At 59.6% G+C, this 55573-nt stretch carries 58 protein-coding genes and 2 pseudogenes (1 of these 60 running past the window's edge); 24 read left to right on the top strand and 36 right to left on the bottom strand.

The genetic code is table 11. From position 1 onward, the window contains the following. The 6 genes from AC07SU_RS00790 to AC07SU_RS00765 form a co-directional block, all read right to left on the bottom strand. Window positions 1-345, bottom strand: partial view of a DUF2493 domain-containing protein gene (locus AC07SU_RS00790; RefSeq protein WP_494995862.1) — the 5' portion only. It extends 3 nt beyond the left edge of the window; 345 of the gene's 348 nt are visible here — the first part of the coding sequence; the start codon lies at window positions 343-345; its stop codon lies off the left edge, out of view. Between the two features lie 136 nt (window positions 346-481). Next, complete coding sequence (gene mgtA, locus AC07SU_RS00785; protein ID WP_494995861.1) at window positions 482-3196, bottom strand: magnesium-translocating P-type ATPase; 2715 nt, start codon at window positions 3194-3196, stop codon at window positions 482-484. 234 nt (window positions 3197-3430) lie between these two features. After that, on the bottom strand, window positions 3431-3724 hold the full coding sequence (locus tag AC07SU_RS00780) for a hypothetical protein (protein WP_494995860.1): 294 nt from the start codon (window positions 3722-3724) through the stop codon (window positions 3431-3433). 318 nt (window positions 3725-4042) lie between these two features. After that, on the bottom strand, window positions 4043-4654 hold the full coding sequence (locus AC07SU_RS00775; RefSeq protein ID WP_176996004.1) for a LysE family transporter: 612 nt from the start codon (window positions 4652-4654) through the stop codon (window positions 4043-4045). A 74-nt stretch (window positions 4655-4728) separates the two neighbouring features. After that, window positions 4729-5520 (bottom strand): AraC family transcriptional regulator, encoded by a 792-nt coding sequence (locus tag AC07SU_RS00770; protein WP_494995859.1) that lies wholly within the window; start codon window positions 5518-5520, stop codon window positions 4729-4731. A gap of 36 nt (window positions 5521-5556) precedes the next feature. Continuing rightward, window positions 5557-6840, bottom strand: coding sequence for an arsenic transporter (locus AC07SU_RS00765; RefSeq protein WP_494995858.1), 1284 nt, complete (start codon window positions 6838-6840; stop codon window positions 5557-5559). A gap of 140 nt (window positions 6841-6980) precedes the next feature. On the opposite strand from AC07SU_RS00765, the gene AC07SU_RS00760 reads away from it, so the two are divergent. The 4 genes from AC07SU_RS00760 (at window position 6981) to AC07SU_RS00745 (ending at window position 8808) form a co-directional block, all read left to right on the top strand. Then, on the top strand, window positions 6981-7196 hold the full coding sequence (locus AC07SU_RS00760) for a hypothetical protein (RefSeq protein ID WP_003191339.1): 216 nt from the start codon (window positions 6981-6983) through the stop codon (window positions 7194-7196). Between the two features lie 70 nt (window positions 7197-7266). Continuing rightward, window positions 7267-7962, top strand: a complete 696-nt coding sequence (locus AC07SU_RS00755; protein WP_176996007.1) for an AzlC family ABC transporter permease — start codon at window positions 7267-7269, stop codon at window positions 7960-7962. Further along, a complete protein-coding gene (locus AC07SU_RS00750) occupies window positions 7959-8270 on the top strand; it encodes an AzlD domain-containing protein (protein WP_494995857.1) in 312 nt (103 codons plus the stop codon). Before AC07SU_RS00755 ends, AC07SU_RS00750 begins: the two co-directional genes overlap by 4 nt. A gap of 184 nt (window positions 8271-8454) precedes the next feature. Then, complete coding sequence (locus AC07SU_RS00745) at window positions 8455-8808, top strand: hypothetical protein (protein WP_176996009.1); 354 nt, start codon at window positions 8455-8457, stop codon at window positions 8806-8808. A 139-nt stretch (window positions 8809-8947) separates the two neighbouring features. Here the strand turns inward: AC07SU_RS00745 and AC07SU_RS00740 are convergent, their stop codons facing one another. The 7 genes from AC07SU_RS00740 to AC07SU_RS00710 all read right to left on the bottom strand — a co-directional run bounded on the left by AC07SU_RS00740 (window position 8948) and on the right by AC07SU_RS00710 (window position 16536). After that, a complete protein-coding gene (locus AC07SU_RS00740; RefSeq protein ID WP_494995856.1) occupies window positions 8948-10585 on the bottom strand; it encodes an ABC-F family ATP-binding cassette domain-containing protein in 1638 nt (545 codons plus the stop codon). 124 nt (window positions 10586-10709) lie between these two features. Then, the gene (locus AC07SU_RS00735) at window positions 10710-11759 is read right to left on the bottom strand and encodes a DNA topoisomerase IB (RefSeq protein ID WP_494995855.1); all 1050 of its coding nucleotides are present in this window, start codon (window positions 11757-11759) and stop codon (window positions 10710-10712) included. A gap of 78 nt (window positions 11760-11837) precedes the next feature. Next, the gene (modC, locus tag AC07SU_RS00730; protein ID WP_494995854.1) at window positions 11838-12917 is read right to left on the bottom strand and encodes a molybdenum ABC transporter ATP-binding protein; all 1080 of its coding nucleotides are present in this window, start codon (window positions 12915-12917) and stop codon (window positions 11838-11840) included. Between the two features lie 5 nt (window positions 12918-12922). Beyond that, entirely contained in the window at window positions 12923-13603 is a 681-nt protein-coding gene (modB, locus tag AC07SU_RS00725; protein WP_120448673.1) for a molybdate ABC transporter permease subunit, read from the bottom strand. Continuing rightward, a complete protein-coding gene (gene modA, locus AC07SU_RS00720) occupies window positions 13604-14371 on the bottom strand; it encodes a molybdate ABC transporter substrate-binding protein (RefSeq protein ID WP_494995853.1) in 768 nt (255 codons plus the stop codon). A gap of 118 nt (window positions 14372-14489) precedes the next feature. After that, window positions 14490-15548 carry an NAD(P)H-dependent flavin oxidoreductase gene (locus tag AC07SU_RS00715; RefSeq protein WP_494995852.1) on the bottom strand — a complete coding sequence of 353 codons (1059 nt, stop codon included), beginning with the start codon at window positions 15546-15548 and terminating at the stop codon, window positions 14490-14492. Between the two features lie 109 nt (window positions 15549-15657). Continuing rightward, entirely contained in the window at window positions 15658-16536 is an 879-nt protein-coding gene (locus AC07SU_RS00710; protein ID WP_494995851.1) for an alpha/beta fold hydrolase, read from the bottom strand. Between the two features lie 174 nt (window positions 16537-16710). Here AC07SU_RS00710 and AC07SU_RS00705 point away from each other — a divergent pair, with 174 nt between their 5' ends. Together AC07SU_RS00705 and AC07SU_RS00700 are read left to right on the top strand one after the other, a co-directional pair. Then, window positions 16711-17304, top strand: a complete 594-nt coding sequence (locus AC07SU_RS00705) for a CGNR zinc finger domain-containing protein (RefSeq protein WP_494995850.1) — start codon at window positions 16711-16713, stop codon at window positions 17302-17304. A gap of 12 nt (window positions 17305-17316) precedes the next feature. Next, complete coding sequence (locus tag AC07SU_RS00700) at window positions 17317-17778, top strand: GyrI-like domain-containing protein (protein WP_494995849.1); 462 nt, start codon at window positions 17317-17319, stop codon at window positions 17776-17778. On the opposite strand, the gene ada is transcribed toward AC07SU_RS00700, so the two are convergent. The 4 genes from ada to AC07SU_RS00680 all read right to left on the bottom strand — a co-directional run bounded on the left by ada (window position 17775) and on the right by AC07SU_RS00680 (window position 20067). Further along, window positions 17775-18827: a bifunctional DNA-binding transcriptional regulator/O6-methylguanine-DNA methyltransferase Ada gene (ada, locus tag AC07SU_RS00695; protein WP_494995848.1), complete on the bottom strand. Its 1053-nt coding sequence runs from the start codon at window positions 18825-18827 to the stop codon at window positions 17775-17777. The two genes, AC07SU_RS00700 and ada, sit on opposite strands and share 4 nt — an antisense overlap. A gap of 75 nt (window positions 18828-18902) precedes the next feature. After that, complete coding sequence (alkB, locus tag AC07SU_RS00690; protein ID WP_494995847.1) at window positions 18903-19568, bottom strand: DNA oxidative demethylase AlkB; 666 nt, start codon at window positions 19566-19568, stop codon at window positions 18903-18905. A 3-nt stretch (window positions 19569-19571) separates the two neighbouring features. Beyond that, window positions 19572-19739, bottom strand: coding sequence for a hypothetical protein (locus AC07SU_RS00685; protein WP_176996020.1), 168 nt, complete (start codon window positions 19737-19739; stop codon window positions 19572-19574). A gap of 25 nt (window positions 19740-19764) precedes the next feature. Continuing rightward, window positions 19765-20067, bottom strand: coding sequence for a DUF1883 domain-containing protein (locus AC07SU_RS00680; protein WP_003191319.1), 303 nt, complete (start codon window positions 20065-20067; stop codon window positions 19765-19767). 213 nt (window positions 20068-20280) lie between these two features. Here AC07SU_RS00680 and AC07SU_RS00675 point away from each other — a divergent pair, with 213 nt between their 5' ends. The 4 genes and pseudogenes from AC07SU_RS00675 (at window position 20281) to AC07SU_RS00660 (ending at window position 22542) form a co-directional block, all read left to right on the top strand. Further along, window positions 20281-20631 carry a hypothetical protein gene (locus AC07SU_RS00675; protein ID WP_176996021.1) on the top strand — a complete coding sequence of 117 codons (351 nt, stop codon included), beginning with the start codon at window positions 20281-20283 and terminating at the stop codon, window positions 20629-20631. A gap of 175 nt (window positions 20632-20806) precedes the next feature. Next, on the top strand, window positions 20807-21310 hold the full coding sequence (locus AC07SU_RS00670; RefSeq protein WP_494995846.1) for a c-type cytochrome: 504 nt from the start codon (window positions 20807-20809) through the stop codon (window positions 21308-21310). Then, window positions 21307-22233 (top strand): annotated as a pseudogene (locus tag AC07SU_RS00665) (c-type cytochrome). Before AC07SU_RS00670 ends, AC07SU_RS00665 begins: the two are co-directional and overlap by 4 nt. A 78-nt stretch (window positions 22234-22311) precedes the next feature. After that, window positions 22312-22542: a hypothetical protein gene (locus tag AC07SU_RS00660; RefSeq protein ID WP_178920748.1), complete on the top strand. Its 231-nt coding sequence runs from the start codon at window positions 22312-22314 to the stop codon at window positions 22540-22542. Window positions 22543-22550: 8 nt separating this feature from the next. On the opposite strand, the gene AC07SU_RS00655 is transcribed toward AC07SU_RS00660, so the two are convergent. The 11 genes from AC07SU_RS00655 to AC07SU_RS00605 form a co-directional block, all read right to left on the bottom strand. Beyond that, window positions 22551-22835, bottom strand: a complete 285-nt coding sequence (locus tag AC07SU_RS00655; RefSeq protein WP_178920750.1) for a hypothetical protein — start codon at window positions 22833-22835, stop codon at window positions 22551-22553. Between the two features lie 136 nt (window positions 22836-22971). Beyond that, a complete protein-coding gene (locus AC07SU_RS00650; RefSeq protein ID WP_494995845.1) occupies window positions 22972-23928 on the bottom strand; it encodes a fimbrial protein in 957 nt (318 codons plus the stop codon). A gap of 71 nt (window positions 23929-23999) precedes the next feature. Beyond that, window positions 24000-24548 carry a fimbrial protein gene (locus AC07SU_RS00645; RefSeq protein ID WP_178920754.1) on the bottom strand — a complete coding sequence of 183 codons (549 nt, stop codon included), beginning with the start codon at window positions 24546-24548 and terminating at the stop codon, window positions 24000-24002. Window positions 24549-24559: 11 nt separating this feature from the next. Further along, a complete protein-coding gene (locus AC07SU_RS00640; protein ID WP_494995844.1) occupies window positions 24560-25039 on the bottom strand; it encodes a fimbrial protein in 480 nt (159 codons plus the stop codon). Between the two features lie 13 nt (window positions 25040-25052). After that, complete coding sequence (locus AC07SU_RS00635; RefSeq protein ID WP_494996016.1) at window positions 25053-25547, bottom strand: fimbrial protein; 495 nt, start codon at window positions 25545-25547, stop codon at window positions 25053-25055. 10 nt (window positions 25548-25557) lie between these two features. Further along, entirely contained in the window at window positions 25558-26136 is a 579-nt protein-coding gene (locus AC07SU_RS00630; RefSeq protein WP_494995843.1) for a fimbrial protein, read from the bottom strand. Between the two features lie 21 nt (window positions 26137-26157). Next, on the bottom strand, window positions 26158-26919 hold the full coding sequence (locus tag AC07SU_RS00625; protein ID WP_494995842.1) for a fimbria/pilus periplasmic chaperone: 762 nt from the start codon (window positions 26917-26919) through the stop codon (window positions 26158-26160). Next, window positions 26916-29525 (bottom strand): outer membrane usher protein, encoded by a 2610-nt coding sequence (locus AC07SU_RS00620; protein ID WP_494995841.1) that lies wholly within the window; start codon window positions 29523-29525, stop codon window positions 26916-26918. Before AC07SU_RS00620 ends, AC07SU_RS00625 begins: the two co-directional genes overlap by 4 nt. A gap of 19 nt (window positions 29526-29544) precedes the next feature. Further along, complete coding sequence (locus tag AC07SU_RS00615; RefSeq protein ID WP_494995840.1) at window positions 29545-30096, bottom strand: fimbrial protein; 552 nt, start codon at window positions 30094-30096, stop codon at window positions 29545-29547. 49 nt (window positions 30097-30145) lie between these two features. Continuing rightward, window positions 30146-30655 (bottom strand): fimbrial protein, encoded by a 510-nt coding sequence (locus AC07SU_RS00610; RefSeq protein WP_494996015.1) that lies wholly within the window; start codon window positions 30653-30655, stop codon window positions 30146-30148. A gap of 537 nt (window positions 30656-31192) precedes the next feature. After that, window positions 31193-31378 carry a hypothetical protein gene (locus tag AC07SU_RS00605; RefSeq protein ID WP_029294643.1) on the bottom strand — a complete coding sequence of 62 codons (186 nt, stop codon included), beginning with the start codon at window positions 31376-31378 and terminating at the stop codon, window positions 31193-31195. Window positions 31379-31685: 307 nt separating this feature from the next. Between AC07SU_RS00605 and galU the strand changes: the two genes are divergently transcribed. Continuing rightward, the gene (gene galU, locus AC07SU_RS00600) at window positions 31686-32525 is read left to right on the top strand and encodes a UTP--glucose-1-phosphate uridylyltransferase GalU (RefSeq protein ID WP_071484119.1); all 840 of its coding nucleotides are present in this window, start codon (window positions 31686-31688) and stop codon (window positions 32523-32525) included. 101 nt (window positions 32526-32626) lie between these two features. Next, entirely contained in the window at window positions 32627-33985 is a 1359-nt protein-coding gene (gene gorA, locus AC07SU_RS00595; protein WP_494995839.1) for a glutathione-disulfide reductase, read from the top strand. Here gorA and AC07SU_RS00590 read toward each other — a convergent pair whose 3' ends face one another. After that, on the bottom strand, window positions 33986-34993 hold the full coding sequence (locus tag AC07SU_RS00590) for a DNA-binding protein (protein WP_494995838.1): 1008 nt from the start codon (window positions 34991-34993) through the stop codon (window positions 33986-33988). It lies immediately after the preceding gene. 170 nt (window positions 34994-35163) lie between these two features. Here AC07SU_RS00590 and AC07SU_RS00585 point away from each other — a divergent pair, with 170 nt between their 5' ends. The 3 genes from AC07SU_RS00585 to ahpF all read left to right on the top strand — a co-directional run bounded on the left by AC07SU_RS00585 (window position 35164) and on the right by ahpF (window position 38486). Next, the gene (locus AC07SU_RS00585) at window positions 35164-36096 is read left to right on the top strand and encodes a site-specific integrase (RefSeq protein WP_494995837.1); all 933 of its coding nucleotides are present in this window, start codon (window positions 35164-35166) and stop codon (window positions 36094-36096) included. A 133-nt stretch (window positions 36097-36229) separates the two neighbouring features. Beyond that, the gene (gene ahpC / locus AC07SU_RS00580; protein ID WP_010210361.1) at window positions 36230-36793 is read left to right on the top strand and encodes an alkyl hydroperoxide reductase subunit C; all 564 of its coding nucleotides are present in this window, start codon (window positions 36230-36232) and stop codon (window positions 36791-36793) included. Window positions 36794-36920: 127 nt separating this feature from the next. Then, entirely contained in the window at window positions 36921-38486 is a 1566-nt protein-coding gene (gene ahpF, locus AC07SU_RS00575) for an alkyl hydroperoxide reductase subunit F (protein ID WP_176996037.1), read from the top strand. A 117-nt stretch (window positions 38487-38603) separates the two neighbouring features. On the opposite strand, the gene gloA is transcribed toward ahpF, so the two are convergent. After that, the gene (gloA, locus tag AC07SU_RS00570; protein WP_012724171.1) at window positions 38604-39125 is read right to left on the bottom strand and encodes a lactoylglutathione lyase; all 522 of its coding nucleotides are present in this window, start codon (window positions 39123-39125) and stop codon (window positions 38604-38606) included. A gap of 198 nt (window positions 39126-39323) precedes the next feature. Between gloA and AC07SU_RS00565 the strand changes: the two genes are divergently transcribed. Continuing rightward, window positions 39324-39860 carry a DUF4946 domain-containing protein gene (locus tag AC07SU_RS00565; RefSeq protein WP_494996014.1) on the top strand — a complete coding sequence of 179 codons (537 nt, stop codon included), beginning with the start codon at window positions 39324-39326 and terminating at the stop codon, window positions 39858-39860. A 124-nt stretch (window positions 39861-39984) separates the two neighbouring features. Here the strand turns inward: AC07SU_RS00565 and AC07SU_RS00560 are convergent, their stop codons facing one another. The 3 genes from AC07SU_RS00560 to AC07SU_RS00550 all read right to left on the bottom strand — a co-directional run bounded on the left by AC07SU_RS00560 (window position 39985) and on the right by AC07SU_RS00550 (window position 43037). Next, entirely contained in the window at window positions 39985-40347 is a 363-nt protein-coding gene (locus AC07SU_RS00560) for a histone-like nucleoid-structuring protein, MvaT/MvaU family (RefSeq protein ID WP_176996038.1), read from the bottom strand. Between the two features lie 199 nt (window positions 40348-40546). Beyond that, window positions 40547-42088, bottom strand: a complete 1542-nt coding sequence (locus AC07SU_RS00555; protein ID WP_494995836.1) for an EAL domain-containing protein — start codon at window positions 42086-42088, stop codon at window positions 40547-40549. Window positions 42089-42155: 67 nt separating this feature from the next. Next, window positions 42156-43037 carry a LysR family transcriptional regulator gene (locus AC07SU_RS00550; protein ID WP_494995835.1) on the bottom strand — a complete coding sequence of 294 codons (882 nt, stop codon included), beginning with the start codon at window positions 43035-43037 and terminating at the stop codon, window positions 42156-42158. A 77-nt stretch (window positions 43038-43114) separates the two neighbouring features. On the opposite strand from AC07SU_RS00550, the pseudogene AC07SU_RS00545 reads away from it, so the two are divergent. The 7 genes and pseudogenes from AC07SU_RS00545 (at window position 43115) to AC07SU_RS00515 (ending at window position 51551) form a co-directional block, all read left to right on the top strand. After that, window positions 43115-44037: pseudogene (locus tag AC07SU_RS00545) on the top strand (DMT family transporter). Window positions 44038-44280: 243 nt separating this feature from the next. Then, window positions 44281-45357 carry a 4-hydroxyphenylpyruvate dioxygenase gene (hppD, locus tag AC07SU_RS00540; RefSeq protein ID WP_178920785.1) on the top strand — a complete coding sequence of 359 codons (1077 nt, stop codon included), beginning with the start codon at window positions 44281-44283 and terminating at the stop codon, window positions 45355-45357. A 209-nt stretch (window positions 45358-45566) separates the two neighbouring features. Then, window positions 45567-46130 carry a fimbrial protein gene (locus tag AC07SU_RS00535; protein ID WP_494995834.1) on the top strand — a complete coding sequence of 188 codons (564 nt, stop codon included), beginning with the start codon at window positions 45567-45569 and terminating at the stop codon, window positions 46128-46130. A gap of 92 nt (window positions 46131-46222) precedes the next feature. Then, on the top strand, window positions 46223-47014 hold the full coding sequence (locus AC07SU_RS00530; RefSeq protein ID WP_494995833.1) for a fimbrial biogenesis chaperone: 792 nt from the start codon (window positions 46223-46225) through the stop codon (window positions 47012-47014). 33 nt (window positions 47015-47047) lie between these two features. Continuing rightward, complete coding sequence (locus tag AC07SU_RS00525) at window positions 47048-49702, top strand: fimbria/pilus outer membrane usher protein (protein WP_494995832.1); 2655 nt, start codon at window positions 47048-47050, stop codon at window positions 49700-49702. A 17-nt stretch (window positions 49703-49719) separates the two neighbouring features. Continuing rightward, window positions 49720-50805, top strand: a complete 1086-nt coding sequence (locus AC07SU_RS00520) for a fimbrial protein (protein ID WP_494995831.1) — start codon at window positions 49720-49722, stop codon at window positions 50803-50805. Next, complete coding sequence (locus tag AC07SU_RS00515) at window positions 50802-51551, top strand: fimbrial biogenesis chaperone (protein WP_494995830.1); 750 nt, start codon at window positions 50802-50804, stop codon at window positions 51549-51551. The genes AC07SU_RS00520 and AC07SU_RS00515 overlap by 4 nt, the downstream gene beginning before the upstream one ends. A gap of 7 nt (window positions 51552-51558) precedes the next feature. On the opposite strand, the gene rarD is transcribed toward AC07SU_RS00515, so the two are convergent. The 3 genes from rarD to AC07SU_RS00500 form a co-directional block, all read right to left on the bottom strand. Beyond that, a complete protein-coding gene (gene rarD / locus AC07SU_RS00510; RefSeq protein ID WP_176996043.1) occupies window positions 51559-52440 on the bottom strand; it encodes an EamA family transporter RarD in 882 nt (293 codons plus the stop codon). Between the two features lie 253 nt (window positions 52441-52693). Then, window positions 52694-53701: an aldo/keto reductase gene (locus AC07SU_RS00505; RefSeq protein ID WP_176996044.1), complete on the bottom strand. Its 1008-nt coding sequence runs from the start codon at window positions 53699-53701 to the stop codon at window positions 52694-52696. A gap of 81 nt (window positions 53702-53782) precedes the next feature. Further along, complete coding sequence (locus tag AC07SU_RS00500) at window positions 53783-54685, bottom strand: LysR family transcriptional regulator (protein WP_494995829.1); 903 nt, start codon at window positions 54683-54685, stop codon at window positions 53783-53785. A 99-nt stretch (window positions 54686-54784) separates the two neighbouring features. Between AC07SU_RS00500 and AC07SU_RS00495 the strand changes: the two genes are divergently transcribed. Next, window positions 54785-55489 carry an SDR family oxidoreductase gene (locus tag AC07SU_RS00495; RefSeq protein ID WP_176996046.1) on the top strand — a complete coding sequence of 235 codons (705 nt, stop codon included), beginning with the start codon at window positions 54785-54787 and terminating at the stop codon, window positions 55487-55489. Window positions 55490-55573: the final 84 nt, after the last annotated feature.

Below are 55573 nucleotides of genomic sequence, written 5' to 3'. Positions count from 1 at the left end.
GCTTTCTACGGTCAGCACCGAAATGCCGCTGGCTTTGGCCAGGCAGACCAGTTCCGACGTGTCGTCACCACCGGGGAGGGCGATGATCACGTCGGGTCGGCTGTCGGTCAGCATGAAATGGTTGCGTTGGCGTTCTGCCTGTTTGCCATGGCGTTGCCAATTGGGCGGGTAACGCACCACGTCGATGCCGATTTCCCGCGCCCATTCCTCAATGTCGCTGCCCAGGAATTGGTTGCCGCCGTGGATCAATACCTGCACGGGGCGCAGGCGGTGGTAGGCGTCCAGCACTTGGCGGGACTTTTTGGTGTCGGCGTAATGACGACCTGCACAGATCAAGACGCGCATAAAAAATTTCCTTACATGGCATACGCTGCCTTTGTGTAGGAGCCGGCTTGCCGGCGATGGGGCCCTTGATGTCGCCGTTGTTCAAGAGGACGCCATCGCCGGCAAGCCGGCTCCTACAAGGGATCGCAGCGCGAACTCAGTACCACTGCTTGAAGCGGCGGATGTAGATCGTCTTCATCAGTTGGGCCACGCAGCAGTAGCTGAGCAGGGTGCCCACTAACCATGGGAAGTACGCCAGCGGCAGCGGCTGCAGGCCTACCAGGGTGCCCAGCGGCGAGAACGGCACGTAGATCCCCAGTGCGATCACGATGCACGTCATCATCAACACCGGCCAGGCGGCCGTGCTCTGGAAGAACGGGATCTTGCGGGTACGCAGCATGTGCACTACCAGGGTTTGCGAGAGCAGCCCTTCGATGAACCAGCCGGACTGGAACAGGGTCTGCATTTCCACGCTGTTGGCGGAGAACACGTACCACATCAGCGCAAAGGTGGTGATGTCGAAGATCGACGAGGTCGGCCCGATCCAGATCATGAAACGCCCGATGTTCTTGGCGTCCCACTTGCGTGGCTTGGCCAGGTATTCCTTGTCCATCTTGTCCCACGGCAGGGCCAGCTGGGAGATGTCATACATCAGGTTTTGCAGCAGCAGGTGGATCGACAGCATCGGCAAAAACGGAATGAACGCACTGGCCACCAGCACCGAAAACACGTTGCCGAAGTTGGAGCTGGCGGTCATGTTCAGGTACTTCATGATGTTGCCGAAGGTTTCGCGGCCCTTGAGCACGCCTTCTTCCAGCACCATCAGGCTCTTTTCCAGCAGGATGATGTCGGCCGACTCCTTGGCGATGTCCGTGCCGCTGTCCACCGAAATGCCCACGTCAGCATCCCGTAGCGCCGGCGCATCGTTGATCCCGTCACCGAGGAAGCCGACGGTGTGACCGTTGGCTTGCAGCGCCTTGAGCACGCGAGATTTTTGCAGCGGTGTCAGCTTGGCGAACACCGTGCGTTCTTCCACGCGACGCAACAGGGTGGCGTCGTCCATCGCTTCAATTTCCACGCCCAGCAGCGGCTGGCCTGGCTCGAGGCCGACCTGGCGGCAGATCTTGCTGGTGACCACGGCGTTGTCGCCGGTCAACACTTTTACGGCGACGCCGATTTGTTGCAGCGCGGCAATCGCCGGACCTGCGGTTTCCTTTGGCGGGTCCAGGAAGGTCAGGAACCCCTGGATGACAAGGTTGCGCTCGTCGGCCGTGGTGTACTGCTGACGGGCCAGGGATTTGGGGATATTACGGGTGGCCACCACCAGCACGCGGAAACCGTCTTCGTTGTAGTCGTTTGCCAGGGCCAGCAGCTCGTCACGACGGCGATCATCCAGCGGCACAGCCTCACCGGCTTCCATCACATGCGTGGAAATGCTCAGCATCTCCTCCACGGCACCCTTGCACACCAGCAATTGGTCGCCGGCGGCATCCTTCACCACAATCGACAGGCGACGGCGCACGAAGTCGAATGGCAATTCATCGACCTTGCTGTAGGCGAACGGCACCTGAAACTTGGGGTTCTGTTCCGAGAACTGCACCACCGCCTGGTCCATCAGGTTTTTCATGCCGCTCTGGTGATAGCTGTTGAGCCACGCCAGGGACAGCACGCTGTCATCCCGCTGGCCATGGGCATTGACGTGGTGTTCCAGGATGATTTTGTCCTGGGTCAGGGTGCCGGTCTTGTCGGTGCACAGTACATCCATGGAACCGAAGTTCTGGATCGCGTTGAGGCGCTTGACCACCACTTTGCGCTTGGCCATGGCCGTAGCGCCCTTGGCCAGGTTGGCGCTGACGATCATTGGCAGCATTTCCGGCGTGAGGCCGACGGCAACCGCCAGGGCAAACAGGAACGCATCGCCCCAGTCGCCTTTGGAGAAACCGTTGAGCAGGAACACGATCGGCACCATCACCAGCATGAAGCGGATCAGCAGCCAGCTAACGCTGTTCACCCCGCGATCAAAGGCGGTTTGCACCCGTGAGCCCACAATCGCCTTGGCCAGGGAGCCGAAGTAAGTGCGCGGGCCGGTGGCCACGACCACGGCCTTGGCGCGGCCGCTGACCACGTTGGTGCCCATGAAGCAGATGTTTGGCAGGTCGAGCAGGTTGCCCTGGTCGGCCGCCATCGTTGAGGCAGATTTTTGCGTCACATCACCGAGGGTGTCGTACTTCTCCACCGGCAAGGCTTCACCGGTGAGCACCGCCTGGCTGATAAACAGGTCGCGGGATTCGATCAGGCGGATGTCGGCGGGGATCATGTCGCCGGCCGACAGCTGCACGATGTCACCGGCCACCAGGTCGCGCATCGGCACTTCCCGCAGGGTCGGTGCGGAGCCAACTTGTTCACGGCGCAGGACGGTGGCGGTGGTGCGCACCATGGCTTTGAGGGCTTCGGCGGATTTGGCCGAACGGTGTTCCTGCCAGAAGCGTAGCAGGCTGCTGAGCAGGACCATGGTCATGATGATCACGACTTTGGTAGGGTCAGCCTCTTCGCCGGCCTGCATCGGCAGCCAGCAATCGGTGACAAAGCTGATACCGCCCAGGGTCAGCAACACATAGATGAACGGGTTGTTCAGCGCCTGCAGGAACTGGACGATGGCGTGTGGCGGCTTGTCATGGGCCACCTCGTTGTAGCCTTCGCGTTGCAGGCGCGCAGCGGCGTCCAGTTCGGTCAGGCCATCCTGGGTGGCCCGCACGTTGGCGAGGGTGGCCGACAGGCCGTTCTGGGCTTCGCGGGCAGCACGCATCGACAGTTTGGTGCTGTCGTCGGTGCCATTTTTCTTGTGCAGAGGCGTGTTTTTTACGGCGCTCATTGTCTGTACTCCTGTCGCCAATTCTCGACAAAACATACCCGGTACTTACCTGAATACAGGCGAGCGAAAGCATGCCGAGCCGCGGACTTCGCGATCGGTTTAAATAAGAGTTTCGATAACTTCTACAGGGCCCGCTTAGTGCGCGTTAGTTATTGTCCGCGCAGCGGGCTACTACTGGATGTGTTCATAAAGAACTCCAGGTTATAGATAAGAAAGTTGCTGTTTCCAGCCGGTTTAAGCCGCGCGAGTGCTCAGGTACAGATCGAACATCAGGCGGGCGTAGGCCAGTCTGGAAACGGTCGGTCTCTGCGGGTCTTGAGGGTCGGCGTGATCCCAGTGCTGCAGCAGTTGGCCGCTCGCAGGGCAGACACGCCAGTGCGCCAGCGGGGGAGCCGGGCGCACTTGGGGGGAGGGTGCAGCAAAGGTCGAGCGGGTAGGGGAAAAGCCTACGGGCTCGCGGCACAGCTTGGCGCGCAGGGCAGCGGCCAGCGTACGAATATCAGGCAAAACAAGTAATTGAAAGGTCATAACACACCTCGGGACCGGACGAGCGACCGGCGAGGCAGTTACGGTGGAGCATCGAGCTCTAGCGCAGCTTACCGGACCTGGAAGGCGAGTCCTGTCATATTCTGGGTTTGGCGCCCGAAGCCCGCAGAGGCGGTGCTCGGACAGCGACTAGATACTGTGTCCATTGGCTTCTTTTGTGAGGTTTAAAAAAGGCCCCAGTTGCGGGCACGGGCAATCTACTCAGACGGTTACTAAATGTCAACGCATGATTAACTAAATTAACCCGTGTTCAGAGTTCATTCAGACAAAGGGCACGGATAAGTTGCATGCCCGATAGCGTTATATACCCAGCGCGGCCAATATCGCCAAGTACAGTAATACCAACCCGCAGGCGCCATAACTAATGCGTTGCCACAGCGGCGACGCCGTGTTGCGCAATACATTCACCAATCCGGCAATCAAAAAACATGACAGCACCGACGCCAGCATGAAGCCGGCAAAAAACATCAGCGTCTGCCCATGGCTGGGCGTGGCGCCGACAATGCCGGTCAACGCACTGCCAAGGGCGCCCCAGTACACAATGTTCTTCGGGTTGGCGAGGGAGATGGCGGCACCCACCGCCAACGCATTCTGCCCTGAGCGGGCGGGCGCGCTGTCGGCGGCGGGTAAGTGCCAGGCGTCGATCAGGCTGCGCAGCCCCAGCCAGGCCAGGTACAGCGCGCACACCACGGTCAGTGGCACGCGCACCGCATCATGCTGGATCAGCAGGGCGATGCCGGTCAGGCCGATCACCGCCCACACCGCGTCGCCCACCAACGAGCCAATCTGTACCAGCAGCGCCGGGGTAAAACCGTGAAGCAAGCCACGGCGCAGCGTCTCTGCCAGCACCGCGCCGGGTGAGAGGCAAAACACAAAACCAAAGACCAACGCGTAGAAAAAGATCGTCAACATGCCTGCTTTCCTTCAAGAGATGGCGGGCAGTGTGAAGAGGGCGCGGGCGGCTGTATTGGACCAGATTGCACGGATCAGCGCTTGAGCACGGTTTGATAGCGCCCAGGCGTCATGCCGTAGGCGGCGCGAAAATGCCGGTTGAGGTGGCTCTGGTCGGCAAAGCCCAAATCATGGGCCACGTCGCTCGCGGCGGCGCCGTTGCGCAGCAGGCCTTTGGCGCGCCGGGTGCGCAGTTGCATGGCCCATTGCCGTGGGCTCAAGCCGGTTTCTTTCTGGAAGGCGCGCAGCAGATGGAATTTGGATAGCCCGAGTTCATCGCCCAAGTGGTCCAGGGGCAGCGATTGATGCAACTGCTCGGCGAGCAACTCCTGGGCGCGGCTGATCAGGTTCCTACCGGTCGCCGTGCTGCCAGGTACACGCACACCGCTGACCGCAACCACTTCACCCAACAGCAGCACCAAGGCTTCTTCATTCAGTTCACGAACCAGTGGGTCGTGGCTCAATGCGCCTTGCACCGCTGCCGCCAGGCGTTGCGCCAGTTGCGGTTGGAAGCACAGCGAGCGATCGAATTCCAGGTGGACCAGGCCAAGGTCTGTCGCCAGCTGATCCGCCATGGCGTACAGGCTGACAAATTGCCAAGGTGCGCCCTCAGCCGCGCCACCGCCTTGAATCTGCCCCGGGTTATACAAGGTGATGGTGCCCGGGCCGGCCTCAAACTCACGACGGTCGAGCCAGACTTTTTCCTCGCCGACCAGATTCACGCCGATCACGCACTCATCGTGGCTGTGCCGCGCAAAGGACAGGCCAGTGCAGGTGGTGCTGGTGACTTCGTAGTTGCCCAGCCAGGCGTGTTGCATGGCGCTCATCGTGTCGGCTCGAGGCAGAATGAGCGCCGAGCATAACTAAATACTCAGGCGCAACGCGAGCGCAGCGAGGGTGATCAGCAACACGGGCAACGTCAGCACAATCCCGACTTTAAAGTAGTAGCCCCAGGTAATGTTGATGCCTTTGCGCGCCAGGATATGCAGCCACAGCAGGGTGGCCAGGCTGCCGATCGGCGTGATCTTTGGGCCCAGGTCGCTGCCGATGACGTTGGCGTAGATCATGGCGTCCTTCACCACGCCTACCGCATGGCTGGCTTCGATGGACAGCGCGCCGATCAATACCGTCGGCAGGTTGTTCATCACCGAGGACAGCAACGCCGTCAGCACCCCGGTACCCAACGCGGCACCCCACACGCCATAACCGGCGAAGCTGTCGAGCCAGGTGGCCAGGTAAGTCGTCAGGCCGGCATTACGCAGGCCATAGACCACCAGGTACATGCCCAGGGAAAAGATCACGATCTGCCAAGGCGCTTCCTTGAGGACCTTGCGCGTGGAAATCTTATGGCCCTTGGCGGCGATCACCAACAGCAGCACCGCACAGGCGGCCGAAATGGCGCTGATGGGAATGCCCAAGGGTTCCAACGCAAAACAGCCGACCAGCAGGATGCCCAGCACCCACCAGCCGGCGCGAAAGGTGGCGCGGTCATGGATCGCATTGGCGGGATCGTCCAGGTCCGCCGGGTCGTAGGTGGCGGGGATATCACGGCGGAAGAACCACAGCAGCACTGCCAGGGTGGCGGCGACACTGACGACGTTCACCGGCACCATCACGGCGGCGTATTCGTTGAAACCGATCTTGAAGTAGTCGGCCGAGACGATATTCACCAGGTTCGACACCACCAAAGGCAGGCTGGCGGTGTCGGCGATAAACCCTGCGCCCATGACGAACGCCAGGGTGGCCGCTGGCGAAAAGCGCAAGGCCAACAGCATCGACATCACGATGGGCGTGAGGATCAGCGCCGCTCCGTCATTGGCAAACAGCGCCGACACCAGCGCACCCAGCAGCACCATGTAGGCAAACAGCTGCCGACCGCGCCCACGCCCCCAGCGCGCCACGTGCAGGGCGGCCCAGGCAAAAAAGCCGGCTTCGTCGAGCAAAAGGCTGATGACGATCAGCGCGACAAACGTACCGGTGGCATTCCAGATGATGTGCCACACCACCGGGATGTCTGCCAGGCTGATCACCCCACAGGCCAAGGCCAGGATGGCGCCCATCGTCGCGCTCCAGCCGACGCCCAACCCCTTGGGCTGCCAAATGACCAACACGATGGTGAGTAGAAAGATGCCAACGGCTACGAGCATTGAGTGTCCCCGGGAAGGATGAAATCGCGTAAGGATTGACCTATGGCATGGCTTTTTAATTCAGCGGCAAGTGCCTGAAATTAAAATGAAACACTACTGTCCTAAAGTGCCCGACCATTGGTGATAAAGGAAGTAACCGCGTGACCCGTGCCACTCGCAACCTGCGCAAGACCCTCGATTCCGTCGCGGAAAATAACGAAACCGCGGCGTTTGACCTGATGCGCGCCGTCGAGAAACTCGGCGATGAAGTGCTGCGCCAGCGCCTTCTCAATACCATTCACCGTCTTAACCAGGACGCCTACGAACTGCGCGAAGCCCGCGATTCGGTGGAACAGGTGTCGGTCAAGCTCGCCTGAGCACGATCGTTCAAGACAAGCCTTTTTTCCACTGGCATGCTTGTCGACTGTTTGTCGATGAGCCGTTTCCATGCCTACTGCCGTCCCTTTCAACGCCTTCGCTCGCGGCGCCATCGCCGTCATTCCGTTATCCCTGGCCTGCGCACCGTGGGGGCTGCTGGCCGGCTCCATGGCGATCGATGCGCAATTCAGCCCGCTGGAAGCACAGGGGCTCTCCGCCATCGTGTTTGCCGGCGCCGCACAATTGGTGGCCATCGGCATGGTCAAGGGTGGCGCCAGCCTGATTTCCATCGTGCTGACCACATTGCTGCTGACCTCCCAGCATTTGCTCTACGGCATGCACATGCGCCCCACATTATCGGCACTCAACACCCGCTGGCGCATGAGCCTGGGCTTCTTGCTGACCGATGAATTCTTTGCACTGGTCAACCACTATGACCGCGAAACCTTTAACCGCTGGTATGCGCTGGGCGTGGGCCTGACCTTCTATATCGCCTGGAACCTCTTCACCCTGGCCGGCATTGTGCTCGGCAAAAGCATCCCAGGGCTTGATCAACTGGGGCTGGAGTTCTCGATTGCTGCGACGTTCATTGCCTTGATCACGCCGGTGGTGCGTGACGTGCCGACGGTGGTGTGCGTGGCCGTGTCCTTGCTGTTCTCGGTGTGGCTGAGTTACCTGCACTGGGAATCGGCGGTGGTGGTGTCCGGGGTATTGGGGATGAGCGCAGGGTATGCCTGCAAGCGGCTGGGAGTCGGGCAGCAATGATCTACGTCATGATCGTGGCCATGGGCCTGGTGGTATTTTTCAACCGTTACCTGTTTATCGAACCGCGCCTGCCGGTGCGCCTCAACCGTGGCGCGCGGGAGTTTCTCGGGTTCGCCGTGCCTGGCATGCTGACGGCGATTTGCGGGCCAATCATTTTCCTGGCTGACCACAAGCTCAATCTGAGCCCGGCCAATCCTTACCTGCTGGCGGGCATCAGTGCCGTCGCGCTGATGTTCTGGACGCGTAGCGTATTGATCACCGTGTTGCTGAGCATGGCGTTGTTCTATCTGTTTCGCTGGTGGCTCTGAACCGCCGGCGAAAAAAAGCCCGCGGGAGAGCGGGCAGAAGGGAGACTTCTTAAAAATGAGCCTGCCGACTATAGGCGGGCCCTTGTCCTTTCACAGTGAAACTAAATTCATCCAGCTGTCAGCGAAGCAGCCCCCACGGGAGCTTAATGGTAGAGTCGCGTTTTTTTTCCAAGGAAGCGATGGCATGCACAAGCTGGTGATTGGCGCGTTGGTGGTGGCAGCACTGTCCGGTTGCGCGGGCTCGAAGATGAAAGACGCGCGCGCTGGCACGCCCTACAAGACCCTGGCGTCGGACAAGGCTCCTCTGGTGGTTGCCCAATGTGTGCAGTTCGGTTGGCAGGATGAAACCGTATTCGGCGTCGACGCCGGCGGGTTCAAGGAGCCGATCGAGGCGGGTGGTTTTACCGTCTACACCACCGGTGGCGATTACTTCGTCGACGTGCGCAGCGCCGGTGCCGGCTCCACGGTCAATTACTTTGCAGCCGAGACCAGCATGGTCGCCCAACGGCGCTTGGCGGCCCTCGCGACCTGCCTGTAATCCTTTGCCTTAGTCATATTCGGAAAAACCCGGCGGGACAGCCGCCGGACATTGGCCTATCATTCTTCCGCTCGCTCGACGTGATGGCTCTTTACCAGTACACGGACGTCGAGGCCGAAACGTCGGGCGGGCCTCTTCCTCATTCCCTCTGTTCCAAGCACCAGCCTTCGGCGTGCCACCCCAACACGTGGGTCGGCTTGATCGCCTGCATGAACGCTTCATCGTGGGAAACCACCAGCATTGCCCCGCAAAATCCCTGCAACGCCTGTTCAAAAGCCCGCACCGATTCCAGGTCCAGGTGGTTGGTCGGCTCATCAAGCAACAACAACTGCGCAGGCACCTCGCGCCATAGGGCAATGGCCATTGCGGCCTTCAGGCGCTCGCCGCCGCTCAATTGGCCACACGGTTGGGTCACACGTGTGGCATCCAGTTGCAGCAAGGCCAGGCGCGTGCGCAATTGAGCTTCAGCCAACGGCGTGTCGAGCAGGTTGAGCTGCTCAAGGACACTGCGTTGATCGTCCAGTAGCGCCAGGTGCTGATCGATATACGCATTCGATACGTGCACCGCAAACTCGCCGCTGATGGCTTGCCAATGGCCTGCGAGCAGCTTGAGCAAGGTGGATTTGCCGCAGCCGTTCGGCCCCTGGATAGCCACGCGCACAGGCCCTGACAGGTTGAGCGTGACGTAGCTCGCGGGTGCCCGCGGATCGAGCCAGGGTAATTGGGCATTTTCCACGGTCAGCACGCTACGGCCGTTGGGCAGTGCCGAGCCGGGCAGGGCCAACAGCGTAGGCGTTTCATCGATCACCCGTTCATAGGCCTGGCGCACCTGGGCATCGAGCTGGTTTTTTTGGGCGTGATGGGCACTGCGCACGGTGCTGACAATTTCCGTGGCGGCACCTTTCCAGCGAGCCTTGGTAAACCGGTCGACGTTGGCGGTTTCTGCGTGTTTGCGCGAACGCGCGGCATTGCGTTGCAGGCTGTCGTGGTCTTTTTGCAGGCGCCGCCGTTCGCGACTGCGCTCCAGGCGGGCATGCTCGAGGGCCGCGACAGCCGCGTGTTGTTCGGTATCGCGCTGCAGGCGATACGCATCGTAGTTGCCGCCAAACACTCGGGCGCCGAGGGGTGACAGTTCGATGATGCGCTGCATCGTGTTCAGCAGCTGTCGGTCATGGCTGACCACCACCAGCCCACCACGCCAGTCCTCTAGCACCTGGAGCAACCAGGCGCGGCCGGCGCTGTCGAGGTGGTTGGTAGGTTCATCGAGAATCAACAGTTCGGTTGCGGCCATTAGCGCACCGATCACCGCGACCCTGGCGAGTTGGCCGCCGCTGAGCTGCTCAGCCGGCGTATCCGCGCATAACTGAGACAAACCTGCCGCATCCAGCGTCGCGCGCAGGCGCTCGGCGAGATCCCAGCGCTCGTCGATCAGTTCCAGGTCGACAGCCTGCGCTTGACCCTGTGCCATGCGCTCAAGGGCCGCCAGTGTCGTGGCGGTCCCAGTGATGTCCGCGATGCTTTCGCCGGGTTGAACGACCAGCGTCTGGGCCACGTAAGCCACCGTCGTCGCCCCCTCTACCGTGCCAGAAGAAGGGGCCAGCTGGCGGGCGAGCAACTGGGCCAGGATACTTTTACCCAGGCCATTACGGCCAACAATGCCGGTGGGTGTGCGATCAATGGACAGGTCAAGGTCTTCCAGCAAGGTCTCGCCATTGGCGAACTGGAAGCACACGTGGTGCAGGGAAACGAGAGCGGGCAGCCGTTTGACGTAAGTCATCAGCACCTCCAAAAAAATGTCTAACAGGCCAACAAGCGCGCCGTGCGGCTTGTCGCAGATACATTTTGGAAGGCTTAGTTGTTCACGTTTGCGGTCGTCCCGTAAGTCAGAAGGGAGGCAAAGGCTAGCGCACCCGGGCCGTCTTCGGCAAGTCAGCGGCCAGTTGCTCGAGAAACATCGCCAAGGCGACTTCCTCGGCTTTCAGGCCCTTGCGCACCCGAGGCTTGGGCAGTTTGGACAGCTCGCCCAGACTGAAATGCTCCAGCACGGCCGGGTGGATATAGCACTTGCGGCACACCGCCGGCGTATTCCCCAGTTGCTTGGCAACCGCCTTGACCATGGCCACCACGTGCCGCTTGGCATCCGATTCTGGTTGCCACTCCAGCTCACGCAACACGGCCAGGGCGAGTGCCGTACCGGCCCAGGTGCGGTAGTCCTTGGCGGTAAAGTCTGCGCCGGTGAGCGTATGAAGGTAGGCGTTGACGTCGTGGGAACTGACGGTATGGCGCTCGCCCTGTTCATCCAGGTATTGAAAGAGATTTTGCCCTGGCAACTCCAGACAGCGTTTGACCACGGTGGCCAAACGGCGGTCTTTAACGCTGACCTGATGCTCAACGCCGCTCTTGCCGCGAAACTGGAACAGGATCTCGCTGCCCTTGATGTCCACATGGCGGTTGCGCAGGGTGGTCAGCCCGTAGGATTTGTTGTCGCGGGCGTATTGGGTATTGCCGACGCGGATCAGCGTGGCGTCGAGCAGCATCACCACGGTGGCCAGGACTTTCTCACGGGTGAAACCAGGCTCGGCGATCTGTGCTTCCAATTGCTTGCGCAGCTTGGGCAGGGCTTCTCCGAACGCCTGCAAGCGCGAGTACTTATCGGTGTCGCGTACTTCGCGCCAGCGCGCATGGTAGCGGTACTGTTTGCGGCCACGGGCATCACGGCCGGTGGCTTGCAAGTGGCCGCGCGGGTCGGCGCAGATCCACACATCGGTATAGGCCGGCGGCACCGCCAGCGCATTGAGGCGCTGGATTTCGTCCGCGTCAGTAATACGCGTGCCTTTGGCATCGAAGTACTGGAACTTGCCGCGCAACGTTTTGCGATGGATACCCGGCTGGGTATCGTCAACGTAATGCAGGTCGCGGGGCAGGTCGGCAAGCAATGCAGAGTCGGGCATGGTGCAACTTCCTTGGCAACGAATCAGACCGGTATGTCTGATGGACCGCACGCGCGTGCGGTCGTGCCAAAAGCTTTGCTAGGCCAGTACCGCCACCGCCTTGATCTGTGCCCATAGCACCTGACCGGGGTGCAGCTGCAACTGGTCGCGGGAGAAGCGCGTGATGCGCGCCAGCAACGGCGTGCCACCAGCCTCCAGGCGCACCAGCACGTGGGCGTTGTTGTCGGCCGTGATGTCTTGAGTGACTGTCACTGGCAAGCGATTGAGGATGCTGCTGTGCTCTTCGGCCTGCAGGCTGAGGCTCACATCCCGCGCCTGGACCTTGACCCGCAGTTGCTTGCCCAACGCCAACGGCGCATGGGCCACGCGCATCTGCAAGGCGCTGTCGGGCAGTTGCAGGGTGAGCAGTTGATAGTCCGCGTCGTAGGCGCTGACGGTGCCGTTGACCACCACACCGGCGTCGTCGCCCAGGGCCATGGGCAGGTCGAGCCGCGCCAGGGTTTCGCCGATCGGCCCGCTGGCCAGGGCCTTGCCGTCGCTCAGCAACACGATGTGGTCGGCCAGCCGCGCCACTTCGTCCTGGGCATGGCTGACGTACAGCACCGGGATGTCCAGCTCATCGTGCAGGCGTTCAAGGTACGGCAGGATCTCGCCCTTGCGCTTGCTGTCCAGCGCCGCCAGTGGTTCATCCATCAACAGCAGTTTCGGACTGGTGAGCAAGGCGCGGGCAATGCCGATGCGCTGTCGCTCACCACCGGACAAGTGCTGCGGGTGACGATCCAGCAGGTGACCGATCCCCAGCAATTCGGTGGCCTGGGCCATGTCCACCCGGCGTTGCTCGGGTTTGATGCGCTTGAGGCCGAATTCCAGGTTGGCGCGCACCGATAAATGAGGAAACAGGCTTGCCTCCTGGAACACATAACCCAGGGCGCGCTTGTGCGGTGGCACGAACAGGCCGCTGCGGCTGTCTTGCCAGATTTCGTCATTGATCTGGATAAAGCCGTCTTCGGCGCGCTCCAGCCCGGCGATACAGCGCAGGCAAGTGGTCTTGCCGGAGCCTGAGTGCCCGTATAACGCGGTCACACCCCGGCCGGGCAGGTGCAGGTCCACGCTCAGGGCGAAGCCCGCGTAGTTTAAGTTGAGGCGTACATCGATCATCGCAGTCAGCTCCAGCCCATCTTGGATTTACGGCTGGAGTACAACGCCAGCAACACAAGGAACGCGAACACCACCATGGAGCCGGCGAGCCAGTGGGCCTGGGCATATTCCATGGCCTCGACATGGTCGTAGATCTGCACCGAGACCACGCGGGTCTTGTCGGGAATATTGCCGCCGATCATCAGCACCACGCCAAACTCACCGACGGTGTGGGCGAAGCCGAGAATCGACGCGGTGATGAACCCGGGGCGGGCCAGGGGCAGGATCACCGTGAAAAACGTGTCCCACGGGTTGGCACGCAACGTGGCGGCCACTTCCAGGGGGCGCGTGCCGATGGCGGAGAAGGCGTTTTGCAACGGCTGCACCACAAACGGCATGGAATAGATCACCGAGCCAATCACCAGCCCGGCGAAGCTGAAGGTCAGGGTGCCCAGGCCCAGCCATTGGGTGAACTGGCCGAAGTAGCCATTGGGGCCCATGGTCAACAGCAGGTAGAAGCCGATCACCGTGGGTGGCAGCACCAGCGGCAAGGCCACGACGGCCCCGATGGGGCCGCGCCACCAGGAGCGGGTGCGCGACAGCCACAGGGCAATCGGAGTGCCGATGACCAGCAGGATCACGGTGGTCAGTGACGCCAGTTTGATGGTCAACCAGATAGCGGAAAAATCGGCACTCGACAGGGGCATTTACAGCTCGTAACCGTAGGATTTGATAACCGCGGCAGCTTTTGGCCCCTTGAGGTATTCAACCAGTGCCTTGGCAGCGGCGCTGTCTTTGCCTTTGTTGAGGATTACCGCGTCTTGTTTGATCGGGTCGTGCATCGAAGCCGGCACGATCCAGGCCGAGCCGCTGGTGACTTTGCCGTCTTTGTAGATCTGCGACAAGGCCACGAAGCCCAACTCGGCATTGCCGGTGGAGACGAACTGATAGGCCTGGGTAATGTTCTGGCCCTCGACGATCTTGTCCTTGACCTTGTCGGTCAGGCCTTCTTTGGCCAGCACTTGGGTGGCGGCCAGGCCGTAAGGCGCGGCTTTCGGGTTGGCGATGGAGAGGTGCTTGAATTCGTTCTTCTTCAGCACGTCGCCTTTGGCATCCACGTAGCCTTCTTTGGCCGACCACAGCGCCAAGGTGCCCACGGCGTAGGTGAAGCGCGAGCCTTTGACGGTGTCGCCTTCGGTTTCGAGTTTTTGCGGGGTGGTGTCGTCGGCGCTCAGGAACACTTCGAACGGTGCGCCGTTCTTGATCTGGGTGTAGAACTGACCGGTGGCGCCGTAGGCGGCGACCAGCTTGTGGCCGGTGTCTTTCTCGAAGTCGGCGGCGATGGCCTGGATCGGTGCGGTGAAGTTGGCGGCCACGGCCACCTGTACTTCATCGGCCTGGGCCGAACCGAATGCGAAGGCGGCAATCAGGGTGGCCAGGGCCGTGGGGGCCAGGCGTGAGGCGCGGATCATCATGAAGCAGCTCCTTGGGGTTGTACGGCTTGTTATAGGTAGAAGGCTTAACCGCTATGTATGGGAATATATAGCGGTTGGCCATTGCCGGTACAGTGCAAAGTTGCCCCAAGTGTCAGATCTATTTGAGCTTGGCCAACGCCTGCTCGGCCAATTGACGTGTGAGGTCATACGTGGAGATATCCTTACCCAGGCGCAGCGCCTGGCCCGACCACAGGTTGCTGAAACCCGCTTCATCTTTGGCTTTGAGTGGAATCAGCGCACCACCGGACGTGGGGAAGGCCGGCGCTGCCGGGTTGATCGCGCCCAGCTCACGCATCACCCGGTTGACGATGCCCCGTGCCGGGCGGCCGGTGAACAGGTTGGTCAGCGCGGTTTCGCTGGCCTGGGCATGGCGCAGCGCGTAGTGATGAGACGCGGTGACATTGGCCTCCGGGGTAAACAGGTACGCGGTGCCGATCTGCACCGCCGAGGCGCCCAGGGCGAAGGCCGCGACGATACCGCGGGCGTCACCGATACCGCCTGCGGCAATCACCGGTACGGCGACGGCGTCGACAATTTGCGGTAACAGGGCGAACAGACCGATCTGGGTATTGAGGTCGTCACTCAGGAACAGGCCGCGATGGCCGCCAGCTTCAATGCCCATGGCGATGATTGCGTCGCAGCCATGTTGCTCCAGCCAGATCGCTTCTTCCACCGTGGTCGCTGACGACAGCACCTTGGCGCCGGTGGCTTTTACCCGGTCCAGCAAGGCTTTTTCCGGCAGGCCGAAGTGAAAGCTGACGACCTCGGGGCGGAATTCTTCTACTACCTGGCAAGCAGCCTCGTTGAATGGCGCGCGGTTGGACACCGGGGTTGGCGCTTCAAAATCGGCGCCCAATTCGCGGTAGTAGGGTTCCAGCAATGCCTTCCAGCGACGGTCACGGGCCTCGTCGGGCGCCGGTGGCTGGTGACAGAAGAAATTCACGTTGATGGGCCGCGTGCTGGCCTGGCGGATGGTAGTTAACCCCTCGCGCAGCTGCTCGATGCTCAAGGCTGCGGCGGGCAGTGAACCCAGTGCGCCGGCGTTGTTCGCAGCGATCACCATGGCGGTGGTCGTGCCCACGGCCATGGGGGCCTGGATGATGGGCAGGTCGATGCCCAGCAGGTCAAGAATGCGCGTGTCTGGCCAGGTGGTCATGGGGTGCGTCTCCAGCGTGAGTAAGACTTTTCGCTGTTTTAACAGGGCCCCTGGCACCCGGCCAGTCTGTTTTATTCACTGGACGAAGGCGGTGTTTCGTGCCGTGCCATCAGTCGATGGCCTGCCCCAGTACGGCGTGAATGCGCTGGGCAATGTGGGCCGCATGGGTTTCCAGGGCGAAGTGGCCAGTGTCCAGTAACTCGACCACGGCGTTGGCGTTGTCACCCGCGTAGGCGTGGGCGCCCGGTGGAATGAAGAAGGGGTCGTTCTGGCCCCAGATCACCAGCGTTGGCACCTGGGTGGCCTTGAAGAACGCCTGGAACGCTGGGTACAGCGTGAGGTTGTTGCGATAGTCGAGGAACAGGTCGAGCTGGATCTCATCGTTGCCTGGGCGCTGCATCAACAGCACGTCCAGCATGTACGATTCCGGCGCGACCAGCTCGGGCTGGCTGACACCGTGCAGGTACTGATAGCGCGTGCCTTCCAGGCTGATCACTGCATGGCGGATCACTTCGCGATTGGCCAGGGTCGGCTCGGCCCAGTATTGGCGGATCGGCGCCCAGGCATCCCCCAGGCCTTCGAGGTAGGCGTTGCCGTTTTGCGAGACCAGCGCACTGACCCGCTGCGGATGCGCCACCGCCAATCGCAGGCCGACCGGCGCGCCGTAGTCAAAGACGTACAAGGCGTAGCGGCTCAATTCAAGCGCGTCGACAAAGTGCCCCACGGTTACGGCCAGGTTGTCGAAGCTGTAGTGGTAGTCACGGTCGGCAGGCACCTCGGTGAAGCCAAAACCTGGCAAATCCGGCGCGATCACCCGGTAGCGGTTGGCGAGCAAGGGAATCAGGTCGCGGTACATGTGGGACGAGCTGGGAAAACCGTGCAGCAGCAACATGACCGGGGCCGCGGGGTCGCCGGCTTCACGGTAGAACATGCGCACGCCATCGACATCGACGTGCTGGTAGCGAATGACAGGAGCTTGGATAGACATGATGAGGGCGCCTTTTGTAACTTGATAAAGTGTGTTTACGGGTTAGCTTTTTTTAAAGCTGCGCTCAAATATGTAACCTGTCAACGTAATTATTCAGGTTAGCTTTTCGCCACTTGTAACTACCCATCCTGATGGTTAGCGGTTACTATCGCGTGATGTTCAAGAGGATCCTCCATGGCAATCACCGTCCCCCCAGCCGTCCCTGACGAGCCCTATGTCCTGGCCGATGATCCGGTGCTGGACATGCTCAACACCCTGGCCAACATCGACGGGGTGCCGTGGGATTTCTGGCAAACCGATGCCGACGTGGAGCGTTGGCTGGTGCGCTTGCAGTGGGTCGAGGAGGGCAGAGCTCCCTCGTTTGAAGCTGGCACCTTGCTGAACGCAGCGCGGCAACTGCGTGAAGTGATTCGGGAGTTGGTAAAGCTGCGTAAGGACGACCAGCCCGGCAATCCGGCCGCCCTCAACAGTTTCCTGCGCAAGGCGGTCAGCCATCCGCAACTGGTGTGGCCTGTGTCGGGGGCGCCGCAGTTGGAGCGCCAGCGCAAACAGCAGACGGCCGAACAATTTCTGTCGCCGATTGCCGAGGCAGCGGCTAATTTATTGGTGGCGGGCGATTTCACCTTGATTCGCCGCTGTGAACATCCGGAATGCATCCTGTGGTTTTATGACCGGACCAAGGCCCACAAACGCCGCTGGTGCAGCATGGCGTTGTGCGGCAACCGGCATAAGGTCGCCGAATTCCGCAAACGAAAACTCAAGCTTTAAAAGGAGAAGGCTTTGCACGTCACCAAGGAACAACTGAAGGCAGCATTCACCGTGTCGGGTCTGAAGGTTCGGACACGTAACGCCGATGAATCGCAGCCAGCGAGCGCAAGAATCGGCCCGATGTGGCAGCGGTTTTACAGTGAAGGGTTGTATGAGGCGATCCCCGGTAAACAACCGGGCTCACCGGTCTACGGGGTTTATAGCGGCTATGAATCCGATGCCAGTGGCTTGTTTGATGTGACCGCAGGTGTGGCGACGGACACGCCCGCATCGGGTTTTGAAAGCCTGGTCATCCAGCCGGGGGATTACCTGGTATTTGAAGCACGCGGGCCGATGCCTCAGGCGATTATCACCGCCTGGCAGCAGATCTGGACGTACTTCGAGCAACCTGACGTGCCGGCTCGTGCGTTTGTCACGGACTTTGAGGCTTATCAGGGCCCGGACCTGGCGTTCATCCATATCGGCATTCGCTAGGCTTCGGACGGGCTTTCCCGTTCCAGCAGCTGCCGCTTGCGCTCCACGCCCCAGCGGTAGCCAGACAGGTCACCATTACTGCGCACCACGCGGTGGCACGGAATGGCGACCGCCAGGCTGTTCGCGCCACAGGCCTGGGCCACGGCTCGAAAGGACTTGGGCGCGCCGATTTGCTGGGCGATTTGCGCGTAACTGGCGGTGCTGCCCACCGGAATGGTGCGCAGCGCTTGCCATACCCGTTCTTGAAAGGCTGTACCGCGCAGGTCCAGGGGCAAGTCCAGCCCCAGCGCGGGCGCTTCGATAAAGCCAACGACCTGGGCGATCACTTGTTCAAAGTGTGGGTCAGCCCCCACCAGCTCGGCCTTGGGGAATTGGTCCTGCAGGTCGCGCACCAGTTTGTCGGGGTCGTCCCCCAGCAGGATCGCGCACACGCCGCGCATGCTCTGAGCTACCAGAATCGCGCCCAGTGAGCATTGGCCTACGGCAAACAGGATTTGATTGTTGGTGCCGCCAGCCCGGTAATCGCTGGGTTTCATGCCGAGCAGTTGGTCGGCAGACTCATAAAAACGGCTATTGGAATTGAAACCTGCGTCATACAAGGCGTCGGTGACCGAATGCGGGCCCTTGAGGCTGTTGCGCACTTTGCGCGAGCGATGAGCGCTGGCGTAGCCCTTGGGCGTCAGGCCGGTCACGGCCTTGAATACGCGGTGGAAGTGAAAGGGGCTCAGGCCGGCCTGTTTGGACAGGGTTTCCAAGTCAGGGGGCGTTTCGGCTTGCTCGATCAGCCGGCAAGCGTCAGCGACCAGCCGGGCATGGTGCAGGGCAACTTGAGTCTGGTCGCCGGCGGCCCGTTTACTCGGGCGATAACCTGCTGCTTCGGCTTGTTCGCCGGTGTCGAAGAACTCAATGTTTTCCGGGCGTGGCAGGCGGGAAGAGCTGCTGGGGCGGCAATACACACCGGTGGTTTTTACGCCGTAGACAAACTGCGTATCGGCCTTGGGGTCGCGGGCCACGATGGCGGCCCAGCGGGGATCTTGTTCGTTGCTCATGGCCAGCACTCTTGACGGTTCATGGGCAGGTTAGCGGGGCTGACCGTTCCTGGCACTCTGAACCTTGCGGTCAAATCAGCCCGCGGTGCGAAATGTCAGGTTGATGCGCTGGGGGCCCATGACGGGATGCGTGCCGTCCTTGATCGGCATCACGCCGTGGAAACGCAGGCGGTCGACGCCACCCCAAACCACCACATCGCCATGGAACAGCGAGATTTTCTGCGTCTTATCGCTGCGTTCATGACCACCGAACAGGAAGATCGCCGGCAAGCCAAGGGACACGGACACCACCGGGGCATCGTAGCGGCGCTCGTTCTTGTCTTGATGCAACGACATCTTGGCGCCCGGCACATACCGGTTGATCAGGCAGGCATCAGGGGAGAAATCGTTGAACCCGGCCTCGGCGGCCGCCTGCACGGCCAGTTGGCGCAACGCTTCCGGCAAGGCGGGCCAGGGTTGCTGGTTGCGTGGGTCAAGCGGGCTGTAACGGTAGCCGCTGGCGTCCGTCGTCCAGCCCAGTTCGCCGCAACTGCTCAGCGCCGCCGACATGGTAAAGCCACCGGGCGTGGTCATTTTACGAAAGGGTGACTGGGCCAGGATGCGGCGTAGTTCAGGCAGAAGCCGGTCGATCCAGGGCAGTGCTTGGCCCCTGAGCACGTAGGACTCTGCGCCAATCTGTTCGCGCCCTGCGGGTTGTTGCAGGGCTTCTTCAGCAAACAGATCGGCTGTAGGGCCGGGCATGGCTTACAGCGCCTTGCTCACGTTGATGTCGGTAATTTCATCGGTGGTGTCGTGAATTTTAGCCAGGGCTTGCTTGGCTTCTTCTACGCTGTTGCTCTGCAGTTGCGCGAATTCGAAGCGACGTTCGCCGTTGAGTTTGTATTTGATGACGTATTTGGTCGTGGTGTTCACAGCGGTTTCCTGTCGAATATGCGGATCAGCTCAGCTTGGAGCTAGTGCGACGAACGATGCGGATCTTGTGGGACAACGCAGGTTTGCGGGTGACACTGATGGCGCGGCGTGTGACCACGTCCAGGGTAATGTTCCAAAAACCGGTGCTGGGTGCGGTGATCTTGGCCGGGAACTTGTCGAAGGCGCCGCCGTGGTAGGTGTGACGACCACCGTTTTTGAAGCTGCGAAAATTCGCATCGCTCATCAGACGGATATTACAGGTCTGCGAGCATTCGATGACGACAATGTCTCCCTCGTTGAGGTGCTCACGCTGGTGGATGAATTTCATGAGGGTGTCTCCAGAAGGGCTTTTTCTGAAAAATCAGAATGATACGTAGGTTAAGATAGAGTTTATCAGCCCCAGCGCGTTTATTATCGGGCCGTCGTCGACGACTTCGACAATTTAAAACAGTTATTTACCGAGTTATCAGGGATAAATCCTACTTTGGCGGGAGAAAATTACCATCCCCGCTGTCGTAGGGTCTTTATCGGAGGTTTTTGTATGAAGTGGAGTGTGTTGGTTCTGGCCTTGGCAATAGGTGGGTGTGCTTCGGTTGCAGATATCAAGCAGACCCCGCCGACGTTGTCGGTCATTTCCGGGAAGAAACCACAGGAATATGCCGCCTGTGTCGTGCGTAAGTTGTCGACGACTCGCCGGCCTCCACAGATCGAGCCCCACAAGGATGGTGTGCAGGTAATTGTGCCGCAGAAGTATTCGGCTGACCCTTCGGCGATCTTCGAGATTGAAGAACGCTCCAGCGGCAGTAGCATCAAGCTCTATGAGAGCATGGCCAACGTGCCTATCCGCCCAGGTGACGTGAAAAAAGCCGGTGAGGATTGCATTTCCGGCTGATTCCCCGCGTTTCACCCATGCGCCAACATCCGATAAAGAAGCCCGGCCCCGCTGTTGTGGGGCCGGGCTTTTTAATGCATGAGGTTTGACGGTTATCGTCAGCGGATCATTACCCTACCACTTGTAGGCGTATGCGCTTAAGGCCTAAGCATATAACTATAAGAATGGAGTCGTGATGATTCGTTTGAGCGAGTTCTGCTGGGAGGTGCGCTGCTGTTGCTTGGCCGAGTATGTGCGCAAGCAGTTGGCAGATTTCAGCAGCGGGGAGCGCATCAATCCGGTGATGCAGCCGCTGGCCAAAGTCCTGACCGAGGCGGAAATTTCTGCACTCAGCCTAACATTGGCGGCGATGCCTGCGCCCGTATCCGCAACCGTGCACCGTAGCGAAATGCCGAGTACTGCTGCGCAAAAGCTTGCTTTGCAAGGGGCGTGGGAGCGGCAAGTTCCTGCGTGTGTCAGTTGTCACGGGCCTGCAGGTGCCGGTGTGGGAAGTGCATTCCCGCCGCTGGCAGGTCAGCCGGCCGCCTATCTGAGCGCACAATTGGTCGCCGGGCAGGCAGGCACGCGGCGCAATGACCCCAATGACCTGATGGGGCACATCGCCAAGGCGCTGACCCCGGAAGAAGTGCAGGGGGGCGCGCAGTATTTCGCGTCGCTGCACCAGGAGGTCAAGCCATGAAGGCCTTCAGGTTTGCACCCGTATTCGCCTTGCTGATTTCACTGCCGACGCATGCGGCAACGGTCGCCATGGAAGCCCAGTCGCAGTCGCAGTTGCACCCAACCGCATCGCCTGTCTCTGCTACGTTCCAGCCGCCCCAAGAAAGTGAATTGCCTGACAACGCCTACGGCAAGCTCGTTAGGCAGGGTTACGCCTTGTTTGTGGACACCAAGCGGTTGGCACCGCAATTTGTCGGCAACGGCCTCAACTGCAGCAACTGCCACCTGGACCAGGGCCGGCTGGCCAATTCGGCACCGCTGTGGGGCGCTTATCCGATGTACCCGGCCTATCGAAAAAAGAACGACAAGGTCAATACCTTTGCCGATCGTCTGCAAGGCTGTTTCCAGTTCAGCATGAACGGTGGCACACCGCCTGCGGCAGATAGCCCCGAAATTACCGCGCTGTCGGTGTACGCCTATTGGTTGGCCAGCAAGGCGCCCTTGGGTGTCGAGCTGCCGGGACGAGGTTACCCGGACGTGGCGCCCCCCGCCAAAGGCTAAAGCCTGGCCCGGGGCGCCGAGGTGTACAAAGACCAGTGTGCGGTGTGCCATGGCGGCGAAGGGCAGGGACAAAAGGGTGGCGACAGCTACGTCATGCCACCGTTGTGGGGTAAAGACTCCTACAATTGGGGCGCAGGCATGCACCGTTTCAATACGGCGGCGTCCTTCATCAAGCACAACATGCCGCTGGGCAAGGGTGGCAGCCTGAGTGATGAGCAGGCCTGGGACGTGGCGGCCTACCTCAACAGCCACGAGCGGCCGCAAGACCCATGGTTGATAGAGGGCTCGGTCGAGAAAACCCGTGTGAAGTTTCACGCCAATGACGGCGTCAATCTGTACGGGCAAACCGTTGAAGGCGTGCTGATCGGGCAGGGCATCCGTTAAACTGTCGGGTAATGCATACAAAAATGCCGCGCAACCTTAAGGTTTGCGCGGCATTTGTCTTTAAATCGGGAAAACCTAATGAAACGTGAACACGTCAGGGCGCGCCATGCCGACGGCCAGATCTCAGCCACCCATGTCATCCAGAACCCGGCTGACCTGGGTGAATGGATCGTGTTTTTCAAGAAGAGCGGCGGGCGTAGTTACTTCTTGGTGGACGAGCAGGACGAGGTAGAATCATTTGCGCGCCTGGATGAGCTGATCGAAACCCTGCGCGGGCTCGGCATCAAGTTCGCCGAAATCCACCTGTAGCCTATGGCTTACTTGCAAACCACCACCACGCTGCGGCTTTTGTAGTTGCCCACGTCCTTGCCCAGGGTCTTGTCGTCCTCTTTGAGCGATGGCGTGCCTTCAGTGCCGACGATGCGGTAACCGGTGCCGGCGCAGGAAGCATCTGCCTTTTCATAGCAACTGGCCCAGGAATTGGCTTCGCCGGAACAGTCGATGGTCAGGCCTTGTTCGCCGTTCTTCAGGTACGTATCGGAGGTGGTGGTGCAGCCGGTCATCAGGACCAGTGCTGCAGTCAGCGTCAGTATCTTGTTCATGGTGGGGTCGTCGTCGAGGTATTGGAGGGGCGCTGACACTGTCGTGGGGCGGTCGTGCGAGATTATAGCCATCTGCCACATACGCAGTCTCCAGAATAAACGCCTTCGACTGCGTAGCTTCGGCCGTTGATGGGCGTTACGGCACGCCCATCACCAGTACACCACTGCCGCTGACGGCGCCGGCAGCGGGTAGCGACCCATTGCGTCGAACCAGGGTGAACATCACATCATCCCCACCCACGCTGTTGGTGATCTGTGTCCGGAATGAGCCGTTGACCTGAACCGCAGCCCCCGAACGGACCATAGCGGTACCCACGTTCGGGTTCGTCATACTCAGCAGACGTGTGTCGAATGACGAAGGTGTTCCTTTGTAGGTGATAGTGATCGGTGTCGTGATTCCCCCATCGGGGCACGAGTAAGTGAGCCTGCGGTTGCTGCGGATGGGGCTCGTCAGCGGGTCGGTGCCTATCTGTCGCTGCTGGACGGTGCCGAAGTCCACCGTGATCGGGTTGTTGTTATTGATCGTGCAGGTTGACGGCGAAACAGTAAAGTTGTTAGCCGACGTGTAAGTGACAGTGAGTTGCGGTCTCGAAGCGTCCCAGTTGTTCGAGCTGGTGAGACGTAACAGGCCGAGATTATCCCCGACACGGACATTGATAGGGTTCGACGGACTGTTACGCATCAGAATATAGGGGGTGATATTGATAGGATAAACGCCACCGTTGTTGGGCATGGTCGCGACCAGGATGCCGCTCAGGACCGGGGTGTTGTAGAAGGTCCCATTGATTCGCAGCCCGGTCCTTTCAAAGGAAAACTTGGGGCCGGGAGTCCACGGAGTGCCTGAACTATTGCCTGTTGCCCAATTGTCCTGACCCCACGCCGGACCCTGGCCAGGTGAGTATCGACATTCCAGCCTTGCGCCTTCGAGCATGATCCTGGTTTTGTCTGGGGTCAGCGTGACCGTAACGGGAACTTGCAGGTTGGGATTTCCCGTCTGCCATGCGCCACCATTCACCCTGCAGTCAACGGCCTGTGCAGTCGGAGCCAAACCAAGCAGCGTAAGAAGCATGCTTTTTTTATATAGTCGTTTCATTTTATTTCTCGTTGCTCCTCTCCCCGGAAGGCTAAATCCGCCCGGCGAGAGGTGAGGTTTGTCTGGGGCTGTTACGGATAGTCCAGCGTAAACGTTGACGTCACCGTATATCTGCCGTGCCCGATGGTTTGGTCCCGGATCGCATCCGGTTCGCCCTGCACATAGGCTTTGAGCTCAATCACATTGCTGCCGGTACTCAACACCTGTTTGTCGCTGACGGTGTTGACGGGTAAAGGTTTATTGCCCGGGGTTTCTATACCAAGGCCAATCCCCGTGGCGCCGCTGCCACCATCGAGTGCGAACAAGCCTGGCAACTTAGTGTTTTCCGTACCGCTGAGCAGGAGGGTGACCGAGTCGCCAATCGTGGTGTCGCAGTTCTCCAGATGCACCCTGAACCCCTTACCCTGGGTGCGCGTATTGAGGTAGAGGTGCTTGCTGGTGACGTCCCAGAGTTCCAGCGTGATCGCATCGTCACCCGGGCGAATCGTGCAAGCCTCTTCCACCAGGTTGCCCTTGAAGCTCAGGTTGTCTGCCGCAGACCCCTTGTCCGGCAAGCCGAAGGTCATCAATAACGCGAGCCAGGCACACGACCACTTTTTATGATCCATTTCAAATCGCATAGACGTGGTTCCTACTGGTATTCAGCCAACAGCGTGGCCACCGCTGCAAACCGTGTGGGGGCCAGCGTTGCACCGGCTTGTTTGACGGGCACGACGTCCAATGTCGGCGGTGTCGACAAAGTAATGTTCATGGGCGTGTTGAGTGGAAACGGCACGTTATTCTGAAAGACCCGGATACCCAGCGCCGGCACATTGGTCTGTGCCGCGGCGCCATCAAATGCCGTGGGTGTGCCGTTGACGCTCAACTTAAGGGCCCAAGGCAGGGTGGCCGGCCCACAGCTGATAGTGTAGGGGACCGATTTGCGGTACTTCACACCGTCGACGCGCTTTACGGCCACATCGCCAAAGTCCACTTCAATCGTGTTGCCTGCATCAATGGTGCAAGGCGGCGGCTCGTTCAAGGTTCCGCTGAACGTCAGGTTGGCCGATGCACCACTGCACAGGCCGATGGAGCACAAGGCGAGCAATGCTCGCTGTTGCCAGCATCTCATTGATCAATCCTCTTCATTGATAATCGACCAGCAGAGTGGCGGTCGCATCAAATGCCCCCCCGGTCAGTTTGCTGCCCGCACGTTTGACCGGCACCGCCTGCACGACTGGGATGTTTGGGTAGGTAAAGTTAACCACCCTGTTCAGCGGCCAGGCAGCACCATTGACGAACAGCTTTACGCCAAGATCGGCTTTGCGAGTCATGAGCACGGCACTGTCAAACGCCGCTCCCGCTCCCCTGAGCTCCAGAGTCAGCGCATTGCTGAAGGGGGAATTGCAGGTGACGGTGTAAGGCACATCTCGACGGTAATTGACGCCGTCCACTCGCGACGTCAGAAGGTCATTGCCAAACGGTACATTGAGCGTGGTGCCGCTGTTGATGACACAGGGCGGGGGCGCAATGATGACCGCGCGAATGGTCAGGCTGGTCTCGGCCTGCACACCCTGGCAAACAGCCCATAGCAGGCTGCCTCCCATAAGAGCGGCCCGGGGGCCAGTTGATTTCGCCATCGTCGCGCCCTTACTCATAGTTGAGCCTGAAATCCACCACGGCCCTGAATGCCCCACTGCTCAATTGAGCGGAGGTGCGCGTAGGCTGGACCTTCCAGGTCTGGGTATTACTGCCCAGAGGAAGGAACAGAGGTTCGCCCCTTGAGCCCAGCTGTACATCGCGCCCCAAGGCATCGGTCAATTGCAGGCCCATTCCGCTGATGCCTTGTACTTTGACTAACCGGGGGTCATCGGCATCAGCCGGCGCATAAAACGCTACCGACACCACCGGCTGGAATGCGCTCCACACCAGGTTTCCCATGCGTTCACTGCGGATGCCGCCGGCTTTGCGTTGGCAATCGGCAAAACGTAACTGGAACGCGATCGGGTTGGCCTGGTCGCCAGGGCGCTGCAATTGGCTGGTCGAAAAGGCCCCCAGATCGATGGCTTGATGCAGTGATGTCATTTCCAGGCTGCAAGGGGTTTCGTGCATGGACCCACTAATGTTCAACATTCCGCTCATACCCTCGACATCATCCTCCTGAGCCTGTGCTCCCCCCATAGAGGTCAGCAGCAGAGCGCCCAGGACCTTCATGCTATGCAACTTCATGACGTTCTCCGGTGCCTGGCACTACTCATTAAGTGATGGTGCTTGCGCGTTGACCTTGCAGGTGTTGCCACTGCAGGTGAAAGCCATCAGTGGGCGTCCACCGTAATCGTTCACATAGGCCAAATGCGGAGTTTCGCCGAGCGCCTTGGCGCTAGGCCCCAGGGCCAGCGAGCCTTTCGGGGGGATCATCAGCGGTTCAAAATCGGGCAAGGTTTTGCCGTCCTTGGCGCTGCGCGCATCGACCAGGGTGACGTAGTAGGGCGTCGGGTTGTTCACCTGGTAGCGCTCGCCTTCGCGAGTGAGGGTCAGCTTTTCCTGCCACGGGTTGGACAAGTCTTGCTGGGTCGGCGCAATGGCTTGCGGCCGGTAGAACAACTTGATTCGGGTCTGCAGCGCGATTTGCAGGGTGTTGGGTTTGTCACTGCGTGGAGGGATTTCCCGCAAATTGAAGTAGTAGACCGTCTCTCGATCCTGCGGCAATGTCTTGGCGGCCGGTAAGGCTTGCACTTTCAGCTGGCTTTGTTTTCCCGGCTCCAACCGTTGGACCGGTGGCAACACGATCAAGGGGGACGTGATTTTTTTACCCGCTTCATCCTCAATCCACCCCTGGGCCAAATACGGCAATTGGGTGTTGTTGTTGGTGATATTCACGCTGGTAGCGTCTTTGCCACCATCAAAGATCACGCGGGTTCGGTCCAGGCCCACCGCAGCGTTGGCGTTGTGGCTCAAACCCAGCGCCAATAAGGTGAGGGCCTGACAGGTGAAACGTGTGTTGAGGTTCATGAGGATGTGTTCTCCGTTTTGGCACGCTTGCCGGTCAACGTCGCGGGCTCAGGTAAGGATTGATCAGCGGCCACCATCCGGCAGCCCAGTTGCAGGGCATCGCTCAAACCGTCAGCGGGCAACACGTCGGGGAGGTTGAGGATGCAGCGTTCGGTGCCCCCCCAACTGACGACCATTTGTCCGCCGGCCTGAATGCCACTCAGGTACACGCTGCCGCCATCGTTCACGATGCCGGTGTCCTGTTGTTTTACGTTTTTCACGGTGGCGCCAAAGGGCGGTGAACTGCCATCGGGCAGGCGAAGAACGGCCATGGCTTTTTCACCGGCGATCACCGGCAGGGACCGGTAACCGATAGCACCTTCGGTGAGCGTCAGCTGTGTGACGGATTGAGTGGCTTCGACATTGCTCGGCAAGTTCTCCAGGTCGACGCTGGCGGCCGTGCGCAAATAGCTGGCTACGTCGACGATCACGGCTTTGCCGAAGGCGTTACTGCGGGTCGGCGTGCCGTAACCGCGCACGGGTACACCGGGTACACCGCCGGTGTCAACCATCAGGCGGGTTCCGCCAGTACTGTTGGTGCGATGCAGTGCTGCGCCATGCGGCGTGAGCGTGCCACCGCCGCGAGCCGATACGCTGAGTGTTGAGTAACCGCCTTCCTGCTTGCTTGCGGCCAGGTCAACGTCAGCCAAATTGCCGATATGATTCAAGTAACCACTGGCGGACTTGTCGCTGGCGCTGATCTGGTAACTGTTGCGTTCATCCAGGCGATCGTTGTAGCGCGTGCCGAGGCTGTTCTTGCCTGAAACGCGGTTGGCGTCCATCGACAGTGTGCCGGTGGGCCCAAACGGCAGGCTGACCGTCAACGAGACACCGTTGTCCTTGTAGTTGTAGTCCTGGGTGCGATGAAGATTCAGGGACACGTTCAGGTTTTTGACGGTACCTACATCGAAGTAGCGAGATGCCGACAGGTTCCAACGCTGGGTGGCCGAGCGCCCCCAGTAGGTTTGTTTGTTGTAGCTGGCGTACACCGTGGCCCCTAAGTCACGAAACTGCTTATTCACCGTCGCGGTATACAACGCCTTGCTATCACCGATTGGTCTCCAGCTTTTCAGAAGGTCGCCGTTGGCGTCGCGCCCGGCGAGTTCGCCATTCATGCCGTAATGACGAGCGTCCAGGTATTCGCTCATGCTCAGGTAGTTCTTCTCGGAAAACCGATACCCAGCAAAGGTGACTTGGCTGTCGTACTCCTCGAAATGCTTGGAATATTGAAGGCGGTACGATTTGCCCGAGAGCGACTCACCCCATACTTGTGCACGAGATTGAGTGACATCCAGCGAGAGCGCACCGAAGGCCAACAAGTCGCGGCCAACCCCGGCAGACAGCGCGCCGTAGTTGTTATCCGTGATACCGCCGCCATACAGCGACCAGCCGTTACTGACACCCCACGAAAATTCACCCGTGCCGAAAAAGTCACCCTCGGCGCCGTACTGCAGATTGGACGGACGCCCCGTCGCGACTTTGTAGCGAATATGCCCTGGACGCGTGAGGTATGGCACCCCAGCCGTATCGAACTGGAACGTCTGTACTGAACCATCCTGCTCTTCCACCCGCACATCCAGGCGGCCGGTCACGGCATCATTGAGGTCTTGAATGCGAAAAGGACCTGCTGCGACCAACGTTTCATACAGCACGCGGCCTTGTTGGCTGACGATGACCTTGGCATTGGTCTTGGCCACGCCCACTACCTCAGGGGCATAGCCACGCAAGTTGGGCGGCAACTGGCTTTCATCCGAATTGAGCGCGGCACCGGTGAAGCGGAAGCTGTCGAACAGATCCGAATACAGGTAGTTTTCACCCACGATCAGCCGGGCCTGCAATTGCGGGATGGCTCGATAAGCGTAGTAACGGCTCCACTCCAGCCGCTGACGGCGCTGGGCCGAGTCGGCTCGGTCAGGGTCGACACGGCCTTGCCAGTCAGCCCGCAAACGCCACGCACCGGCATTGGCCCCCACCGTTCCGTTACCACTGAAGTTGGTACGGGTCCCATCATTCTTCTGGTAGCCGGTTTGCGCCGTCATGTTGTAGTCAATCAGCAGGCCAGACACCCCTTCGTCCCAGCGAGAAGGGGGGTCCCAATTAATGGCGCTGTATTCAAGATAAGCGTGGGGCAAATTAATATTGAGTGTGGAAGTTGCCAGATCACCACTGACTTCCGCTCCGGTCAGCTCCTGAATATCCAGGCACTCACCCTGTTTCCACCAGTTGAGTTTTTTAATGCTTGAAGATTTCAAACCTAATTGCTCAACTATGTTTTGCGATAAGCAAGCCTGGCTCCCTTTAGGATCATCGTCGGGTGGGTAAAACGCGACGGACTGTTCTGTTATAGGTTGGTTGTTAATCTGTACGGTCATTGAATACGTGCCCGGCAGAATGAACCCGCTGCGTGCAAATTGGGACAAGTCAATGTTGGAACGATCACTGAGATCAAGAACGTCAGTATTAAATTCGATATCCCCAGCGCCCAGTGCAGTCCCTGTCATGGTTATCAAGCCGCCAAATACTAAACTTGGGCGTAATGTATTTTTTATCTTCGATGCATTCAGCATAAAAGCAACCCATCAATGTTCAAAAGTATTCCAACCTGAATCGCACCGCGGCACTGTGCGCACCGGGCAATAACTGCAACCCATTGCCGACCAGGCGAAGCGTGTAGTTCAGTGTCATGTCACCCTCATTCAAGGGGTGTGGGGCCATGCGCTCGCCCGGGACACTTTCCTGGCCTGTGGAATCCCAAATATGAAACGCCACGCCTTGGGACAAACCTGTGGCAGCGAAGGAACGACCGCCCCGGTCGGGGGTGCCATCAAACGTCACCCGCAGATGTTCCCAGTCGGGCAGCGTTGCGCCCGGGCGATTCGGGTCGGGGCGTGTCAATGAACAATTGACCAGGCGCAGTTGAAAGGGGTGTGGCGCGCCCAGCGTATTTCGCAACAGCCGGCCGATGGGTTCGGGAGGCATTTCGATTGTCTGATCGACGCTGGACAGCTCCAGCCCGCAGGCGGAATCAATGATCTCTCCGCCCAACGTCACAATCCCGTCGCCTTGACCCTGGGCAAGTACGTGACCGATGGACATCATCAGTGAGCTGGTAATAGCGAGGTTTTTGAATGTTTTCACCGTTATCTCCCGCCAGTTCCCCCCGCCACTGTGGTGGCGGGGGGGATACTCACTGATAAGCCAGGGTGAAATTGGTGACTGCGGTGAAATCCCCGGGGACGACGTCGCCCGTGGCCGCACCCTGCACATAGGCACCGAACTCCAAGGTGTTTTCACCGGCGACAATGGCCTGCGGGCGAGTCGGTGTACCCAGGTCGATAGGCGCGCCACCATGGGTCATCATGATGCCAATGTTGCCTGCGCCCCCGACGGTGCCGATCGCACCAGGAACCACGGTCGATGGGGCTGCCGTGAAGGTGGTCGTTACCGTGTTGTCGGTAAGGCCAGTCAGGTCGCAGCCTTCAAGTTCAATGCGTACAGGCCGGGCGCTGGATTTGCCTCCGGCTTGCAGTTGATGCTTTGCGATGGCCCCCAAGTTAACTGATTGATCTACGGATTCAGGCTTGATAGAACAGGCGCCAGAGTGAACCGAGCCGTAAAACGTAACGGTTCCATCCGCTGCTTGAACGGCAGGCATCGATCCCATCAACAGCCCGAGAGACAACAGCGCAGTTTTCATTTCAGTTTTCATTTGCAAAGACCCATCTATAAGTGAAAGTCATCAGTCAATCCCGTCACAGTTGCGTGCAGGACTTTCCAGGCATACTGCAAGGGTCGATACCCTTGCGACGCTGGTGTTAATGCTTCGGGCCAGTCCTCGACTTGAACGTGGGAATGGTTGAGTTTTCCAACTAGTTGTATTGCCTGATCGGAATTTTTCCGAAGCCAGGCAATTGTCTGGGCTGCACTTTAAAAAGTAAGTCGCCGGATTCTCTTAGTTGCGTAGCCTGGATGTATCGGAATGTGTAGGTGGATTATGGCAGTTTGCCAAAACTCGAGGTTTGACTGTAGGATATTAACTACGCGGCGATTGTGGGGTGCGGTTTATATGTTTTGTTAGTTGTAAGAATGGGATGACAGTTTTGTGAATGCAATAGTGGCTTATGCATTCATTCCAACTAACGTGCGGTGCTGGGGGGGAGGTTGAACGCAGCGATAAACGAATGCGCACAAAAAAGCCCCGATCAACGGGGCTTTCTATGCGCGACCTTTAAGCTTACTTACCCTTGGGCCGTTTGCTCGACGCGTGGCCTGCTTCATCCACGAACACTTCAGCGACCGCAATCGCCTGGCTTTCGGTCGCGAAAGCACCGGCAACGCTGTCGCCGTGGAAGTTGATCAGGTGCCAGCCGTCTGCTCGCTTCGTGATCAAGTAGCCGTTTACGCCTTTTGGTTCGGACATCTATCAATCTCGTGGTCTGGTTCAAGCGGGCCATGATAGCGCCAAATGCCATGGGAAAGCGTAAGTTGTTGCAGGTCAGTGCTGCGCACCCAAAAGCATGCTAAAACGGTTGCAGCCCTTTAGATACAGGGGTAAAGGATGATTTTGCCGTGGTGCAAGTGAAGCTCTTCGTAGGATTAGCGGAACTTACGCCGACATTTTTTCTCTATGATGACATCGCAACGCCAGCAGGACCCATTGTAAGGTGACTGCGGCCTGATTAGACTGCGCCGAATTCCGTACGCACAGCCCTTTAGTAAGGACTTATATGATCAAGAAATGCTTGTTCCCAGCAGCCGGTTACGGCACTCGCTTCTTGCCAGCGACCAAAGCCATGCCCAAAGAGATGCTGCCGGTGGTGAACAAGCCACTGATTCAGTACGGCGTCGAAGAGGCACTGGATGCCGGCCTGAACGAAATCTCCATCGTGACCGGCCGTGGTAAGCGCGCGCTGGAAGACCACTTCGACATCAGCTACGAGCTGGAAAACCAGATCAAGGGCACCGACAAGGAAAAATACCTGGTCGGCATCCGTCGTCTGCTGGACGAGTGTTCGTTCTCCTACACCCGCCAGACCCAGATGAAAGGCCTGGGCCACGCAATCCTGACTGGCCGTCCGCTGATCGGTGACGAACCATTCGCCGTGGTATTGGCGGATGACCTGTGCGTCAACCTGGACGGTAAAGGCGTGCTGGAGCAGATGGTTGATCTGTACAAGAAGTACCGCTGCACCATCGTTGCGGTCCAGGAAGTGGACCCTTCGGAAACCAATAAATACGGTGTGATCGCGGGCGACGAAATCGGCGATGGCCTGATCCGCGTACGTGACATGGTTGAGAAACCAGCCCCGGAAGATGCCCCGTCGAACCTGGCGATCATTGGTCGCTACATCCTGACCCCGGACATCTTCAAGCTGATCGAAGAAACCGAGCCAGGCAAGGGTGGTGAAATCCAGATCACCGACGCCCTGTTGAAGCAAGCCAAAGACGGTTGCGTGATTGCCTACAAGTTCAAAGGCAAGCGTTTCGACTGCGGTGGCGCTGAAGGCTACATCGAAGCGACCAACTTCTGCTTCGAGCATTTCTACAAGACCGGCAAGGCCTACTGAGTTCAGTCAGCCCCGCCAAGTAAAAAGCCACCTTCGGGTGGCTTTTTCGTTTTTCAGCCCCACGTAAGTCGGTATGCTGATGTCCTGCCGAGGAGAGTGAAATGGCCTACGATTTTGACCTGTATGTAATTGGCGCCGGTTCCGGCGGTGTTCGTGCTGCACGCTTTGCTGCGGGCTTTGGTGCCAAGGTGGCGGTAGCCGAAAGCCGCTATCTGGGCGGCACGTGTGTAAACGTCGGTTGCGTACCGAAAAAACTGTTGGTGTACGGCGCACATTTCGCCGAAGACTTCGAGCAGGCCAGCGGGTTTGGCTGGTCGCTGGGGGAGGCAAACTTTGATTGGGCGACCCTGATCGCCAACAAGGATCGCGAAATCAACCGCCTCAATGGCATCTACCGCAACCTGCTGGTCAATAGCGGCGTGACCTTGCATGAAGGCCATGCGCGCCTGGTCGACCCGCACCAGGTGGAAATCAATGGCGAGCGTTTCACCGCCAGGCACATCTTGATTGCCACTGGTGGCTGGCCACAGATCCCGGAGATCCCGGGGCGCGAGCACGCCATCGGCTCCAACGAAGCGTTCTTCCTGAAAGAGCTGCCAAAGCGCGTGTTGGTGGTGGGTGGCGGCTACATCGCCGTCGAGTTCGCCGGCATTTTCCACGGGCTGGGCGCGCAGACCTCGCTGCTGTATCGCGGCGATCTGTTCCTGCGTGGCTTTGATGGCTCGGTGCGCACGCACCTGAAGGAAGAGTTGACCAAGCGTGGCCTGGACCTGCAATTCAACGCAGACATCGAGCGCATCGACAAACAAGCGGACGGCAGCCTCAAGGCCACCCTCAAGGACGGTCGTGTACTGGAAGCCGATTGCGTGTTCTATGCCACCGGCCGCCGCCCGATGCTGGATAACCTGGGGCTGGAAAACACTGGCGTCAAATTGGACAAGCGCGGCTTCGTTGAAGTGGATGACCTGTACCAGACCGCCGAGTCGTCGATCCTGGCCATCGGTGATGTGATCGGTCGCGTACAGTTGACGCCGGTTGCCCTGGCCGAAGGCATGGCCGTGGCGCGTCGCCTGTTCAAGCCTGAGCAGTACCGCCCGGTGGATTACGCCATGATCCCGACGGCGGTGTTCAGCTTGCCGAACATCGGCACGGTGGGCTTGACCGAAGAAGAGGCGAAGAAGAACGGCCACAACGTGCAGGTCTTCGAAAGCCGCTTCCGGCCGATGAAGCTGACCCTGACCGACTGCCAGGAAAAAACCTTGATGAAGCTGGTGGTAGACGCTGACACCGACAAGGTGCTGGGTTGCCACATGGTCGGCCCCGACGCCGGCGAGATAGTGCAGGGCCTGGCGATCGCGCTCAAGGCGGGCGCGACCAAGCGGCATTTCGATGAAACCATCGGCGTGCACCCGACGGCGGCGGAAGAGTTCGTCACTATGCGCACGCCTGTGGCCGGCTGATCAGGCTGGCGGTGTCTGCTCTGGCACCGTTGCAACGACGGCCGCCAGACGCAGCGCCTCGATACTGGCCTGGGCCTTGATCAGGTCCAGTTCCAGCGTTTTATTGGCCTGCTGGTGAGTTGCCAGCGCCTCTTGGCGCGACTGACTTTCCAGCACGGCAACGCGTAAGCGCTCCTGGAGCAGGGTGCGTTCGCTGTCGATCTGGCTGACCTGTTCGCTCAATTTGAGCTGCTGGGCCTGGTCTTTTCGGGTTTGCTCTTGCAGCGCAGCCAATTCTTTCGCGGTGACCCGGTGCTCGATCAGCAGTCGCTCGTTGTCGCGGTGCAACTGTGTGATTTCGTCCTGGCGCACCAACGCGCTCTGCTGGGTCTGGCGCAGTTCTGCCTGGACCTGCTGCAACTGCCCCTCATGGCGGCGCTGCTCCTGCTCACGTTGATCCTTGATGGCGTTGCGGTAGTGCTCGAGCGCGTCCCGGGCGTGCAGGTGCTTTTCTTCCAGTGAGCGAATCTGCTCGTCCTTGTCGTTGACCCGCAACTCATAGTCGCTGCAGGCCTGGCTCAGCCCGGCATTGCGAGTCTGTTCGGTTTGCAGGCTGGTGCTGGTGGTTTGCAGGGCGGCGCTTTCTTCGGCCAGGGCGGCGGCTTGAATATCAAATTGCTGCTTGAGCTGGCCGTGGACTGCTTCCAGCGTTTCCAGCTGGGCGAGCAGGGCGGCTTTGTGTTGCTCGAATTGTGCGAGGGCCAGGTCGATAGGCTCCTGGGCCTTTTCTTTCAGGCGTTGGGCCAGCCGCGCCACCAGTTCGCCAAGCTCGTCGTCGATGGGTGCCTCGGTGATGGTCAGGCGGGTTTCGCTCTCGTCCAGTTCCTTCAGGTACCGATGAATCGTAGTTTTCGAGCCCGTGTTGCCCATCTCGATGCGTACCGCGTCGATGCTGGGGTTCTCGCCGCGGGCCAGGATGGCCAGGCGTGCTGTTTGAACGACCGCTTTGTTTATACCGCCGCGCGCCATGGGGTCTCCGTCGATTTGATAATGTGGTACGTGGTATGTAGTTACATACTATAACATTAATAAAAACCGATTAAAAATCATGATTTAACAGATGGGATATTGGCGTATTATCCCGTGTCATGCGTGTTTTTCCGCCCGCAGCGCCCAATAGCCGAACGAATAGGCCCCTCATGAGCGATCTGGACCGTTATCTCAACGCCGCCACCCGCGACAACACCCGCCGCAGCTACCGTGCCGCCATCGAGCATTTTGAAGTGAGCTGGGGCGGGTTCCTGCCCGCCACCAGCGACAGCGTGGCGCGTTACCTGGTGGCGCATGCCGGGGTGCTGGCGGTCAACACTTTGAAGTTGCGGCTGTCAGCATTGGCGCAGTGGCACACCAGTCAGGGGTTTCCGGACCCGACCAAGGCGCCAATGGTGCGTAAGGTGCTCAAAGGGATTCGCGCGGTGCACCCTGCGCGGGAAAAACAGGCCGAGCCTTTGCAGCTCAAGCATCTGGAGCAGGTGGTTGCCTCTTTAGAGGACGAAGCGAAGGCGGCGAGTGACGCTCAGGATTCGTCCCGTTTGCTGCGCGCCAAGCGCGACACCGCACTGATCTTGCTCGGGTTCTGGCGAGGCTTTCGTAGCGATGAGCTCTGTCGCCTGGAAATCCAACACGTTCAAGCAGTGCCGGGAGCTGGCATCAGCCTGTACCTGCCGCGCAGCAAGAGCGACCGTGAGAACCTTGGCAAGACTTATCAAACGCCGGCCCTGTTGCGGCTTTGCCCGGTGCAGGCCTACAGCGAGTGGCTCAGCGCCTCGGCACTGGTGCGCGGCCCGGTGTTCCGGGCGATTGATCGCTGGGGCAACCTGGGCGAGGAGGGGTTGCATCCCAACAGTGTCATCCCACTGTTACGCCAGGCCCTGGAGCGAGCGGGTATTGCTGCGGATCAATACACCAGCCACTCACTGCGTCGGGGCTTCGCCACCTGGGCCCATCGCAGCGGCTGGGATCTGAAGTCGCTGATGAGTTACGTCGGCTGGAACGACATGAAATCCGCCATGCGCTATGTTGAAGCGACGCCCTTTCTTGGCATGACGCTGGCTACCCAGCCGTTGATTTGAGATTTCTTCTATTAATACAGTTACCTGATAGGGAAAACCAATCGTCAGCATCAGGTTTGCCAATGAGCCATCGGGCCAGAGAGTGGGTAGGATTCACTTCATCAACTTCTTAACCCCTGACGGAGAGTCAACGATGCCTATCATCAACAGCCAAGTAAAACCGTTCAAAGCGACTGCATACAAAAACGGCAACTTCGTAGATGTGTCCGACGCTGACCTGAAAGGCAAGTGGTCCGTTGTGTTCTTCTACCCAGCCGACTTCACCTTCGTTTGCCCAACCGAACTGGAAGACCTGGCTGACAACTACGCCGAATTCCAGAAACTGGGCGTCGAAATCTACAGCGTTTCCACCGACACCCACTTCGCCCACGCTGCCTGGCACAACACTTCGCCAGCCATCGGCAAAATCCAGTACACCATGATCGGCGACCCAACCCTGACCATCTCTCGCAACTTCGACGTGCTGATCGAAGAAGCTGGCCTGGCAGACCGCGGTACGTTCGTGATCAACCCAGAAGGTCAGATCAAGATCGTTGAGCTGAACGACGGTGGTGTTGGCCGTGACGCTTCCGAACTGCTGCGCAAAATCAAAGCGGCCCAGTACGTCGCTGCCCACCCAGGCGAAGTGTGCCCAGCCAAGTGGAAAGAAGGCGAGGCCACTCTGGCGCCGTCCCTGGACCTGGTCGGCAAGATCTAAGTCTGTGAAGTCGCAAGGGCGGTACGCCGCACTTAAGTAAGCTGCATCCGCCCCCAAAACGCCCGGGCGAGATTCGCTCGGGCGTTTTTTTGTCTGCAATAAACCGAATTAATAGGAAATCGCCCGTATGTTGGACGCCAATCTTAAAGCTCAGTTGAAGTCATACCTGGAACGGGTCACCCAGCCGATCGAGATCGTCGCCTCCCTTGATGACGGCGCGAAATCCCAGGAAATGCTTGCCCTTTTGCAGGACGTTGTCAGCCTCACCACGCTGATTACCCTGAAAACCGATGGCAATGATGCGCGCAAGCCGTCGTTCTCCATCAACCGCCCGGGTGCCGAGATCAGCCTGCGTTTTGCCGGCATCCCTATGGGCCATGAATTCACTTCGTTGGTGTTGGCCCTGCTGCAAGTCGGTGGCCACCCGTCGAAGGCCAGTGTTGAAGTGATTGAGCAGATCCGTGCCCTCAAGGGCGAGTTCAACTTCGAGACTTACTTCTCGCTGTCCTGCCAGAACTGCCCGGACGTGGTCCAGGCGCTGAACCTGATGGCCGTGCTCAACCCGAACATCCGCCACGTCGCCATCGACGGTGCGCTGTTCCAGGCTGAAGTCGACGAACGCCAGATCATGGCGGTACCGAGCGTGTACCTCAATGGCGTGAACTTCGGCCAGGGCCGCATGGGCCTGGAAGAAATCCTCGCCAAACTGGACACCAGCGGTATCGAAAAAGCTGCCGAGAAAATCAGCGCCAAAGACGCCTTTGATGTACTCGTCGTCGGCGGTGGCCCAGCCGGTTCTTCCGCAGCCATCTACGCTGCCCGTAAAGGCATCCGTACCGGCGTCGCCGCTGAGCGCTTTGGCGGTCAGGTGCTGGACACCATGTCCATCGAGAACTTCATCTCGGTACAGGAAACCGAAGGCCCTAAATTGGCCAGCGCCCTGGAAGCCCACGTGCGTCAGTACGACGTGGACATCATGAATCTGCAGCGTGCCAGTGCTCTTGTCCCTGCGAAAAACGCCGGCGACCTGCACGAAATTCGCTTCGAAAGCGGTGCGACCCTCAAGTCCAAGACTGTGATTTTGGCCACCGGTGCCCGCTGGCGTGAAATGGGTGTGCCGGGCGAGCAAGAATACAAAGCCAAAGGCGTGTGCTTCTGCCCGCATTGTGATGGTCCGTTGTTCAAGGGCAAGCGTGTGGCGGTGATCGGCGGCGGTAACTCCGGCGTTGAAGCAGCCATCGACCTGGCCGGTATCGTCAGCCACGTCACCTTGCTGGAGTTCGACAGCAAGTTGCGCGCCGACGCTGTATTGCAGCGCAAGCTGTACAGCCTGCCGAACGTGGACGTGATCACCAGCGCCCTGACCAGTGAAGTCAAAGGTGACGGTCAAAAAGTCACGGGTCTGGCCTACAAGGATCGCGACAGCGGTGAGTTCAAGACCATCGACCTGGAAGGGATCTTTGTGCAGATCGGCCTGTTGCCCAACACCGACTGGCTCAAAGGCACCGTGGAACTGACGCCACGTGGCGAGATCATTGTGGATGCCCGCGGCGAGACTTCACTGCCCGGCGTGTTCGCTGCCGGTGACGTCACGACGGTACCGTACAAGCAGATCGTGATTGCAGTAGGCGAGGGCGCAAAGGCTTCCCTCAGTGCCTTCGATCACCTCATCCGCACGTCTGCCCCGGCCTGATTCGGCCATAAACAAAAAGCCCCGTGAGCAATCACGGGGCTTTTTGCTGTCCGTAGGAGCCGGCTTGCCGGCGATGGCGATTTCAAAATTGCCATCGCCAGCAAGGGGGTATACAGGTTACAGCGGTGCAGGCTGGATGATCTCAACCCAGTACGCATCCGGGTCCTTGATGAACGCCAGGCTTTTCATGCGGCCATCGCTCAGGCGCTTCTGGAAGTCGCAACCCAGGGCTTCGAAACGTTCGCACGCCGCCACGATATCCGGCACCGAAATGCAGATATGGCCAAAGCCGCGTGGGTCGGTGTTGCCGTTATGGTAGGCGAAGTCGGCGTCGTTCTCGGTGCCGTGGTTGTGAGTCAGTTCCAGGATGCCCGGAATCGACTTCATCCACTGGGTGCGCTCGGCGGCGTCGGCTGGGATCTGGGATTTGTCCACCAGGGCCAGGAAGTACAGGCTGAATTCGGCTTCCGGGAAGTCGCGCTTTTCCACCAGGGAGAAGCCCAGGACGCGGGTATAGAAGTCCAGGGATTTGGTGATGTCCTTGACCCGCAACATGGTGTGGTTGAACACGAAGTTCGCTGTGGCGGTGTCAGGTTGGGCAGTGACGCCCGGGAAAGTGTTCAGTTCGTGCAGGCTCATGGGCCCTCCAGAAAAAAATGGGGCAAACGCGGCTCCAGTGACAGGAGCGTTCCCTTGGCTTGCGGCTGGCATCCGTGCAGCGTGGTCATGATACGCAACGCTCGCCTATGGCGCCAAATGAAAAAGGTCACGCGGCGCTTGCGGCCTGTTGCGCTCGGGGCTCAAACTTTGAGGCTTGAACCTCTGGTGTTTTTGGCAATGATTGAGTTCCGTAAATCTCTGTTGAGTTCCTTGTGCCTGCTGTTGGGCAGTCCGTTTGTACTGGCGGCCGACCCGGAAATCCATTGGCCCAGTGGTTGGCAAGTGGAAGAAGTGGTGCCGGATGATCAAGCACCCGCCACGCCCGCAACCGTGTCGCGTCAACGCGCAATCAAAAACGATGAAAACGGCACCACGTTGATGGTCATGGAGTTGACAGGAACCCCCATCGAGGCCGGACATAAAGTTAATCTTCAAGGTGTGCTGCTGGAAATGCGCAAATCCATCCAGAAGGACTTTGCCCAAGGCGGTTATCAAAGCGTGTGCAGCAAGATGCACCCTTCGACATTGAGCCATCTTGATGCGCTGGAAACCACTTGTGTGATTACCGAGAACGGTCGGCATGTGCTGTCGCAAACACTAGTGGGCGCCGTGGATGCCGATAAAGCGTATGTGTTTTCGTACGCCGGCCAGGCACAAGCCTATGAGGCAAGCAAAGATGAAGTCAGTGCGGTGCGCGAAAGCCTGAAACTTTAAGCCGGCGCTCGTCGATTGTGAAAGAGATGAACTGTTAGTTAAGTTCGATTCCGAACATGAGTAGACTCCGCACCGAAAAATAAAAAGCCCCGCATCTGCGGGGCTCTTTATTAGTGCGTTGCGATCAGCCGCGAAGCCAAGAGTCTACAGTGGCGGCGCCATACTGTTCTTTCCAGGCCTTCAGGCCGCGGTGGTTGCCGCCTTTGGTCTCGATCAACTCGCCGGTGTGCGGGTTGTGGTAAACCTTGACCACGCGTGCGCGGCGCTGTTTAGGCGCGGCGGCAACAGCAGAAGCCTTGCCCGGGTTAGGGTCAAGAATGGAAATGATGTCACGCAAGCCTTTGCCGTAGGTCTTCATCAGCGCTTGAAGCTTTTCTTCGAATTCGATTTCTTTCTTCAGGCCGGCGTCGTTCTTCAGGGATTCCAGCTGGGCAAGCTGCTCTTGAAGGGCTTTTTCTGCTGCGCGAAATTCGGCGAGTCTGGACAAAATCTGTACTCCAATAGTGTATTTGGCTGATATCAACTGCAGACAACGCTATAAGCCAAGAGCGTTAAAGTGACTCAAAGAAAGAAACCTTTCTGCGAGTTCTGCACAGGCACGAAAAATTGTAGTAGTTAATTCACCACGAGTAAATCATGACTTTTGTCGAAATAACACGCTTTCATCAAAGGTGCTAGATGGCTATTCAATGGCTGCTCAGTGATTTAATGAACTCATCACACGGAAGAGGCCGTCCGAACAGATAACCCTGCAGGAAATCCACACCTTGAGCCGCCAAATATTCGCATTGCTCGGTTGTTTCCACGCCCTCGGCAACGATCCCCAGGTCGAGTTTGCCGGACAGTTCAATGATGCTGTCCAGAATATGCCGGGAGAGCGCATCGGCACCGATCATTGCGACAAAGCTTTGGTCGATCTTCAAGTAGTCCACATTGAAGTTACGCAAGTAACCCAGGCTTGAGTGGCCGGTGCCGAAGTCATCGATAGCGATCATCACGCCCAGTTCATGCAAAGCATCGAATAGCTGGCGTGTGATGTCGGTAGGCTCGATCAACTCGCGCTCGGTCAACTCGAGCACCAGCGTGACCTGGCCTGGTGTAAAGGCCGCAAGGAACTCGCGACAGTCGTCTACCAGCGCGAGGTCCTGACAGTGCCGCGCGGTGATGTTCACGCCCACGTGAAAACCGGGCGAGAAACGCTCGGCGTGGGGGGCCAATTGAGCGGCGGTCTGACGCAGGAGCGACCGGGTCATGGGCACGATCAAGCCGGAATGCTCAGCCAACGGAATAAACAGGTCGGGGCGCACCAGGCCTTCCTTCGGGTGTTGCCAGCGCATCAACACTTCGCAACCGGCCCATTGGCGAGTGTCGCCACGTACCACCGGCTGGAAGTAAGGGATGAACTCGTTGGCCCCCAAAGCCCGCTGCAACTCGTGGGTCGGTGCCGATGAGCGTTTTTGCAGCCAGTGCGCAAGCACGCCAGCCAATACACCAAAGAACACCAGCAGGCTGAACAGCGCGGGGTAGCGGGCTTCCATATAACGCCACACCTCGCCGGCCGGCATACCGGCGTCCACACTGTAGTGATAACGCGACGACACAAGATGATGGTGGGCCACCGGAAACTCCGGTACCTGGCTGTCATGCACCTTGCCATCGGCGTCCAGCCAGTTGGGGCCCACTTGCAGGACCAGGTGCGCGTAGCGGCTGATCAGGCGCAGGGCGTTGGTCAGGTGGTAACCGTCGATCGACGCAAATGCGGCTTTATCGCCATCCACCAACCGATACACCAGCAGCGCGGTATCGGGCGTGACCGGGTTGCCATTCATCAACCACAGCGTGCCATCAACGTAATCGTCCGGATTGACCGCCGACTCGTAGTTGCCGCCAAACAGCGAGGTGCAATAGATGTTTTTCTTCCACGACAGGGTCGTGGCTCGCACGAAGGGGCGGCGGGTCACCTGTTCGCGCAGCGCCAATTGCGCACCGCTGTCACACGGCTGGCCGGCCAATGGCAACAAGGCCTGGGCGGCGAGATAGGTATTGTCCAGCATCAGGTCGAATTGGCGTACAGCCTCGCGCGCGGTCTGGGCGGTGCTCAATTGCAAGGTGCGCTCGGCTTGCCAGTGCAGGATCACCACGCCCAAGGCGATGGGTAACAGGCCGCTGAGCAGGGTGATCAAGTAGCGCGTGGCGCGTTTTCGCGGGCCTGTGACGGTGAGGGGCATGGACGATGCGGCCTGTGGCTGGGATAGGACGATGATAGATGGCCCGGGCTGATTAAGCTCGCCTTAGCTAAATCACCGACGAATAGTCCAGGCTTTGTGCCGCCCGGATAAATGCCAGCGCAGCGGGCGAGGATTGCCGTCGGTCCAGCACCGCCAGCCCGATACTGCGCGCAACGGCCGGCACCAGCGGGCGCTGCACGTAACGCGGGTCTGGAGTGAGTGGCAGCGACGCTTGCGCCACCACTGTCACCGCTTCGCCACGGCTGACCACGTCCAGCGTGCTCAGCAACTGCGCGCAGCGGTAGCGCACATTCGGCGTGAGGCGGGCCGTGTTGAACAGGCGCGACACCAATTCCGAGGAGCCGGCCTCGGTCAAAATGAACGGATCGGCGCACAAATCCTTCAAGGCCAGGGCAGGGCGCTTGGCCAAGGCGTGGTTGGCCGGTAGCAGAGCGACCATTTCGTCCGTGAACAGGTGGAAGGTGTCATAGCGCTCCTGCTCCAGCACCACAAAACCAATGTCGATCCGCCGCTCATCCAACCACTGTACAACCTGCCGGTCAGGGCCTTCATCGATGTGCACCTCGATGCCCGGATAATCCTGATGAAACCGCGCCAGGATGCGCGGCAACAAACGAATGGACGATGTCGGGCCGAACGAGCCGATGCGCAGCGTGCCGCGCTTGAGGCCCCGGGCATCGGCGGCTTCCTGCTGTAAGGTGTCCGCCAGGCCCAGCATGGCCCGCGCGCGCAACAGCAACTGCGCGCCGATATCCGTGAGTTCGACCTGGGATTGGTGACGCCGGAACAGGTCCACACCCAGCTCCTGCTCAAGCCCCTTGATGGCATGGGACACCGCCGATTGGCTGATACCCAGGCGATGGGCTGCGCTGGTGAAGCCTTGCAGCTCGGCCACGAGAGAGAAGATTTCAAGCTGGGTCAGGGTCATGAGCAAAGACTCATTTTACGATGATCTGTGATTACAAGAAGAATACGCCAATCCCTTCGTAACCGAGCATTGCCTTGATGAGTGATTCTTCCGACCACGTTACCTATCTAAAGCTAGCCGCCGTCACTATGGTCTGGGGCGGCACCTTTGTGGCGGGTCGCTTCCTGGCGGGTGCGATTGACCCACTGCTGGCCTCCAGCCTGCGTTTCCTCCTGGCCAGCGTGGCACTCCTGCTGTTCATGGCTTGCGCGCGTATTCCCCTCGTGCGCCCCAACCCTGGGCAACTTCTGCGGCTGGCGCTGCTCGGGTTCTTCGGCATCTTTTTCTACAACCTGTGTTTTTTCTATGGCCTGCAGTACATCAACGCGTCCCGGGCATCGTTGATCGTGGCGTTGAACCCCGCCGTGATTGGCTTGGCGTCCTGGCTCCTGTTCAAGGAGCGGCTGGGTGCGAACAAGGTCGCGGGTATCGCGCTGTGCCTGGGCGGAGCCGCAACGGTCATCGTCAGCCGAAACCCGCAGCTGCTGCTGGGCGCAGCCCAGGCCTGGCGCGGGGATCTGCTGATTTTCGGCTGTGTGGTGGGGTGGGCGTCTACTCGTTGTGTTCCCGGGAACTCAACAAGGCTTTAGGCCCGTTGCAAACCGTCACCTGGTCAGTGTTGCTGGGAACCCTGATGCTGACGCTCGCCAGCCTGATCATGGGCCGGTTCACGTTTGCGGCGTTCAATGCGATCCATACGCCCCAACTGCTGAGCCTGCTTTATTTGGGCGTACTGGGATCCGCCGTGGCCTATATCGGCTACTACGACGGCATCCGGCGTATCGGCGCAACGCGCTCCGGCGTGTTTATTGCGCTCAACCCGCTGACGGCCGTGATCTGTGGCGCGTTGTTGTTGGACGAACACCTCACCCAGGCGATGCTGGTGGGTGGTGCGTTGATTCTGCTGGGCATCTACCTGTGCAATAAACCCCTTGCACGGGCCAGGGCAATGGGGATTTGATAAGAGTACGGACAAACACTGTTACGCTGTGTAGAATCGATTTACGCATACAAGAATATGGACTTGCGCTCACGCAAGCCTAGGCCGTCAGAGACTGATGACACCATGAAGCTACTCGGCTCCCCCCTCATCTTCGGTGACTTCCTCGCCCGCAGCGTGCGAGGCCTTTCCTGTGCGCCACCCTGCAACCTCATCCTTGCGCGCAAATAACACTGTTTATTACAAGAATGATGAGGTGCCACCATGGCAGACCAATACGAAAACCCAATGGGCCTGATGGGCTTTGAATTCATCGAGTTCGCCTCGCCAACGCCAGGCACCCTGGAGCCGATTTTCGAGATCATGGGCTTCACCAAAGTTGCGACCCACCGTTCCAAGAACGTGCACCTGTATCGCCAGGGCGAGATCAACCTGATCCTCAACAACGAACCCGACAGCCTCGCCTCCTACTTTGCGGCGGAACATGGCCCGTCGGTGTGTGGCATGGCGTTCCGCGTCAAGGACTCGCAAAAGGCTTACAACCGCGCGCTTGAACTGGGCGCCCAGCCCATTCATATCGAAACCGGCCCGATGGAACTCAACCTGCCGGCGATCAAAGGCATTGGCGGTGCGCCGCTGTACCTGATCGACCGTTTTGGCGAAGGCAGCTCGATCTACGACATCGACTTCGTCTACCTCGAAGGCGTGGAGCGCAACCCGGTCGGCGCGGGCCTTAAAGTCATCGACCACCTGACCCACAACGTCTATCGCGGTCGCATGGTCTACTGGGCCAACTTCTACGAAAAACTGTTCAACTTCCGTGAAGCGCGCTACTTCGACATCAAGGGCGAATACACCGGCCTGACCTCCAAGGCCATGAGCGCTCCGGACGGCATGATCCGCATCCCGCTGAACGAAGAGTCGTCCAAGGGCGCCGGGCAGATCGAAGAGTTCCTGATGCAGTTCAACGGCGAAGGTATCCAGCACGTGGCATTCCTCACCGAAGACCTGGTCAAGACCTGGGACGCGCTGAAGAAGATCGGCATGCGTTTCATGACCGCGCCACCGGACACCTACTACGAAATGCTCGAAGGCCGCCTGCCGAACCACGGCGAGCCGGTCGACCAGTTGCAGGCACGTGGCATCTTGCTGGACGGCTCGTCCATCGAGGGTGACAAGCGCCTGCTGCTGCAGATCTTCTCGGAAACCCTGATGGGGCCGGTGTTCTTCGAGTTCATCCAGCGCAAAGGCGACGATGGCTTCGGCGAGGGTAACTTCAAGGCGCTGTTCGAGTCGATCGAGCGTGACCAGGTGCGTCGTGGTGTGTTGACCACCGACTGAGTCAGTTTTTGTTTCACATCAGCCCGGTCGAGCCCAAGCTCGACCGGGCTTTTTTATGCCTGCTCTCCACGTCGGAAACCTCTTAAAACATTTGCCTCCTTCGGCGTTGGAACGCCTCTTTGACGGTCGGCCACCCAGTACTACAACGCAAATAACAGTGTCATGCGTTGTTTCAGACGACTCCGTCAAATATTAGGGAAAGCATTAGCATGAAAAAATACACACTGGTTGCAGCACTATTGGCCATTTCCGGATTCTGCGCCGGTTCGGTGTTCGCAGCTGATGGCACCATCACGATCACCGGCGCGATCACCGGGACCACCTGCACCATCAGTGGCGGTACCGGCGCGGCGCCGGGGTCGGGGGCCAACTTTCCGGTAGTCCTTCCAACGGTACAGTCCTCCGCCCTCGCGTCGAATGGCGCCACCGCCGGGAGCAAGGCCTACGCTATCTACGTCGGCGGCAATGCCACCTGCCCGAATGGCACCAAGGTCGCCGTCTTGTACGAAGCCACCAGCCCAGCGATCAACCCGGCCACTGGCAACCTGAAAAACATGGCCAGCGCTACACCGGCGACCAACGTTGAAGTGCAAATCGTCGATGCGGCTGTCAATAAACCGATCGACTTGCGCGCCAGCCAGGACTCCACGCCGGCTACCGTCACTGGCGGCATCGCGACCTTGCCGTTCCAGGCACGCTACATCGCCACAGGTGGCGCTGCCGGTAGAGGCCTGGTCAGCACCAACGTGCAGTACAGCGTGACGTTCCCTTGATCCATCCCCGTTGATACCACAGCCATTTGTCGTTTGAAGCCTGCGCCCGGCCGTGTCTGGGCGCAGGCAGCTATCGGATCAAGGAACGCGTCATGCTTCATCCATCAAGCACGTTGAAACGCTACATGATGCTGACAGCCCTCTGCGTGGCTGCGATATCCGTGTCACCGCCGGTCGTGGCCGGCGTGATCATTGAGGGGACGCGCCAGATCTATCCGCAACAACGCCGTGAAATCACCGTTCGGCTCACCAACGACGATAAGAAAAGACCTCGCCTGGTACAGGCATGGCTGGATGACGGTTCGCCAGGTCAGCAGCCGGAATCCAGCGACGTGCCTTTCACCTTGTCACCTCCGGTTTTTCGCCTGGACTCGGGCAAAAGCCAGGCCATGCGTTTGTCGTACACCCAGCAACCGCTTGCGCAGGATCGAGAGTCGCTGTTCTGGCTGAATGTGCTGGAGGTCCCGCCCAAGACCGATGAGTTCGATGTAGCCCGTGAGGACAGCGACCTCAACCAGTTGAATTTCGCATTTCGTATTCGCACAAAGGTTTTTTTCCGCCCGGCAGGACTGGCCGGCACACCCGAAGAGGCACCCTCCCAGTTGCGTTGGGCCGTTGTTCAGAGTGCTCGAGGGTCGATGCTGAGGGTACACAACCCATCCGCTTACCACGTCACGTTCAACGATGTTGCGCTGGTAATGGGCACCGACAAGGGCGCCCGCAGGGTAGAAGTCGAACCCGGCATGGTCGCGCCTGGCCAGTCGATGGCATTGCCCGTGCGCCAGGCGGTGGCGGTGGTGCCTGTCGATGCCCAGGTGGCGTTTACCTACATCAACGATTTCGGTGCTTTCTCGCCCCTGCAGCAGGTTGCCTTGCGGCGATGACCACTCCCATCCGAGCTTACTGAAGTCATGACCATGCCAAATCACGTCCAGCTTTGGGTGCGCGTCAACGCCCCCGTGTTGCCTGCAAAGTTTCGAAAAACGCTAGTGGGCGGGTTGCTCAGCGCAGCGCTGATGCCGCCCGATATCGCCTGTGCATCGCCCTTGAGTTTTGACCTCAACGCGTTTTCTTCCAGCCTAGCCAATACTGTCGATACGTCACGTTTCAGTACCAGCAATGCCATGGTGCCAGGCACTTATCGCCTGGATATGCTGGTCAACGGTCAACCGATAGGACGGCGCAGCGTCAACTTTGTAGCCGGCAATGACAGTGCAGGTGCAGAGCCGTGCTTCAGTCGCGAGATGCTGGAGCAACTCGGCATCGCGATGGACAAAGTCGACGCCGATACCGCTTATCGGGACGCTGCGCAGCCGTACTGCGGAGATCTGGGCCGTTGGATTCCAATGGCCTCCAGCAGCGTCGACGGCGGCACGCTGGAATGGTCGGCGAGCGTCCCGCAGGTCTACATGAACCAGGCGACGCGCGGTTATGTCGACCCCGCGTTCTGGGATGACGGGATCACTGCCGGGTTGCTCAACTACAACTTCAGCACCTCCAGCATCGTGTCGGGCGAAGGGCAGGACCGGACCTACCTGGGGCTCAACGCGGGCCTCAACCTCGGCGCGTGGCGCCTGCGGCATCAAGGTGCCCAGGCCTGGGACAATGGTAACGGCTTGCAGCCTTACCAGAATACGTCCACCTACGTGCAACGCAGCATTGCGTCATTGAAGTCCCAATTGACCGTGGGTGACACGTTCAGCAACGGGCAAATCCTGGATGGGGTTCGCGTGCGAGGCGTCACCCTGGCGACGGATGACCGCATGCTGCCGCAGTCCCGGCAAGGTTATGCCCCAGAGGTGCGGGGCGTGGCAGACAGCAATGCAACGGTGACGGTCAGCCAGAACGGTTACACGCTGTACGAAACAACGGTAGCGCCCGGGCCGTTTGTAATCAGCGACCTGTATGCCACAGGCCAGGGCGGTGACCTGACGGTCGCCGTGACCGAAGTCGACGGGCGTCGCAAGACGTTCGTCGTACCGTATTCGGTGGCACCCCAGCTGTTGCGGGCCGATGGCACGCAATACAGCGCCACGTTGGGACGGGTACAGCAACGGGGTATTGCCGATGACAAGGCGATGGTCTTCCAGGGAACACTGCAACACGGCCTTACGGATAGCCTGACAGCCTACGGCGGCGGTACTGTTTCCGAAGGCTACACCCAAGCCAAGTTGGGCCTCGCATTCAGTACCCCGATCGGGGCGTTTTCCGTGGATGGCAGCAATTCAAGCACGAATGTGCCCGGCGGCGACTTGCTCTCGGGGCACAGTTACGGTGTGGGGTACAACAAAAGCGTGCCGTTCACCGGCACCCATTTTGCACTCGGGGCCTACCGATTCTCCTCGCAAGACTACTTGAGCCTGCCCGATGCGCTGAACGTTAGAGACCTGGGGCGACGGGGCGAAGACATCAATCAATATGCCCGGCAAAAAAACCGTGTGGACCTGAGTATCAGCCAGAAGTTGGGAGAGGGTTCGCTCACCCTCTATGGCAGTTCAGTCGAATACTGGAGGCAACAGCAAGGGCGTCAGACGTCGTTTACGGTCAGCTATGGCTCATCCTGGAATACCCTCAATTGGAACGTTTCCGCACAACGCTCGCGTATACAGGACACGCGCCAGCTCAGTAACAACGAACTCAGTGATGAAGTGTTTTTCGGCAGGAATGGGCGGCAGGGAAGGGTGGACACGCGCTACATGCTGACGCTGTCCATGCCGATCGGCAGTTCAGCCAAGGCTCCCAGCATCTACACCTCGCTTTCGCGCGACGCGGGCGACACGCGTGGCAGCCAGCAACAGGTCGGCATCAGCGGTTTGGCCGGGGAGCATTCCGAGGTCAATTACGGGCTCTCGGCCAGCCGCTCGACCAGCGATGACACGCGTAGCCATCAGGTCAATACCTACGCCGGCTACCGCACCGACGCCACGCAATTGCGTGCCGGTTACGGCCAGAGCCGGGACAGTTCACAGGTATCGTTCGGCGCCGACGGTGGGGTATTGGCTCACGCGGGCGGTGTCACGTTCTCTCAAAGCCTGGGCGAGTCCTCTGCCTTGGTCCATGTTCCCGACGCAGAGGGCGCAGCACTGGGCGATGGCAGCGGTACGCGAGTCAACCGCAGCGGCTATGCCGTTGTGCCGTCACTCCGGGCGTTTCAAAACAACACCGTCAGCATTGACCCGGAAGGGATGTCGATGGACGTCGAGCTGCAGGAGTCGACGCGCACTGTGGCGCCGACGCTGGGGGCGGTGTCTCTGCTGACGTTCGAGACGGTCAGCGGGCGTGCGGTGGTCATCAAGGGCACGCAGGAAAACGGCCGGCCCTTGCCATTCGCAGCGCAGGTGTTCGATCAACAAGGGCGTGAAGTCGGCGTGGTTGGGCAGGCCGGCAAGGCATTTGTCCGGTCGATCCCGGACCGCGGCAGCCTGACCGTCAAATGGGGTGAAAAGGCCACCGATCGCTGTGATATCAGCTATGAAATGCCGCCACAGGCCGCAACCGAGCCGCAAAACATGAGTGAGTACATCCAAGGGCTCTGCGTAAAGAGTCCGGCACGACAGGTAGCAGCTCAATGACAAAGGGGCAAACGTTGATGAATCGCTCGAAACAATACCCGACAAGCAAGCGTGAGACGCTCATGCGCCGTTTGACACGCATTGGCGTCCTGCTGGGCAGCGGGTGTTTGGCGGCAGAGGCCTATGCGGTAGCCGGCTACTGCACCCCCCAAGGCGCTCCGCCGATTTCAATTGCGCCCATCACGATTCCTGTCAACCCACAGGTGGGGCAAGCGCTGGGTTCGCAAGACGGTTACGGGTTTCAAAACGGGCAAACCGTGATGCAATGTGTGTATCAGGATTGGCCCTTCTATCAGACGGTTTCAGCGGTGATGAGTATCGCCAATGTGAATTACGCCGGCAGGACGTTCAACGTCGCAGGCCTGGCGTTGCCGGTTTACAGCACGGAAGTGGCAGGCGTGGGAATCGCCATGATGGCCCGCGATCCGAACCGCCCGTGGGCGGCAATCAGTCAAGCCGGGGCTACGTTGTGGACGGGTAAAAACCAAAAGCCAAATGGTTGGGGCCTCGAAGGCCGTATTTACTTAGTGGTCACCGGCCCTATATCTCCCGGCAGTATCACGGCGCGTACGCTCGGGCATTACGTGGTGACAAACATGACGATTCAAGCGCCGGGTTTTCATGCGGTCAATCTTTCCAGCGTCGTTATCAACCCACCACTCAAACCGACATGCAGTGTCACTACACCGGCAATCAGCTTGCCATTGGGCCAAGTCGCAAGCCGTGATTTCATGGGGGCGGGTAGCCACGCCGGCAACGCGACGTCCAACCTCAGGCTGTCGTGCGCCGGTGGTTCAGGCGGTGCGCGGGACATATTCGTGACGGTAACCGACCAGACATCACCGGCCAATCGCAGTAATCAGTTGTCACTCACCCCGGCGTCTGGTGCAAGCGGCGTGGCGATTCAATTGTTGAGCGGGAATCGATTGATCAGTTACGGCCCGGACTCCTCGACAGTGGGCAACCCAAATCAATGGTTTGTGGGCAGCTCCGGTAATGGCACGGTGCAGATTCCGTTGACGGCCCGTTACGTCCAGACCGCGCCGTCCATTGGTCCGGGCAGTGCCAATGGCCTGGCGACGTTTACGATGAGCTACCGATGACTGTCAGCACGCGCAAGGTGTTGCTGGCGTGGGCATGGCTACTGATGATGTTGCAGCCTTCAGTGAGTTACGGCGAAGTGACGGTGGACCGTACCCGCGTCATTTACCCTGCGGCCGCGCGCGAAGTGACGGTCAACCTGACCAACACTGCGCAGGCGCCGCGCTTGGTCAAAGTGTGGATAGACGAGGGTGACGTCGAGGCGTCCCCCGAAGCCAGCGACGTTCCATTCACGCTCAACCCACCGGTGTTTCGCATGGAGGCGGGAAGCGGGCGGGCGTTACGGGTGCTCTATCATCCGTCACCCCGGGCATTGAAGCGCGAGGAACAGGTTTATTGGTTGAATGTGCTGGGGATACGGCCAGAGGCTTCATCCACGGCGCAGGGGAGCACCCTGCAATTTGCGTTTCGCACCCGCATCAAACTCTTCCTTCGCCCCGCCAGCCTTAAAGGGAAAGCCAGTGAGGCCGTGAATTCGTTGCGGTGGCAATTGAATGCGCGGGAGGGTGGGATCGTGGTAGACAACCCGACGGATTACCACATCACGTTATCGAGCATCTTGTTAACGAGTGGGGGGAAGGATTTTCAAAGCGAGGACCCGCCGATGATCGCCCCTCGGAGTACCGCCAAGGTGGCCCTGCCGGGGCTGCCCGGTGCTGCGGATCGGGCACCCACGTTACGCTTCACGACACTGGATGATAACGGCGCCACTCAACACCACGAGGCGTCCTTATCGATAGCCGAATAACGTGTCTTCAGGCTTTGCGCTGGCGCACCAGGTGCTTGAACCCTTCATACACCAGGACCATCACTGCCAGCCAGATCGGAATATAGGTAAACCACTCGCCGCCCTTGATCCCTTCACCCAGGATCAACGCGACACCCAGCAACAGCACGGGCTCAACGTAGCTCAACAGGCCGAAAAGGCTGAATGCCAGCAGCCGGCTGGCAATGATATAGCTCACCAGGGCCGAAGCACTGATCAGCCCTAGCATGGGGATCAACGCGTAGAGTTTCGGGTGGGCATCCATCACCGCAAAGCCCTGTTCGCCACTCTGCACGAACCACCAGGCCACCGGCAGCATCAGTGCCATGTCCAGCCAGAGGCCACCCAAGTGGTCGGTCTTGAGGTGTTTGCGCACGATGAAGTAAACCGGGTAACCGATGATCACCACCAGCGTCGCCCAGGAAAAACCACCGGCCTGGTACAACTCGTTGAGCACGCCGAGGGCCGCGAGCACCACGGCGATCTGCTGCAGGTACGAAAGCCTTTCGCCCCACACCAGGCGGCCTGTGAGCACCATGGTCAACGGCAACAGGAAGTATCCCACCGACACATCGAGGCTACGCCCGTTCAGGGGCGCCCACATGAACAGCCACAACTGCACGCCCAGCAAGGCCGAAGACACCAGCACGCCACCTATCAACACAGGTCGCTGGGCCAGCATCCGCAGCAACTCCCACACCCGCCGCCATTCGCCACTGACGATCATGAACACCGTCATGCACGGCACGGTGAGCAGCATGCGCCAGCCGAAAATCTCCAGGCCACTCAAGGGCGTGAGCAATGATGTGAAGTAATACATCACGGCAAACAACACCGAGGCCAAGACCGATAACACAACACCTTTAGACACACTGTCCTCGCGAAAAACGATTGATTCAGAAGAACGTGGATTATGGTGCTTTTGGCGGGACAGCGGTGCGCTGTTTTGGGGCGGTTTCCAAAATTTCCCCGCCCGTACCGATCTGTAGTGAGCGGGCTTGCCCCGCGCGGCGGTGTGCCAGGCGCCCCATGCTTACCTGACACACCACCCGCGGTATACCGGGCGCCCTATACTCGCCTGACACACCGCCGCGCGGGGCGAGCCCGCTCACTACAACGAGGTGTCAGCGAGGCAGGCGGCCGCTGACAAAGTGGCTGACGTCGTTGAACCCAGGCGTAGACGAATGCCCCGGCGTGACCAGCGAATCGATAAACGCTTCATCCTCCGCCGTGATCTTCACGTCCAACGCGCCGGTGTAGGCGTCCCATTGCGCCTCGGTACGCGGCCCCACAATCGCCGAGCTCACCGACTGATTGTTCAGCACCCACGCAATGGCAAACTCCACAATCCCCACGCCACGGCCCTGGGTGTATTGCTGGATCTGCTGGGCAATGCGCAGCGACTCCACACGCCATTCGGTTTCCAGGATGCGTTTGTCCTGGCGCGCCGCGCGGCTGCCGGCTTCCGGTGTGACATCCGGTGCGTACTTGCCGCTGAGCACGCCACGGGCCAACGGGCTGTAAGGCACCACGCCCAGGCCGTACGCGGCAGCGGCGGTGATCTGTTCGACCTCGGCCTGGCGGTTGACGATGTTGTACAGCGGTTGGCTGATGATCGGCCGATCCACCCCCAGGCGCTCGGCCACCCGCACCACCTCGGCAATACGCCAGCCACGGTAGTTGGACAGGCCCCAATAGCGGATCTTGCCCTGGCGAATCAGGTCGCCAATCGCCGACACCGTGACTTCCAGCGGCGTGTTGTGGTCTTCGCGGTGCAGGTAATAAATATCCAGGTAATCGGTATCGAGGCGCGTCAGGCTCGCTTCGAGTGCATTAAAAATGCGCTTGCGGCTCAGGCCGCTGCGGTTGGGCAAGCCGTCGGTGGGGCCGATGGCGACTTTGGACGCCAGCACCCAGTCTTCACGATGGCGGGCGATGGCCTCGCCGACGATTTCTTCGGAACGTCCACCGGTGTAGACGTCGGCCGTGTCGATAAAATTGATGCCCTGGTCCCAGGCCTTGTCGATGATGCGCAGCGAGTCTTCAGTGTTGGTCTGTTCGCCAAACATCATGGTGCCCAGGGTCAGCGCGCTGACCTTCAACCCGGACTGGCCCAATGTGCGGTAAATCATGGAAAGCTCCTCGTGGCAGGGAAACGTGCTCCATGCAATACCAGAGTCGAGGGCTCTGGAACAAGCCCCGAAGCGGTTTCTTCATTCATTGAGCAAGGCGTGGCAGCGCACCTGCAAGAACTGGTGTAACACCTTGACCCGCTCCGACACTTGCAGGCGATGCGGGCACATCAGGTTGAACGGCGTGGGCTCGCCTTGCCATTGCGGCAGCAACGGCACCAGGCGTCCGGCCTGGATGTCCCGGGCCACATCCAGGTTGGCCTTGTAGGCAATCCCGTGGCCAGCCAGCGCCCAGCGCCGCACGATTTCACCGTCGTCGCTGAGGTAGTCGCCACTCACCTCGACCTCGTGCAACTGTGCGCCCTGGCGAAAATACCAGGTGTTATTGGCCTGGCCCCGGCGCATGTAACGCAGGGTGCTGTGGTGCGCCAGGTCGGCTGGCTTAAGCGGCGTGCCATGCCGTGCAAGGTAGTCAGGGCTGGCGCAAGGGATGCGATGGTGGCCTGGCACCACCGGCAGCGCCACCAGGCTGGAGTCACGCGGCACGCCAAACCGCAGGGCAATGTCCACGGTGTCGCGGAACAGGTCGGCATTACTGTCGTTGAGCAGCAACTGCAGGCGAATGTTCGGGTGTTCCCGCTTGAACTCATCCAGCCAGCCCAGCAGCACGTTACGCCCGAAATCCGAGGGCGCCGCCAACTGCAACAAACCGCTGAGGCTCTGGCCCTGTTGCTTGATCGCCTGTTCGCCTTCGGCCAGCGCTTCCAGGGCCACGCGCACGCTGTCGAGGTAGCGCCGGCCTTCTTCGGTGAGGCGCATGCTGCGTGTGGAGCGGGCGAGCAAGCGAATACCCAGGCGGGTTTCCAGGCGCTTTAGGGCGATACTTGCGGCTGCTGGCGTCAGGTTGAGGCTACGCGCCGCGGCCGAGAGGCTGCCCGTGTCCGCCGTGCGCACAAACACTTCAAGGTCAAGGGTCGAGCTCATTTGTAAAAATCCTTTAAAGATCTTGTCGTTTTACCGGGATTTTTCGCCGATTGCCAAGCTGGGAAGATGAACGCTCAATTCTCGATCAGGACATTTCCCATGACAGCTTCCCTCAACGGCAAAACCGTCATCGTTATCGGTGGCAGCAGCGGCATTGGTGCAGCGGTGGCCAAGGCCGCGTCAGCGCGGGGTGCGCAGGTGGTATTGGCCGGGCGGCGGTTGACCTCCGGTGTCGACAACGGGGTGCGCAGTGAGCCGGTCGACGTCACTGACAGCGCCTCATTGCAGCGCCTGTTCGAGGCGGTGGGGCGCTTTGATCACCTGGTCTATACCTCCGGCCCTTCGGTACGTGCCAAGCCCTTGAGTGAAACCGACCTGGACGAAGCCCAGGAGAATTTCAATGTGAAACTCTGGGGTTCGCTGCGGGCGATTCAGTTGGCCCTGCCATTTCTCGATGCCCACGGCAGCATCAGCCTGACCTCGGGCCAGTTGGGGCGTAAGTTTGCGCCCGGTCAATTCATCAAGACTGGCATCAATGCGGCAACCGAAGCGTTGGGCAAACAATTGGCCAAGGAGCTGGCACCGCGTCGCGTCAACGTAATCAGCCCAGGTGTGATTGATACACCGGCGTATGCGGGGTTGGCGGAAGATCAGCGTCAGGCGATGTACGCCAAGGCGGGCGGCGCGTTGCCGGTGGGTCGTGTGGGGCAGGCCGAGGAAGTGGCAGCAGGGTACGTGCTGGCCATGGAGAATGGATTCATGACCGGTGCCGTGATCGATGTCGACGGCGGCGGCCTGCTGTAAACACCACCTAAGGGTGGATTGCTGTAAACACCCTACCTTGTAGGAGCCCGGCTTGCCGGCGATGGCGATCTCACTGCCACCATC

The organism is Pseudomonas sp. GW821-FHT05H12 (assembly GCF_059419385.1).
Note: the sequence above shows the minus strand (reverse complement) of the source record. Positions and strands in the feature narration are given on the sequence as shown.

Coding starts and splice junctions, on each gene's coding strand:
- AC07SU_RS00630 (WP_494995843.1), bottom strand. CDS start 26,136: ATGAAGTTGCATAGCATGAAGGTCCTGGGCGCTCTGCTGCTGACCTCT.
- AC07SU_RS00495 (WP_176996046.1), top strand. CDS start 54,785: ATGACAGCTTCCCTCAACGGCAAAACCGTCATCGTTATCGGTGGCAGC.
- hppD (WP_178920785.1), top strand. CDS start 44,281: ATGGCAGACCAATACGAAAACCCAATGGGCCTGATGGGCTTTGAATTC.
- AC07SU_RS00740 (WP_494995856.1), bottom strand. CDS start 10,585: ATGACTTACGTCAAACGGCTGCCCGCTCTCGTTTCCCTGCACCACGTG.
- AC07SU_RS00715 (WP_494995852.1), bottom strand. CDS start 15,548: ATGACCACCTGGCCAGACACGCGCATTCTTGACCTGCTGGGCATCGAC.
- AC07SU_RS00555 (WP_494995836.1), bottom strand. CDS start 42,088: ATGCCCCTCACCGTCACAGGCCCGCGAAAACGCGCCACGCGCTACTTG.
- AC07SU_RS00520 (WP_494995831.1), top strand. CDS start 49,720: ATGAATCGCTCGAAACAATACCCGACAAGCAAGCGTGAGACGCTCATG.
- AC07SU_RS00670 (WP_494995846.1), top strand. CDS start 20,807: ATGATTCGTTTGAGCGAGTTCTGCTGGGAGGTGCGCTGCTGTTGCTTG.
- ada (WP_494995848.1), bottom strand. CDS start 18,827: ATGAGCAACGAACAAGATCCCCGCTGGGCCGCCATCGTGGCCCGCGAC.
- ahpF (WP_176996037.1), top strand. CDS start 36,921: ATGTTGGACGCCAATCTTAAAGCTCAGTTGAAGTCATACCTGGAACGG.
- alkB (WP_494995847.1), bottom strand. CDS start 19,568: ATGCCCGGCCCTACAGCCGATCTGTTTGCTGAAGAAGCCCTGCAACAA.
- AC07SU_RS00500 (WP_494995829.1), bottom strand. CDS start 54,685: ATGAGCTCGACCCTTGACCTTGAAGTGTTTGTGCGCACGGCGGACACG.
- AC07SU_RS00645 (WP_178920754.1), bottom strand. CDS start 24,548: ATGCGATTTGAAATGGATCATAAAAAGTGGTCGTGTGCCTGGCTCGCG.
- AC07SU_RS00765 (WP_494995858.1), bottom strand. CDS start 6,840: ATGCTCGTAGCCGTTGGCATCTTTCTACTCACCATCGTGTTGGTCATT.
- AC07SU_RS00525 (WP_494995832.1), top strand. CDS start 47,048: ATGCCAAATCACGTCCAGCTTTGGGTGCGCGTCAACGCCCCCGTGTTG.
- AC07SU_RS00655 (WP_178920750.1), bottom strand. CDS start 22,835: ATGAACAAGATACTGACGCTGACTGCAGCACTGGTCCTGATGACCGGC.
- AC07SU_RS00635 (WP_494996016.1), bottom strand. CDS start 25,547: ATGGCGAAATCAACTGGCCCCCGGGCCGCTCTTATGGGAGGCAGCCTG.
- AC07SU_RS00585 (WP_494995837.1), top strand. CDS start 35,164: ATGAGCGATCTGGACCGTTATCTCAACGCCGCCACCCGCGACAACACC.
- AC07SU_RS00675 (WP_176996021.1), top strand. CDS start 20,281: ATGAAGTGGAGTGTGTTGGTTCTGGCCTTGGCAATAGGTGGGTGTGCT.
- AC07SU_RS00650 (WP_494995845.1), bottom strand. CDS start 23,928: ATGAAACGACTATATAAAAAAAGCATGCTTCTTACGCTGCTTGGTTTG.
- galU (WP_071484119.1), top strand. CDS start 31,686: ATGATCAAGAAATGCTTGTTCCCAGCAGCCGGTTACGGCACTCGCTTC.
- gorA (WP_494995839.1), top strand. CDS start 32,627: ATGGCCTACGATTTTGACCTGTATGTAATTGGCGCCGGTTCCGGCGGT.
- AC07SU_RS00565 (WP_494996014.1), top strand. CDS start 39,324: ATGATTGAGTTCCGTAAATCTCTGTTGAGTTCCTTGTGCCTGCTGTTG.
- AC07SU_RS00515 (WP_494995830.1), top strand. CDS start 50,802: ATGACTGTCAGCACGCGCAAGGTGTTGCTGGCGTGGGCATGGCTACTG.
- AC07SU_RS00705 (WP_494995850.1), top strand. CDS start 16,711: ATGGCAATCACCGTCCCCCCAGCCGTCCCTGACGAGCCCTATGTCCTG.
- AC07SU_RS00735 (WP_494995855.1), bottom strand. CDS start 11,759: ATGCCCGACTCTGCATTGCTTGCCGACCTGCCCCGCGACCTGCATTAC.
- AC07SU_RS00755 (WP_176996007.1), top strand. CDS start 7,267: ATGCCTACTGCCGTCCCTTTCAACGCCTTCGCTCGCGGCGCCATCGCC.
- AC07SU_RS00710 (WP_494995851.1), bottom strand. CDS start 16,536: ATGTCTATCCAAGCTCCTGTCATTCGCTACCAGCACGTCGATGTCGAT.
- ahpC (WP_010210361.1), top strand. CDS start 36,230: ATGCCTATCATCAACAGCCAAGTAAAACCGTTCAAAGCGACTGCATAC.
- AC07SU_RS00680 (WP_003191319.1), bottom strand. CDS start 20,067: ATGAAATTCATCCACCAGCGTGAGCACCTCAACGAGGGAGACATTGTC.
- modA (WP_494995853.1), bottom strand. CDS start 14,371: ATGATGATCCGCGCCTCACGCCTGGCCCCCACGGCCCTGGCCACCCTG.
- mgtA (WP_494995861.1), bottom strand. CDS start 3,196: ATGAGCGCCGTAAAAAACACGCCTCTGCACAAGAAAAATGGCACCGAC.
- AC07SU_RS00640 (WP_494995844.1), bottom strand. CDS start 25,039: ATGAGATGCTGGCAACAGCGAGCATTGCTCGCCTTGTGCTCCATCGGC.
- AC07SU_RS00775 (WP_176996004.1), bottom strand. CDS start 4,654: ATGTTGACGATCTTTTTCTACGCGTTGGTCTTTGGTTTTGTGTTTTGC.
- AC07SU_RS00605 (WP_029294643.1), bottom strand. CDS start 31,378: ATGTCCGAACCAAAAGGCGTAAACGGCTACTTGATCACGAAGCGAGCA.
- gloA (WP_012724171.1), bottom strand. CDS start 39,125: ATGAGCCTGCACGAACTGAACACTTTCCCGGGCGTCACTGCCCAACCT.
- AC07SU_RS00770 (WP_494995859.1), bottom strand. CDS start 5,520: ATGAGCGCCATGCAACACGCCTGGCTGGGCAACTACGAAGTCACCAGC.
- modC (WP_494995854.1), bottom strand. CDS start 12,917: ATGATCGATGTACGCCTCAACTTAAACTACGCGGGCTTCGCCCTGAGC.
- AC07SU_RS00660 (WP_178920748.1), top strand. CDS start 22,312: ATGAAACGTGAACACGTCAGGGCGCGCCATGCCGACGGCCAGATCTCA.
- AC07SU_RS00750 (WP_494995857.1), top strand. CDS start 7,959: ATGATCTACGTCATGATCGTGGCCATGGGCCTGGTGGTATTTTTCAAC.
- AC07SU_RS00745 (WP_176996009.1), top strand. CDS start 8,455: ATGCACAAGCTGGTGATTGGCGCGTTGGTGGTGGCAGCACTGTCCGGT.
- AC07SU_RS00590 (WP_494995838.1), bottom strand. CDS start 34,993: ATGGCGCGCGGCGGTATAAACAAAGCGGTCGTTCAAACAGCACGCCTG.
- AC07SU_RS00625 (WP_494995842.1), bottom strand. CDS start 26,919: ATGAACCTCAACACACGTTTCACCTGTCAGGCCCTCACCTTATTGGCG.
- AC07SU_RS00550 (WP_494995835.1), bottom strand. CDS start 43,037: ATGACCCTGACCCAGCTTGAAATCTTCTCTCTCGTGGCCGAGCTGCAA.
- modB (WP_120448673.1), bottom strand. CDS start 13,603: ATGCCCCTGTCGAGTGCCGATTTTTCCGCTATCTGGTTGACCATCAAA.
- AC07SU_RS00505 (WP_176996044.1), bottom strand. CDS start 53,701: ATGATTTACCGCACATTGGGCCAGTCCGGGTTGAAGGTCAGCGCGCTG.
- AC07SU_RS00610 (WP_494996015.1), bottom strand. CDS start 30,655: ATGAAAACTGCGCTGTTGTCTCTCGGGCTGTTGATGGGATCGATGCCT.
- AC07SU_RS00780 (WP_494995860.1), bottom strand. CDS start 3,724: ATGACCTTTCAATTACTTGTTTTGCCTGATATTCGTACGCTGGCCGCT.
- AC07SU_RS00535 (WP_494995834.1), top strand. CDS start 45,567: ATGAAAAAATACACACTGGTTGCAGCACTATTGGCCATTTCCGGATTC.
- AC07SU_RS00530 (WP_494995833.1), top strand. CDS start 46,223: ATGCTTCATCCATCAAGCACGTTGAAACGCTACATGATGCTGACAGCC.
- AC07SU_RS00620 (WP_494995841.1), bottom strand. CDS start 29,525: ATGCTGAATGCATCGAAGATAAAAAATACATTACGCCCAAGTTTAGTA.